Annotated in this window: 39 protein-coding genes, 1 tRNA gene and 1 pseudogene (2 of these 41 running past the window's edge); 25 read left to right on the top strand and 16 right to left on the bottom strand. The window is 65.0% G+C overall.

What is annotated here, in order from left to right; translation table 11 throughout:
* Positions 1-27: the beginning of a translation elongation factor Ts gene (gene tsf / locus ABE093_RS02965; RefSeq protein WP_430759353.1), read on the bottom strand. It extends 852 nt beyond the left edge of the window; 27 of the gene's 879 nt are visible here — the first part of the coding sequence; it begins with the start codon at positions 25-27; its stop codon lies off the left edge, out of view.
* Between the two features lie 103 nt (positions 28-130).
* Positions 131-997 (bottom strand): 30S ribosomal protein S2, encoded by an 867-nt coding sequence (gene rpsB / locus ABE093_RS02960; RefSeq protein ID WP_430759352.1) that lies wholly within the window; start codon positions 995-997, stop codon positions 131-133.
* 744 nt (positions 998-1,741) lie between these two features.
* Between rpsB and ABE093_RS02955 the strand changes: the two genes are divergently transcribed.
* The 10 genes from ABE093_RS02955 (at position 1,742) to asnB (ending at position 25,335) form a co-directional block, all read left to right on the top strand.
* Positions 1,742-5,002, top strand: a complete 3,261-nt coding sequence (locus ABE093_RS02955; protein WP_430759351.1) for a hypothetical protein — start codon at positions 1,742-1,744, stop codon at positions 5,000-5,002.
* Between the two features lie 67 nt (positions 5,003-5,069).
* Positions 5,070-6,107 carry an OmpA family protein gene (locus tag ABE093_RS02950; RefSeq protein ID WP_430759350.1) on the top strand — a complete coding sequence of 346 codons (1,038 nt, stop codon included), beginning with the start codon at positions 5,070-5,072 and terminating at the stop codon, positions 6,105-6,107.
* Between the two features lie 87 nt (positions 6,108-6,194).
* Positions 6,195-15,581, top strand: coding sequence for a prealbumin-like fold domain-containing protein (locus tag ABE093_RS02945; RefSeq protein WP_430759349.1), 9,387 nt, complete (start codon positions 6,195-6,197; stop codon positions 15,579-15,581).
* 100 nt (positions 15,582-15,681) lie between these two features.
* Positions 15,682-16,455, top strand: a complete 774-nt coding sequence (map, locus tag ABE093_RS02940) for a type I methionyl aminopeptidase (protein ID WP_430759348.1) — start codon at positions 15,682-15,684, stop codon at positions 16,453-16,455.
* Positions 16,452-19,025 carry a [protein-PII] uridylyltransferase gene (gene glnD, locus ABE093_RS02935; RefSeq protein ID WP_430759347.1) on the top strand — a complete coding sequence of 858 codons (2,574 nt, stop codon included), beginning with the start codon at positions 16,452-16,454 and terminating at the stop codon, positions 19,023-19,025. The genes map and glnD overlap by 4 nt, the downstream gene beginning before the upstream one ends.
* A complete protein-coding gene (dapD, locus tag ABE093_RS02930; protein WP_430760071.1) occupies positions 18,926-19,852 on the top strand; it encodes a 2,3,4,5-tetrahydropyridine-2,6-dicarboxylate N-succinyltransferase in 927 nt (308 codons plus the stop codon). Before glnD ends, dapD begins: the two co-directional genes overlap by 100 nt.
* Before the next feature lie 89 nt (positions 19,853-19,941).
* Entirely contained in the window at positions 19,942-21,891 is a 1,950-nt protein-coding gene (locus ABE093_RS02925) for a CocE/NonD family hydrolase (protein WP_430759346.1), read from the top strand.
* A gap of 62 nt (positions 21,892-21,953) precedes the next feature.
* Positions 21,954-22,313: a Spx/MgsR family RNA polymerase-binding regulatory protein gene (locus tag ABE093_RS02920; protein WP_430759345.1), complete on the top strand. Its 360-nt coding sequence runs from the start codon at positions 21,954-21,956 to the stop codon at positions 22,311-22,313.
* Positions 22,310-23,473, top strand: a complete 1,164-nt coding sequence (gene dapE / locus ABE093_RS02915; protein ID WP_430759344.1) for a succinyl-diaminopimelate desuccinylase — start codon at positions 22,310-22,312, stop codon at positions 23,471-23,473. Before ABE093_RS02920 ends, dapE begins: the two co-directional genes overlap by 4 nt.
* Positions 23,474-23,652: 179 nt before the next feature.
* Positions 23,653-25,335 carry an asparagine synthase B gene (asnB, locus tag ABE093_RS02910; RefSeq protein ID WP_430759343.1) on the top strand — a complete coding sequence of 561 codons (1,683 nt, stop codon included), beginning with the start codon at positions 23,653-23,655 and terminating at the stop codon, positions 25,333-25,335.
* On the opposite strand, the gene ABE093_RS02905 is transcribed toward asnB, so the two are convergent.
* The gene (locus ABE093_RS02905; RefSeq protein WP_430759342.1) at positions 25,332-25,985 is read right to left on the bottom strand and encodes a thiopurine S-methyltransferase; all 654 of its coding nucleotides are present in this window, start codon (positions 25,983-25,985) and stop codon (positions 25,332-25,334) included. The genes asnB and ABE093_RS02905 overlap by 4 nt on opposite strands.
* Complete coding sequence (parC, locus tag ABE093_RS02900; protein ID WP_430759341.1) at positions 25,985-28,237, bottom strand: DNA topoisomerase IV subunit A; 2,253 nt, start codon at positions 28,235-28,237, stop codon at positions 25,985-25,987. Before parC ends, ABE093_RS02905 begins: the two co-directional genes overlap by 1 nt.
* 159 nt (positions 28,238-28,396) lie before the next feature.
* Between parC and ABE093_RS02895 the strand changes: the two genes are divergently transcribed.
* The 7 genes from ABE093_RS02895 (at position 28,397) to ABE093_RS02865 (ending at position 36,033) form a co-directional block, all read left to right on the top strand.
* Positions 28,397-28,723: a hypothetical protein gene (locus tag ABE093_RS02895; protein ID WP_430759340.1), complete on the top strand. Its 327-nt coding sequence runs from the start codon at positions 28,397-28,399 to the stop codon at positions 28,721-28,723.
* 148 nt (positions 28,724-28,871) lie between these two features.
* Positions 28,872-29,387: a 3-hydroxyacyl-[acyl-carrier-protein] dehydratase FabA gene (gene fabA, locus ABE093_RS02890; RefSeq protein WP_430759339.1), complete on the top strand. Its 516-nt coding sequence runs from the start codon at positions 28,872-28,874 to the stop codon at positions 29,385-29,387.
* Positions 29,387-30,595, top strand: a complete 1,209-nt coding sequence (gene fabB, locus ABE093_RS02885) for a beta-ketoacyl-ACP synthase I (RefSeq protein WP_430759338.1) — start codon at positions 29,387-29,389, stop codon at positions 30,593-30,595. Before fabA ends, fabB begins: the two co-directional genes overlap by 1 nt.
* Positions 30,596-30,752: 157 nt before the next feature.
* Positions 30,753-31,163 (top strand): GntR family transcriptional regulator, encoded by a 411-nt coding sequence (locus ABE093_RS02880; protein WP_430759337.1) that lies wholly within the window; start codon positions 30,753-30,755, stop codon positions 31,161-31,163.
* 32 nt (positions 31,164-31,195) lie between these two features.
* Entirely contained in the window at positions 31,196-32,110 is a 915-nt protein-coding gene (locus ABE093_RS02875; RefSeq protein WP_430759336.1) for an ABC transporter ATP-binding protein, read from the top strand.
* 18 nt (positions 32,111-32,128) lie between these two features.
* Positions 32,129-33,931, top strand: a complete 1,803-nt coding sequence (locus ABE093_RS02870; protein ID WP_430759335.1) for a hypothetical protein — start codon at positions 32,129-32,131, stop codon at positions 33,929-33,931.
* A complete protein-coding gene (locus ABE093_RS02865; RefSeq protein ID WP_430759334.1) occupies positions 33,928-36,033 on the top strand; it encodes an alpha/beta hydrolase family protein in 2,106 nt (701 codons plus the stop codon). Before ABE093_RS02870 ends, ABE093_RS02865 begins: the two co-directional genes overlap by 4 nt.
* Before the next feature lie 4 nt (positions 36,034-36,037).
* Here the strand turns inward: ABE093_RS02865 and ABE093_RS02860 are convergent, their stop codons facing one another.
* Genes ABE093_RS02860 through ABE093_RS02845 form a run of 4 tightly spaced genes read right to left on the bottom strand, consistent with a single transcriptional unit; the run spans position 36,038 to position 41,276 of the window.
* Positions 36,038-37,249 carry a sialidase family protein gene (locus ABE093_RS02860; RefSeq protein WP_430759333.1) on the bottom strand — a complete coding sequence of 404 codons (1,212 nt, stop codon included), beginning with the start codon at positions 37,247-37,249 and terminating at the stop codon, positions 36,038-36,040.
* A gap of 28 nt (positions 37,250-37,277) precedes the next feature.
* Positions 37,278-39,590: a TonB-dependent receptor gene (locus ABE093_RS02855; RefSeq protein WP_430759332.1), complete on the bottom strand. Its 2,313-nt coding sequence runs from the start codon at positions 39,588-39,590 to the stop codon at positions 37,278-37,280.
* A gap of 43 nt (positions 39,591-39,633) precedes the next feature.
* A complete protein-coding gene (locus ABE093_RS02850; protein ID WP_430759331.1) occupies positions 39,634-40,050 on the bottom strand; it encodes a DUF2946 family protein in 417 nt (138 codons plus the stop codon).
* A complete protein-coding gene (locus ABE093_RS02845) occupies positions 40,047-41,276 on the bottom strand; it encodes an MFS transporter (RefSeq protein ID WP_430759330.1) in 1,230 nt (409 codons plus the stop codon). The genes ABE093_RS02850 and ABE093_RS02845 overlap by 4 nt, the downstream gene beginning before the upstream one ends.
* 68 nt (positions 41,277-41,344) lie before the next feature.
* On the opposite strand from ABE093_RS02845, the gene ABE093_RS02840 reads away from it, so the two are divergent.
* A complete protein-coding gene (locus ABE093_RS02840) occupies positions 41,345-41,803 on the top strand; it encodes a helix-turn-helix domain-containing protein (protein ID WP_430759329.1) in 459 nt (152 codons plus the stop codon).
* Between the two features lie 9 nt (positions 41,804-41,812).
* Here the strand turns inward: ABE093_RS02840 and ABE093_RS02835 are convergent.
* Positions 41,813-41,897: transfer RNA gene (locus ABE093_RS02835), tRNA-Leu, on the bottom strand.
* A gap of 94 nt (positions 41,898-41,991) precedes the next feature.
* On the opposite strand from ABE093_RS02835, the gene rnr reads away from it, so the two are divergent.
* Genes rnr through ABE093_RS02820 form a run of 3 tightly spaced genes read left to right on the top strand, consistent with a single transcriptional unit; the run spans position 41,992 to position 45,475 of the window.
* Positions 41,992-44,436, top strand: a complete 2,445-nt coding sequence (rnr, locus tag ABE093_RS02830; protein ID WP_430759328.1) for a ribonuclease R — start codon at positions 41,992-41,994, stop codon at positions 44,434-44,436.
* Positions 44,437-44,456: 20 nt separating this feature from the next.
* The gene (rlmB, locus tag ABE093_RS02825; protein ID WP_430759327.1) at positions 44,457-45,203 is read left to right on the top strand and encodes a 23S rRNA (guanosine(2251)-2'-O)-methyltransferase RlmB; all 747 of its coding nucleotides are present in this window, start codon (positions 44,457-44,459) and stop codon (positions 45,201-45,203) included.
* Complete coding sequence (locus tag ABE093_RS02820; RefSeq protein WP_430759326.1) at positions 45,200-45,475, top strand: CBU_0592 family membrane protein; 276 nt, start codon at positions 45,200-45,202, stop codon at positions 45,473-45,475. Before rlmB ends, ABE093_RS02820 begins: the two co-directional genes overlap by 4 nt.
* On the opposite strand, the gene rnt is transcribed toward ABE093_RS02820, so the two are convergent.
* From rnt to ABE093_RS02805, 3 genes are read right to left on the bottom strand one after another with little or no spacing between them, the layout of a single operon-like run.
* Positions 45,453-46,127 carry a ribonuclease T gene (gene rnt / locus ABE093_RS02815; RefSeq protein ID WP_430759325.1) on the bottom strand — a complete coding sequence of 225 codons (675 nt, stop codon included), beginning with the start codon at positions 46,125-46,127 and terminating at the stop codon, positions 45,453-45,455. The two genes, ABE093_RS02820 and rnt, sit on opposite strands and share 23 nt — an antisense overlap.
* Before the next feature lie 15 nt (positions 46,128-46,142).
* Positions 46,143-46,772, bottom strand: coding sequence for a glutathione S-transferase family protein (locus tag ABE093_RS02810; RefSeq protein ID WP_430760070.1), 630 nt, complete (start codon positions 46,770-46,772; stop codon positions 46,143-46,145).
* Between the two features lie 59 nt (positions 46,773-46,831).
* On the bottom strand, positions 46,832-47,296 hold the full coding sequence (locus ABE093_RS02805) for a cell wall hydrolase (protein WP_430759324.1): 465 nt from the start codon (positions 47,294-47,296) through the stop codon (positions 46,832-46,834).
* Positions 47,297-47,860: 564 nt separating this feature from the next.
* Here ABE093_RS02805 and ABE093_RS02800 point away from each other — a divergent pair.
* The 3 genes from ABE093_RS02800 to ABE093_RS02790 all read left to right on the top strand — a co-directional run bounded on the left by ABE093_RS02800 (position 47,861) and on the right by ABE093_RS02790 (position 50,479).
* Entirely contained in the window at positions 47,861-49,075 is a 1,215-nt protein-coding gene (locus ABE093_RS02800) for an OmpA family protein (protein ID WP_430759323.1), read from the top strand.
* 109 nt (positions 49,076-49,184) lie between these two features.
* Positions 49,185-49,742, top strand: a complete 558-nt coding sequence (locus ABE093_RS02795) for a hypothetical protein (protein WP_430759322.1) — start codon at positions 49,185-49,187, stop codon at positions 49,740-49,742.
* Positions 49,739-50,479 carry a pseudouridine synthase gene (locus ABE093_RS02790; protein ID WP_430760069.1) on the top strand — a complete coding sequence of 247 codons (741 nt, stop codon included), beginning with the start codon at positions 49,739-49,741 and terminating at the stop codon, positions 50,477-50,479. The genes ABE093_RS02795 and ABE093_RS02790 overlap by 4 nt, the downstream gene beginning before the upstream one ends.
* Positions 50,480-50,762: 283 nt before the next feature.
* On the opposite strand, the gene kbl is transcribed toward ABE093_RS02790, so the two are convergent.
* On the bottom strand, positions 50,763-51,956 hold the full coding sequence (gene kbl, locus ABE093_RS02785; RefSeq protein ID WP_430759321.1) for a glycine C-acetyltransferase: 1,194 nt from the start codon (positions 51,954-51,956) through the stop codon (positions 50,763-50,765).
* A gap of 130 nt (positions 51,957-52,086) precedes the next feature.
* Positions 52,087-53,112, bottom strand: a complete 1,026-nt coding sequence (gene tdh / locus ABE093_RS02780; RefSeq protein ID WP_430760068.1) for an L-threonine 3-dehydrogenase — start codon at positions 53,110-53,112, stop codon at positions 52,087-52,089.
* Between the two features lie 186 nt (positions 53,113-53,298).
* Here tdh and ABE093_RS02775 point away from each other — a divergent pair, with 186 nt between their 5' ends.
* Positions 53,299-55,386: a S46 family peptidase gene (locus ABE093_RS02775; RefSeq protein ID WP_430760067.1), complete on the top strand. Its 2,088-nt coding sequence runs from the start codon at positions 53,299-53,301 to the stop codon at positions 55,384-55,386.
* Positions 55,387-55,405: 19 nt separating this feature from the next.
* Here ABE093_RS02775 and ABE093_RS02770 read toward each other — a convergent pair whose 3' ends face one another.
* Both ABE093_RS02770 and uvrA read right to left on the bottom strand, forming a co-directional pair.
* On the bottom strand, positions 55,406-55,810 hold the full coding sequence (locus ABE093_RS02770; protein ID WP_430759320.1) for an acyl-CoA thioesterase: 405 nt from the start codon (positions 55,808-55,810) through the stop codon (positions 55,406-55,408).
* Between the two features lie 4 nt (positions 55,811-55,814).
* A pseudogene (gene uvrA / locus ABE093_RS02765) lies at positions 55,815-57,671 on the bottom strand (excinuclease ABC subunit UvrA) (its annotated part continues 993 nt past the right edge of the window); the annotation flags it as partial.

Genomic DNA, 57,671 nt, shown 5'->3' with positions numbered 1-57,671 from the left:
GACCAGGGAAGCGGTGATTTCAGCCATTGGTAAACCTCGGAAATGAGTGATTCAGTGGAGCAGCGGGGCTCCACTTGGTTTGATCGTGAAACGGAGCCGCGGATGTTCTCGCGGCTCGATTGCGGCGGGATTACACCGCGGCGTCGCGCTCGACGGCTTCGTTCTCGGCCACTTCGGCTTCGGCGCGGGCCATCACTTCGCCTTCGCCTTCGGCAGCCTTGGCGGCGTTGGCCTTGTTGCGGGCCGGGGCACGACCGCGGGCCGGCTTGCCTTCGGCGGCGAAGTCGTCCTCGCTCACGCTGGCGGCGTTCGGCGCGGCGGCCTTGCCTTCCAGCACGGCGTCGGCGGCGGCACGGGCGTACAGCTGCACGGCGCGGATGGCGTCGTCGTTGCCGGGGATGGCGTAGTCGACCAGGGCCGGATCGTAGTTGGTGTCGACGACGGCGACCACCGGGATGCCGAGGGTCTTGGCTTCCTTGATGGCGATGTCTTCATGGCCGATGTCGATCACGAACAGCGCGTCGGGCAGGCGGTTCATGTCCTTGATGCCGCCCAGCGAGGCTTCCAGCTTGTCGCGCTCGCGACGCAGGGTCATCACTTCGTGCTTGACCAGCTTCTGGAAGGTGCCGTCGGTTTCCGCGGCTTCCAGTTCCTTCAGGCGGCTGACCGACTTCTTCACGGTGGCGAAGTTGGTCAGGGTGCCGCCCAGCCAGCGCTGGGTCATGAACGGCTGGCCGCAACGCTCGGCTTCTTCCTTCACGGAATCACGGGCGCTGCGCTTGGTGCCGACGAAGAGCACGGTGCCGCGCTTCTGGGCGATCTTCGAGAGGAAGTTCATCGCGTCGTTGAACAACGGAACGGTCTTCTCGAGGTTGATGATGTGGATCTTGCCGCGGGCGCCGAAGATGTACGGGCCCATCTTGGGGTTCCAGTAGCGGGTCTGGTGGCCGAAATGGACGCCGGCTTCCAGCATCTGGCGCATGGTGATCTGGGGCATTGCGTGTACTCCTGATAGGGAATCCACCGCCGAAGGGAATGGATGGCGGTTCGCCTTCATGCCTGTTCAAGGCCAGGGGCGACGGATTCCGGGGTTGGGCCTCCCTGCGGCCTCCGCGACAGATCCCTTGGCTGGAAGCCTCGGGACACCCCGGCGCGGGTGTGTGCTGCAGGTGTGTATTCGTCGGTGACGCCCGACGTGGGCGGCCCCTGGAGGCCAGGGAACTCCCCATTCTAGGCCTCCCCGGCAATTTGCGCAATCCGTCGAGGTATTGCGAACGCAGAGTTCGTGGGGGCGCAACGATCAGGGGATGAGGTGGATGCACCATTTTCTATGTAGACATACGCACCCGTCTTGACGGGTCACGAAATCGCAACGGGTAGGGGAGGGTGAGGGGATGCATCCGGGGCATGCACGCATGTCCTGGCAACGCAGGGCGCCAAGCGCGCTTCCTGCACTTCGGGCGCGGCTGCGCCACTTGTTTCCCTTTATGTCCCACGGATTTGGGTCGTGTCGCCATTGGCTTGATTTCCCGGGGCTCTTGGCAACAACGAGAACAATTATTTGGATTGGAATTTGATGGTGCGAAACAACGCTTCTCGGAAACGTCTTCACAACAAGGTGCTGTGCTGTGCGGTTTGTAGTGCGTTGGGGCTGATGGTTCCGGGCCGGAATGCGTTCGCGCAGCAGCAGGCCCGGCCCCCGGTTCCGGGCCAATTTGCGCCGGCGCGCAGTTCGATCCTGATGGCGCCAGCGCAAACCGTGGGGCAGATTCAGCTCGAGACCGAGCGCGACAGCCTGCCGGCCGATGGACAAACGGTGGCCAATCTGAGCATCCGCGTGCTCGATGTCGCCGGCAACGTGTCGACCCAGGACACGGTGGTCACGGTAGAGGCCAGCAATGGTGTGCTGCAGTTGCCCGGCGCGCGCACCGACGAGGCCGGCCTCGGCAAATTGGATAGCGATCCGGTGACGCCGGGCGTCCAGCTGGTGGTGCACAACGGCGTGGCGACAGTGGGCCTGAAAGCGCCGATCGAGCCGACCACGGTGACGGTGCAGGTCAGCGCCGGACAGGCGCTGGCGAAGGGCAAGATCCAGTTCATTCCGGCCCTGCGCGACATGGTGGCAGTGGGGCTGGTGGACGGAATCGTGCGCTTCGACCGCAAGAATCCGCTGGCCTTGAGCCAGGCGCGTCCCAACGATGATTTCGAAGACCGCATCAACAGCTGGTCGCGGCAAAGCGGTGACGGCAAGCGCGACGCTGCGCTGCGCACTGCGTTCTTCCTGAAAGGCCGGGTCAAGGGCAATGCGTTGCTGACCATGGCATATGACAGCGACAAGCCCGACTCCAACCAACTGTTCCGCGATCTGGATCCGGAGCGTTGGTTCCCGGTCTATGGCGATGCGTCGATTGTCGGTTTCGAGGCGCGCAGCAACAGCCGCCTGTACTTGCGCCTGGACAAGGGCCGCAATTACCTGATGTATGGCGACATCGCGACTGGCGATGGCTTCAGCCAGCACTACGGCCAGGGCGATGTGGCGGATACGCGCACGCGCGATCTGGGCCAATACAACCGGGCGATGACCGGCATCCGCGGCCACCTGGAGAATGACCGGGGGGCGATGGACGTGTTTGCGTCCTACGACACCCTGCGCCAGATCGTCGAAGAGTTCCCGGGTCGTGGCCTGTCGGGTCCGTATACGGTCAGCAACAGCACCTATGCGGTGCTGGGCAGCGAGCGGGTGGAAGTGATCACGCGCGACCGCAATGCGCCCGCGCGGATCATCAACGTCGACACGATGGGCCGCTTCAACGACTACACCTTCGAGCCATTCAGCGGCCGGATCATCTTCACGCACCCGATTCCCTCGGTGGACGAGAACCTCAATCCGGTCTCGGTGCGCATCACCTACGAAGTGGAACAAGGCGGCCAGAAGTACTGGGTGTACGGCGCCAACGGCCAGTACCGGATCAACAAGTTCCTGGAAGTCGGCGGCAGTTTTGTCAGGGATCAAAACCCGCTCGCGCCATTCGAGCTGGCCAGCGCCAATGCGACCGTGAACTTCGACCGCAACACCTGGTTGCGGGGCGAAGTGGCGCGCACGCGCAGTGACGAAAGCGCACTGGGCGGCAATATCTACACCTTGGACCCGAATGCGAATGGCGTGCGGGTCAGTGGCGATGCGTGGCGCGCCGAGTTCGGCCACAACGGCGAGCGTTTTGATTTTCTCGCCTGGTACGGCGAGAGCGACCGCAACTTCAACAATCCCGCCGCCTCGTTCCTGGGTGGGCGCCGCGAGGGCGGCTTGAATGCCGCATGGTTGCTGGGCGGAGACAAGGGCAAGACGCATGCACGCTGGAGCCTGTATGCGCAGGGCAATTACATCGAGGATCGGCTCACCGATGCCGATCGCATGCAAGCGCAGGCCGGCGTGCGCTACCAGCCCAATGAGCGCTTCGTTCTTGAAGTGGGCGCAAATCACGTCAGCGAACACAGCGGCAATGGCAGCGCGAATGGCCTGGTGGTGCCGGGCAATTTGAATGCACCTTATGGCGTCGGCGTGGTGACGCCGGGCTTTGGCGGCGGATTCTTTGGTGGTTCGAGCAATGCGATCAACCCGGGAACCGGGCAGACGCTGTACAACACCGGTTCAAGCTGGAGCGGCGGTTACGGCAGTTGGGTCGGCAACGGCTTGGCCGGTGTGCCGGTGGCCTACACGGCGTTGCGCGTCGCCGCGCAGTACAAGCCGAACGCGCGGTTCGATCTCAGCGGTGAAGTTGAGCAGGACGTAGACCACAACGAACATCGCCGCGCCTCCCTGGGCGTTGGTTGGCGGGTGCACGATCAGACGCGCCTGTATGGCCGTTATGAATGGAACACCGGCCTGAGCACGGTGGCGACCTCGAACCAGGTGCGCGATCCGGCGACCGGGGCGAGCACCGCCAGCCCCTACAACAGCGACGCGCTGGTGTTCGGGATCGAAACGCAGTACATGCAGGGCGGCAGCGTTTTCAACGAATACCGGATGTACGACGCCTATGGCGCGCGTCAGGCGCAGATGGCCAGCGGTATCCGCAATCGCTGGAACCTGTCGCCGACCTTCAGCATGGAAACCGGCGTCGAGCACTTGCAGGTGCTCAATGGCAAGGCGCAAAAGTCCACGGCGGCGACATTCGCGTTTGATTGGCGCCCCAGCGAACTGTGGCTGGTCAACAGCCGCCTGGAATGGCGGCGCAGCGGGGCGATCAACGACAGCGGCGCAGTCGCGGGCGCACCGACGGCTTCGTGGTTGAACAGCGGTTATGACAGTTGGCTGTCGACGGTCACGGTGGCGCGCAAGCTCAATCGCGATTGGACCGCGATGTTCCGCAACTACTATCTGCTCAACGATTACCAAGGCGATCGCAAGAGCAGCTACGAGAACCGCACGCAGTTCGGTTTCGCCTACCGCGATACCGACACCAACCGGCTGAACGTGCTCGGCAAGTACGAGTACTGGACCCGCCGTGACTACAGCATGGATGACTGGCTGCAGGACAGCACCGGCGAGGCCGCGCTGACGCCGGCCAGCAACGGCTATGACAAGCACATCGTCAGCGTGCTGGCCGATTGGCACCCGAATCGCGTGTGGTGGGTGACGGGTCGTTTGGCGGGCAAGCAGCAGACCGATTATTTCGCCCAGTCGCGCGACAAGTTCCGCGCCTATCTGCTCGGCGCGCGCGTGACCTACGGCCTGAGCGAGCGCTGGGACGTGAGCGGCGCGACATACCAGATGTGGAGCCCGGGTGGTTCGCGGCAATACGCGATCGGCGCCGAGGTCGGCTACATGATCACGTCCAATCTGTGGCTGTCCGCCGGCTACAACGTCCGCGGATTTCGCGACGACGAATTGAGCGGCGGCGAGTACACCAATCAGGGCGTGTTCTTGCGTCTGCGTTTCAAGTTCGACGAGAACCTGTTCAAGGGCAACTCCCGTGACGTCAACCGGAGCTTGCCGCGATGAACTCCCGTGTTTTCCGGTCCTTTACCCGTAATCCTTTTTTACGCCAAGTCTTGCTGCCATGAATCCTATGAAGTCCGAAATCAATGCACGCGGTCCGTCGCTGGTGCTTTCGCTGTCCTTGCTGGGAATATGCGGCGCCATCCATGCACAGGAAGCGTCCGCGCCGCAGTTGCAGCCGGCGCCGGCGCGCATCAGCCAGGCGGCGATTCATGCCGATCATCAGACCTATCAACAGACGCAAGAGCGGATCAAGGCCTTGAACGACAAGGGCATCCGGGTCGACAACTACTATCTGTCGAAGGCGCAGTGCTGGCTGGACACGAGTTTTCACGAATATACGCGCAATGACCGCGGCGGCTATCCGCAGGCGGCGTTGAACGAGTCGGTGAAGTTGATCTCGGCGCTGGAAGCGGGCACCGACCCGGGTTGGGAAACGCCGTTGGTGAATGGCGCGGAGAAATTGCGTCCGGACCTGTGGGCGAAATACGACTCGCTGCATCAGGTGAAGGGCTGGCAATGCGCGGCGCAGGCAACGGCTTGCGCCGAAGTCGAACTGGTGCACGCCGGCAACGAGATCCACGATGGCGGTTGGCGGCATGCCAATCCATACATCCAGATCGCCGAGGACCTGACCGCGAAGGCGGAGAAACGGGCGACCGAGTGCAGCCAGCCGGAGCCACAACCGGAACCAGCGCCGACGCTGGAGCAGTTTGATCTGGCGGCGGATGCATTGTTCAAATTCGACCGCAGCGACTTGGCGCACATGTTGCCCGAGGGCAAGGCCAAGCTGGATGAGTTGATCAAGCGGGTGAACAGTGTGTATGCCCGGGTGGACCGTATCCGTCTGGTTGGCCACACCGATCGTTTGGGCAGCGATGCGTACAACCAACCGCTGTCGGAACGTCGAGCGTGGACGGTCAAACAGTATCTGCAGGATCACGGCCTGGATGCGCCAATCCAGACGACGGGCGTGGGCGAAAGCCAGCCGACTGGCGAGACCGGGCAGTGCAAGGGAGAACGCGCCACGCCGGCATTGACGCAGTGCCTGCAGCCGGATCGTCGCGTCAGCGTCGAGATCGTCGGCGTCAAGCGCACCGGGCAGTAACGGGCATCACGCAAATCTTGATTGGATCGCCGGCAGCTGCTGGCGACACATGCTGAAACCATTATGAAGATGCGGCAAACAAGCGATATGGATCGATCCTCAGAACTGAAAGGCAAGCGCAAGGACGGCGTTGCCCGCGTGCAAATGCAGAACGCGTCGAGCGACCTGCTTTCCGCCGGGCGGAAATGGATGACGGCCTTCATGGCGGCAATGCTGTTGCTGGCATCGCCGGCGGTGTTTGCCGCGATCACCTCCGCCAATGTTTCCTATGTCGTGACCGGCAATGGCGGATGCGATCTGGATACCAGCTCTTCCGACAACAAGGTCTGCACGAACGCCAACATCACCTACAAGTTCGAACGCAGCAACGACAGCGCGGCCGATGCACCGATGACCTATGTCAGCACCCTGCCCACGGCAGGTGGCCAGCCGGTTGCCGATTGGCGCCAGCTGCCGCCGGAATGCACCGGCGCCGGCAGCGGCATCAGCCCTGATGGACAGACGCTGACCTGCGTCATCACGACGCCGCCCGCGCCGGGCACCAACTTCACCTTTGCCCAGGCGACCGTGCGCGGCACGACGCCCAATGGCGCGGTGATTCCAACGCCGACGACCACGTTCAGCTCGGCGGTCACGCCGTCGATCGCCGCAAACAACGTGAGCGGGCCGGTGACCGTGCTGGCGCAACCGCGCTACGACGCGGTGAAAGAAGGCGCTCGCACCATTCCCTACAAGGGCCCTGCCGGAGAAGATGGGTATCTGCTCGTTTACGCGGTTTCGGTCCAGGTGCCCAATGGCGCGCAGGGAGCCGAGGCGTTGGCCGGACCCTTGACGATTTCCGATCCGGCGCCGCGACCGGATGCGCGACTGGTGACCTGGGGCACGGCAGCAGGTCGTTCCTGCCAGGGGAACAACGATCCGGCGGAATACGGGATTGGAGTAGGCGACGAGGCCCGCATCTGGAATGCGCCCAATTCTTTCCAGCACAAGACGGATGCCACTGCGGGTGCAGATGAGGTGACGGACCCCGGCACGTGCTCGGCAACGCAGCCGGGAGGTGCGGGAGGCACTGCGACGCTGACGATCAGCGGGGCCAATCTGACGACCAGTCGCTATCCGACGATCGATATTGGTGTCGGGCCGATCCCGGCAGGCACGAATTACGTGTTGTCCTATGCAGTGGCGTTCTGGATTCCGGCGGCAGGCATCCCGCAAGGGACCACGTCGATCCCCAACACGATCACGATGTCCGGCACCAGCGTATCCGGCCAGCCCAATACGGATCCGAACATTCCCAACAACACTGGCTGGGTACAGATCAGCCAGCAGGTCAGCGCGGGCTATTTCCGCAAGACCTACAACACCGACGCGACGGGCGTCGATCTGCAAGCGGGCACCGGGTATGTGACGCCCGGGCAACAGGTCGACGGACATGTGTTGTACGCCAATGGCGACAGCGTTCCCCATGTCGCGACGGTGTGCGAAAAGATCGACACGTTGCGTTTCAGCGCGACTTCTTTCAGTGGCAACCCCGCCGGCGGCGTACTGGAATACGGCGTGGGTGGCCTTGGTGGCGTAGGCAGCACCTGGGCATCCGAGGACGACATGCGCGCGGGCACCTGCGCGGACGATCAGTCCACCGGCGGCGTGTGGTACAGCAGTCTCGCCGCGGTTCCGGGCGGCGCCGCGGCGGTCACCAAGGTCCGTTATCGCGATGCGCCGGTCGCGCCGAATTCCGGCGTCACAATCAATTTCGTCATGCAGGCGCTGGGCACCTACTCCGCCAGCGGGTGGGGCGGTGCGAGCGCCGGCGCAACGATTCCGACGGGTCAGCCGATCGACAACTGGGCGGCCTACACGATCGCCGGCGCAGATGGCACGACATTCGGCACCACGACCCAGGATACCTCCGGCAAATGGTGGGCGATTGCGCCTGCAGGCGCCGATCCGGTCGCTTCGCCGTTCGGGGATCGCGCGACATTGGCGCGGGTGCTGCTGACCATGAGCAAGAGGACGGTCACGCCCAGCAACAACGCAACGCAGGTCGTCGCGGGCAGCACGATCGAATATCAATTGATTCCCATCGCGACGCTGCCGGCAAGCGGATTGTCGATGCCGCCGACCACGGTGACGGTGACCGACATCCTGCCGCCGGGCACGACTTTTGTCGCCGGATCTTCCGTTGCCCCCGGCAGCACCGGTGCGCCAACCGTGCAGAACAATGTCCCGGCGACGGGGTACACCACGTTGACCTGGACGTTCAACAACGTCACGCCGGCACCGGCGCCCGGCATCACGCTGGGGCCGATCAATTTCAAGGCGGTGGTTGATCCATTCGTGCCCAACAGCAACACGCTGGTCAACGTCGCCTCGGCGACGAGTCCGGCCATGCCTTTCGCTCCCGGGAGTTGTTCCGACCCTGCGGGGGGCGGCATCTACGATGGCGAGCTGCAGCCGGGCTATGCGATTTCCGGCAGCGGCAACGTCACGGGCACGACGTGCCGCAATGCGGATCGTCGCGGCCTGACCGTGTCGACGCCAGGCGGCTTGCAGATCGGCAAGACCAGTTCCACGCCGCAGGTCGTTCCGGGCGGACAAATCAAGTTCCAGCTCACCTGGGGTGCGATCGGCGCGCAAGTCAATTCGTCCGACTTGATCGACATTTTTCCCTATAACGGCGATGCCCGTACCCCGGCCAGCAATTTCAACGGAACGTTGGGCCTGGCATCGGCGCCCGTGATTTCCAACGACGGCTCGCCTGCGACGACGATCTATTACACGTCGAAAACGCCGGGCACCATCAATCGGGATCCGAATGATCCCAGCAATGCGCTGCCTGGCGGCGGCACGACCTGGTGCACCCAAGCGCAGTTCGGCGGACCCGGATGCCCGGCGACGCTGTCTGCGGCGACGGCCATCCGCTTCGTCAGCACCGGCAATCAGCCGGACGGGACGATCCGCTCGGTGGAGTTGGTCTTCAATCCCGTGGGCAACAAGAGCGGAAACGTCTACACCAACGACACCGCCATCCGCGGAGTCGTCAACAGCACGCCGACGGTCGCCCTGACCACGTCTTCCGACGCCACGGCGACAGTGATCGTGCCGCCGGTGACCGTCAAGAAAGTGTTGACGGCGGAATCAGGCGCGATCGCGGGCAAGGCCGAAGCGGGTGAGCAACTGACCTACACCCTGACGGCAACCAACGGCGGTACGGTTCCGGTGACGAACCATGCGTTCTACGAAGTCATCCCGGCCAATACCACGTTGGTCAGCATTGGCGGGACCGGCGTGACGAGCAACTGCGCGACCAACGATGCGGGCGCCAAGTTGTGCACGATCACGGTCGCTGGTCCGATCGCGGCCAGCGGTGGTACGGCCACGGCAACCGTCATCGTCAAGGTCAACAATCCGATTCCTGCCGGCGTCACGCAGATCTTGAATCTGGTGACCGACAATACGACCACGCCGCCAAGTGGTTGCGATCCGGCGACACAGGCGTGCGCCACGCCGCCGCAATGCGATCCGGCGACCGATCCGAACCACTGCGTGGTGACGCCGGTGGCGCCGCCACCGCCGCCATTCGCAAGTTGCCCGGCCAACGCTTTCGTCACCCGCGACAGCAATCCGACCAGCTTGTTCGCATTCGATCTGGCGACGGGCAACCAAAGCCTGATTGGTCCGATCAACAACACCGCGGCCGGCAATGCCGCCGGCTTCCGCTCGCAGGACGGATACATTTACGTGTTCGACAACTCTCCCATCCCGGGCACCACGGCCAATCGCCGTCTGGTCCGCGTCGGGCAGGGCGGTGTTGCAGACTTTCCTTTCGCGACCGCGCCGACAGGATGGCCGACCGCCGCGGGTGGAGTGCCCCTGGATGCCTATGTCGCGGACTTCTCTCCCGCCGGGCAGTATGTTGCGCTGCTGAACAACGCGCTGTATTTCGTCGATGTCACGACCAATGCGGTGGTGAACACCGTGCCGTTGTCGGGGGGCGAAGCGGCGCCGGATCTCACGGACATGGCTTTCCATCCGACCGACGGCAATATCTACACGGTCAATGCGGCAACGGGCCATGTATTGCGGATCAATCCGAGCACGGGCGCAGTCACAACGCTGCTTGGGGTGACGTTGCCCAAGCGTACCGATGCTCCCGTTGGTGGCTACGGTTCGATCTTCTTCGACAGCAACGGCACGATGTATCCGTACAAGTCGGGCGGACAGGTCTTCCGCGTATTCCATGTGGACGGAAGCGGGACGCTGGCCTATGACCTTTTGAGTTCCGCGCCGCAAACGGCGAACCTGGACGGCGGGGCCTGCGCGAGCCTGCCTCCGATGGGTCCGCCATCGATCGTGGTCAGCAAGAAGACGCTCGGTTCCGCGGGCGGTCCATTCCAGTTCACGCTGACGGGCACCACCGAAACGACCGGTACGATTTCCACCGCTGCCGCGAATACCGCAGTCGATGTCGACGGGAATTCGACGATCGCCGGAGTCCAGCCGTTCAAGGCGGTCGCCATTGGCCAGCCGGTCACGATTCAAGAAAGCAGCATGCCCGCCAACTGGAGCCTGGACAATGCGACCTGCACCAGCAATGGCGTGGCGGTCGGTAGTCTGGCGAATGGCGTGTATACCATCCCGGGCGCGAACGTCCAGGCTGGCGGTTTGATCGAGTGCACGTTTACCAATGGTCAAAGTGCCGTCACGGTCAAGAAAGCCCTGACGGCGGAGTCGGGTACGGTCGCAGGCAAGGCCGAAGCGGGCGAGCAGCTGACCTATACCTTGACGCTGACCAACAGCGGTACTGGTGCAGCCACCAACCACGCGTTCTATGAAGAGTTGCCGGCCAATACCACGCTGGTGAGCATTGGCGGCACCGGTGTGACGAGCAACTGCGCCGCGGGCGATGCCGGGGCAAAGCTCTGCACGATCACGGTGGCCGGCCCGATTGCAGGCAATGGCGGAACGGCGACGGCGACGGTGATCGTCAAGGTCGCGAATCCGATTCCTGCAGGCGTCACGCAAGTGGCAAACCTCGTGACCGACAATACGAATACACCGCCGACCGGTTGCGATCCGGCGACGCAAGTGTGTACCAACCCACCGCCGTGCGATCCGGTGACGGATCCGAACCACTGCGTGGTGACGCCGGTGATCACACCGAACGTCACGGTCAAGAAAGTCCTGACTGCCGAGTCCGGTACGGTCGCAGGCAAGGCTGAACCAGGTGAGCAGCTGACCTACACCTTGACGCTGACCAATAGCGGCGCAGGGGTGGCGACGAACCATGCCTTCTATGAGGAACTGCCAGCCAACACCACGTTGGTCAGCATTGGCGGCACGGGTGTGACGAGCAACTGCGCGGCCAATGACGTGGGCGCCAGGCTGTGCACGATCACGGTGGCCGGTCCGATCGCGGGCAATGGCGGAACGGCGACGGCGACGGTGATCGTCAAGGTCGCGAATCCGATTCCTGCAGGCGTGACGCAGGTGGCGAACCTGATCACCGACAACACCAATACGCCGCCGCCGGGTTGCGACCCGACGACGCAAGTGTGTACCAATCCACCGCCATGCGATCCGCTGACGGATCCGAACCACTGCGTGGTGACGCCGGTGGTGCCTGCGAACGTGACGGTCAAGAAGGTGCTGTCGGCGGAGTCGGGCACGGTGCCCGGCAAGGCCGAGGCGGGCGAGCAGTTGACCTACACCTTGACGGCGACCAACAGCGGAAGCGCTTCGGCCACCAATCATGCGTTCTATGAAGAGTTGCCGCTCAACACGACGCTGGTGGGCATTACGGGCAGTGGTGTGACAAGCAACTGCGTGGCGGGTGATATGGGTGCCAAGCTGTGCACGATCACGATGGCTGGTCCGATCGCGGGCAATGGTGGAACGGCCACAGCGACGGTGATCGTCAAGGTCGTCAATCCGATCCCCGCGGGCGTCACGCAGGTGGCGAACCTGATCACGGACAACACCAATACGCCGCCCCCGGGCTGCGATCCGGCGACGCAAGTGTGTACCAACCCGCCGCCGTGCGATCCGGCGACGGATCCGAGCCATTGCGTGGTGACACCGGTCGCCACACCGAACGTCACGGTCAAGAAGGTGCTGAGTGCCGAGTCCGGCACGGTGCCGGGCAAGGCCGAGGCAGGCGAGCAGCTGACCTACACCTTGACGCTGACCAACAGCGGCGCAGGTGTAGCGACGAACCACGCCTTCTACGAGGAGTTGCCGGCCAACACCACGTTGGTGAGCATTGGCGGTACCGGCGTGACGAGCAACTGTGCTGCAGGCGACGCCGGGGCCAAGCTGTGCACGATCACGGTGGCCGGTCCGATTGCAGGCAATGGCGGAACGGCCACGGCGACGGTGATCGTCAAGGTCGTCAATCCGATCCCGGTTGGCGTGACCAGCATCTACAACCTGGTCACCAACAACACGACCACGCCACCCGGTGGTTGCGATCCTGCAACCCAGGTGTGCACCAATCCGCAATGCGATCCAGCGACGGATCCGGATCACTGCGTGGTCACGCCGGTGGCCGAGCCGAGCATCACGGTCAAGAAGGTGCTGAGTGCCGAGTCCGGTTCGGTGCCTGGCAAGGCCGAAGCGGGTGAGCAGCTGACCTACACCTTGACGCTGACCAACAGCGGCAGCGGTGCGGCGACCAATCATGCCTTCTACGAGGAGTTGCCGGCCAACACCACCTTGGTGAGCATTGGCGGTACCGGCGTGACGAGCAACTGTGCTGCTGGCGATGCCGGGGCCAAGCTCTGCACGATCACCGTGGCCGGTCCGATTGCAGGCAATGGCGGAACGGCGACGGCGACGGTGATCGTCAAGGTCGTGAATCCGATCCCGGCTGGTGTCGCCAACATCTACAACCTGATCACCAACAACACGACAACGCCGCCGGGTGGTTGCGATCCCACAACGAAAGTGTGTACACCGCCGCCGCCGGTTTGCGATCCGGTGACCAAGGTGTGCGTGCCGCCGCCGGTGTGCGATCCAACCACGGATCCGGATCACTGCGTGGCCACACCCGTGGCCGCACCGAACGTGATGGTCAAGAAGGTGCTGTCGGCGGAATCGGGCACGGTGCCCGGCAAGGCCGAGGCGGGTGAGCAACTGACCTACACCTTGACGCTGACCAACAGCGGTAGCGGCGCAGCCATCAACCACGCGTTCTACGAGGAACTGCCGGCCAACACCACGCTGGTGAGCATTGGCGGCACCGGCGTGACGAGCAACTGTGCTGCTGGCGATGCAGGGGCCAAGCTCTGCACGATCACCGTGGCAGGTCCGATTGTCGGCAGCGGTGGCACGACCACGGCGACCGTGATCGTCAAGGTCGTCAATCCAATCCCGGTTGGCGTCGCCAACATCTACAACCTGGTCACCGACAACACGACCACGCCGCCGGGCGGTTGCGATCCTGCAACCCTGGCATGCACGCCGCCACCACCGGTCTGCGATCCGGTGACGAAGGTGTGCGTGCCGCCACCGGCCTGCGATCCGGCCAAGGACCCCAATCACTGCGTGGTCACTCCAGTTGCTGAGCCGAACGTCACGGTCAAGAAAGTCCTGACTGCCGAGTCCGGCACGGTTGCCGGCAAGGCCGAAGCGGGCGAGCAGCTGACCTATACCTTGACGCTGACCAACAGCGGTTCTGGTGCAGCGACCAATCATGCGTTCTACGAGGAGTTGCCGGCCAACACCACGTTGGTGAGCATTGGCGGCACCGGTGTGACGAGCAACTGCGCTGCTGGCGATGCCGGTAGCAAGCTCTGCACGATCACGGTGGCCGGTCCGATTGCCGGGAGTGGCGGTACGGCAGCGGCGACGGTGACCGTCAAGGTCGTCAATCCGATTCCGGTTGGCGTCGCCAACATCTACAACCTGGTCACCAACAACACGACCACGCCGCCGTCGGGCTGCGACCCGGCAACGCAGGCATGCACGCCGCCACCGCCGGTCTGCGATCCGGTAACCAAGGTGTGCGTGCCGCCGCCGGTGTGCGATGCAAGCGCGGATCCGGATCACTGCGTGGTCACGCCGGTGGCCGTGCCGAACATCAAGGTCAAAAAGACCCTGACTGGCGAAAGTGGTCGTGTTCCCGGCAAGGCCGAGTCGGGCGAAACCCTGACGTACACCATCACATTGACCAACAGCGGCAGTGCTGCAGCAAGCAATCACGCCTTCTTTGAGGTGCTGCCGGTGAATACCGCGCTGATCGGTATCGGTGGTACCGGCGTGAGCAGCAACTGCGTGGCCGGTGATGCGGGAGCGAAGCTGTGCACGATCACGGTGGCCGGTCCGATTGCGGGCAATGGCGGGACGGCGACGGCCACGGTCGTGGTTCGGGTGGTGGATCCGATCCCTTATGGGGTGACCAACATCACCAACATCGTGACCGACAACACCAAGCTGCCGCCGACGGGTTGCGACCCGGCGACGCGGTCGTGCCCGAGTCCGCCGCTCTGTGATGCCGCGACGGATCCGGATCACTGCGTGGTGACGCCGGTCGTACCGCCGGAACCGGGCAAGTTGATTCTGGAAAAGCGCGGCTCAACGCAGTCTGCGGAAGTGGGCGACCTGGTGTACTACACGATCAGCATCAAGAATGCCGGCAGCAGTACGGTGTTGACGCCGACGATCGTGGATCGCCTGCCCGCCGGCTTCAGCATGATTGCCGGTTCCACGCAGGTTCGCGGTGCCACCCTGGTGCGCGTTGAAGGCGAACCGGGCCCGGTGATCCGGACCACGCTGGACCGGATCGCGCCCGGAGCCCAGGTCCAGATTGCCTATCGCGTCCGGGTCGGCGTGGGTGCGATGCAGGGTGACGGTATCAACCATGCCGTCGCGCAGTGCCCGGGGAACGGCGCGGCCAAGTCGGAGGATTGCTCGAACGAAGGCCAATGGAAGGTCGAAGTGACGGGTGGCGTGTTCTCGGATGAGGGCTGCGTGGTCGGTCAGATCTTCGTCGACTGCAACGTCAACTCGATCAAGGACAAGGAAGAGCTGGGCATTCCCGGGGTGCGGCTGTATTTCGAGAACGGCACCTACCTGGTCAGTGATTCGGAGGGCAAGTACAGCTACTGCGGCGTGCGTCCGACGACGCATATCCTGAAGGTGGATACGACGACCTTGCCGACACGCAGCCGTCTGGTGACCAGCAGCAACCGCAATGCGGGGGATGCCGGCAGCCTGTTCGTGGACATGAAAAATGGCGAGATGCAGCGGGCGGACTTCATCGAAGGCTCGTGCAGCAACGAGGTGATCGAGCAGGTCAAGGCGCGCAAGGCGCAAGGCGAGATCAGTTCGGTGCAGACCGAAGCAGGGCAGCCGGCCTTGAAGCTGAAGGACAAGCCGGTGCCGCAGGGCAACCCGCGGCAGCAGGGCACCGACTCGGCGAATCAGCCGCTGGAAATGCCGCGCACCACGGTGCCGGAGGCCAGCAAGCCCTGACCACGCCAGGGACCCGGGGGATTGCGGCGCAGGGCCCGCAATCCCCCCCCGGTCCGGCAAGGGAATCGTCGGGTATTGACGGATCGGCGATAATGTCGGCATGCATATCAAGAACGCCGCCGAAATCGAACAGATGCGCGAAGCCGGGCGCCTCGCCTCCGAGGTCCTCGACCTCATGGCCGAGCATGTCCGCCCGGGCGTCAGCACCGAGGAACTCGACCGCATCGCCCGCGAGCACATCATCAACGTCCAGGGCGCGATCCCGGCCAACATCGGCTATCGCGGCTACCCGAAGACCCTGTGCACTTCGGTCAACAACGTGATCTGCCACGGCATCCCGAGCGAGGCCAAGATCCTCAAGGACGGCGACATCGTCAACATCGACGTCACCGTCATCAAGGACGGCTGGCATGGCGATACCAGCCGCATGTATTTCGTCGGCGAACCGTCAGTGATGGCGAAGCGACTGGTCGATACTACCTACCGGGCGATGTGGGCAGGCATCCGCGCGGTGAAGCCGGGCGCGACGCTGGGTGATGTCGGCCATGCCATCCAGCAGCTCGCCGAAGCCGAGCGCTTCAGCGTGGTGCGCGATTACTGCGGCCACGGCATCGGCAAGATCTACCACGACGAACCGCAGGTGAAGCACTACGGCAAGCCGGGGCAGGGGCTGGTGCTGACCCCGGGCATGACCTTCACCATCGAACCGATGATCAACGAAGGCGGCTTCCACACCAAGCTGCTGCCCGATGGCTGGACCGTGGTCACCAAGGACCGCAAGCTCTCGGCGCAGTGGGAGCACATGATCGTGGTGACCGAGACCGGCTACGACGTGCTGACGGTGTCGGCCGGCAGTCCGCCGCCGCCGGCGTGATCGATCCCGCCGCGGACGCCGCGTGGGCGCAGGCTGCGCGCGAACGCGTGCAGGCGCTGGATGCGCAGCTGGCTGCGCGTTTCGATCGTGGCGAGGTCGCGTCGAAACTGACTGCAGCGCGCGCGCAAGGCATCGATGTCCTGGTGCGCGAGGCGTGGGCGCAGTGCATTCCAGATTCGGTAGATGCCGCGCTGTTCGCGGTTGGCGGTTACGGCCGTTCCAGTCTGTATCCGCAGTCCGATGTCGACCTGTTGGTGTTGACCGCGCAGGCTTCACGCCCTGATGTCGCCGAAGCGATTTCGCGCTGCATCGCCTTGCTGTGGGATGCGCGGATTCCGGTCTCGCACAGCGTGCGTTCGCGCGATGAAACCATCGTCGCTGCCCGCGACGACATCACCGCGGTGACGGCATTGATGGATGCGCGCCTGCTGGCAGGTGCGGAAACGGCAGTGGCGGAACTGGCTGATGCCATCGCGCCGGAACGCTCCTGGTCGCCTGCGCAGTATTTCGAGGGCAAGCGCGAAGAGTTGCGTGCGCGCCATGCCCGTTTCAACGATACCGCCGACAACCTCGAACCCAACATCAAGGAAGGACCGGGCGGCCTGCGCGACCTGCAGACGCTGCGCTGGATGGCGATGCGCGTCCTTGGCGCATCCGGACTGGATGCGCTGGAATCGCTGGGCCAGGTCGGCCATGGTGAGCGCGGGACGCTGGAAGGTGCGGCAGCGGTGCTGCAACGCTTGCGTTACGGCCTGCATCTGGTCGCCGGCAAGCGCGAAGAGAGAATGCGCTTCGACAACCAGCGCGCGCTGGCGGCGCGGATGAATCGCGTCGAGCAGGCCGACAACGCCATGGTCGAAACGATGATGCAGGAGTTTTATCGCAATGCCGCGCGCGTGCAGCGGATCGGCGATCGCCTGCTGCAACGTTTCGAGGAGCAGCTGGAAGGCGAGGCGGTCGCCGAAGCGATCGACGACGAATTCGAATTGCAGCGCGGCTATCTGGTCGCGCGCGATCCGGCATGGCCGGCTGGCGATCCCGCGCGCATCTTCGATCTGTTCGCCACCTGGGAGCGCGAGCCCGACGTGCGCGGCCTGCATTCGCGCACCGCGCGTGCCCTGGCCGAAGCCTTGCCGTCCGTTCCCGCCTATACCGATGCAGCGCCGGCGCTGCGCGAACGCTTCATGCAGTTGCTGGCCGCGCCGGGCGCGGTGGCGACGCTGGAACGGATGGCGCGCCTCGGCGTGCTCGCGCGCTGGATTCCGGCATTCGCGCGGGTGACCGGCCGCATGCAGTTCGACCTGTTCCACACCTACACGGTCGACCAGCACACGCTGGCGTTGCTGCGCAATTTCGCCCTGTTCGCGAGTGGCGCCGATACCCAGCGCTTCGCCCGCGCGCATGAAGTGTGGCCGCTGCTGCGCAAGCCGGAACTGCTGTTGCTGGCCGGACTGTTCCACGACATCGCCAAGGGGCGTGGTGGCGATCATTCGGTTCTCGGCGCGGTGGACGCACGCGAGTTCTGCATCGCCCACGACCTCTCCGACGCCGACACCGCGCTGGTGGCGTGGCTGGTGGAGCAGCACCTGACGATGTCGGTCACCGCGCAGAAGCAGGACATCAGCGATGCCGAAGTGGTGCAGAAGTTCGCGAAGCTGGTCGGCGATCGCGAGCGCCTCGACCATCTCTACCTGCTGACCTGCGCCGACATCGCGGCGACGTCGCCCAAGTTGTGGAACGCATGGAAGGATCGCCTGCTCGGCGATCTCTATGTCGCGACGCGACTGGCCCTGCGTCGCGGATCGGAAGATCCGGTCGCGATCGATGCCCGCATCGCCGAAGCGCAAGCGAACGTCGGCCTGCTGCTCGACGGCATGGGGCACGACGACGATGGCATGCGCTGGTTGCCGGAGCGCAGTTTCCTGCATGCCCGCGCAGAGCAACTGGCGTGGATGGCGGCGCAACTCCTGGGCATGACTCCCGGGGAAACGCGGGTCGCCGCGCGCCATCCGGCAGCGGGCGACATGTCGCTGGAATTGCTGATGCACACGCCGGATCGCCCCGGCCTGTTCGCCGCCATCGTCGCCACTCTCGATCGCCTCGGTCTCGATGTCCTGCACGCGCGCCTGCTCGATGCGCCGCAAGGGCATGTGCTCGATACCTTCGTGCTGATGCCTCGCGACCCGCGCAGCGCGATCGAGCCGGTCGAGATCGAACGCCGGCTCGCCGACGTGCTGTCGCGCCCGCTCGATCAGGTGAAGCCGGCGCGCCATTCGCGGCCGAGCCATCTCCGTCATTTCCGCGTCGCGCCGCAGGCCGGTTTTTCCGAGGAATACGGCCGCACCGTGCTCGCGATCGTCTGCAACGACCGTCCGGGCCTGCTTGCCGATATCGCGCACCTGTTGCTGCAACATCGCTATGCAGTGCACGATGCCCGCATCGCCACCTTCGGCGAGCGCGCCGAAGACGTATTCCGGATCAGCCGCGCCGACGGACAACCTCTGGACAGCGCCGCGCAGGACGACCTGCGCCAGGCCTTGTCCGCCATCCTCCAGGGAGACCATGCATGACCGCATCATCGTTGCAGCAGACCATCGAATCCGCGTGGGAACGGCGCGCCGAACTCGACGCCGCCGCGCTCGATGCCCTGCGTCCGCACGTCGATGCCGCGATCGAAGGCCTTGAAGAGGGCGTGTTGCGCGTCGCCGAGCCGCAGGGCGATGGCTGGCGCGTCAACGAATGGTTGAAGAAGGCGGTGCTGCTGTATTTCCGCACCCAGGACATGCGCCTGGTGCCGGGCGAGCCGGCGCCGTGGTGGGACAAGATCCCGCTGCGCTTCGAAGGGTTCGATGCGGAGAAGTTTCGCGCGCTGGGCGTGCGTGCGCTGCCCGGCAGCATCGTCCGCCGTGGCGCGCACCTGGCCAAGGACGTGGTGCTGACGCCGAGCTTCGTCAACATCGGTGCGCATGTCGGTGAGGGCACGATGGTCGATACCTGGGCGACGGTCGGTTCCTGCGCGCAGGTCGGCAAGCATTGCCACATCAGCGGTGGCGCCGGCATCGGCGGCGTGCTGGAACCGCTGCAGGCGTCGCCGACGATTGTCGAAGACCACTGCTTCATCGGCGCGCGTTCGGAAGTGGTCGAGGGCGTGATCGTCGGCCACCACAGCGTGATCGGCATGGGCGTCTTCATCGGCCAGTCGACCCGCATCTACAACCGTGCAACGAAGGAAATCAGCTACGGCGTGGTGCCGCCGGGCAGCGTGGTGGTGTCGGGGTCGTTGCCGTCGGCCGATGGCAGCCATTCGCTGTATTGCGCGGTGATCGTCAAGCAGGTCGACGAGAAGACCCGCGCCAAGACATCGGTCAACGAATTGCTGCGCGGCCTCGCCGACTGAGGCCGTTGAAGGGCCCGGGCATGACTTCCGGCATGGGCCGCAAGTCATGGCCCGTGCGAATACTGCGGGATTCCTCCCGGATTCCCGCCATGCGCCTCAAGACCTCCCTGCTTGCCGCCGCGCTGATCGCCGCGTCGGCCACCGCCACTGTCACCGCCACTGTCACCGCCCAATCCACCGCGCCGGCGCCCGCCGCCAAGTCGCAGGCCGCGCAGATGGCCGACATGATGGCGGAGATGAAGGCGCGCGGCGAATACGTCAAGGCGCATTACGACAAGCAGGAATACGACGTCGCCATGCGTGATGGCGTCAAGCTGCACACCGTGGTCTATTCGCCCAAGGACGCGGGTTCCGGCAAGACCTATCCGATGCTGATGCAGCGCACGCCGTACTCGGCCGGCCCCTATGGCGACAAGTACAAGAACACGCTGGGCCAGACCGCCGACTACGAGAAGGACGGTTTCATCTTCGTGTTCCAGGACGTGCGCGGCCGCTTCATGTCGGAAGGCGAGTACGTCAACATGCGCCCGGTCGGCGGCAAGGTCGATGAAACCACCGACACCTGGGACACCGTCGACTGGCTCGTCAAGAACATCCACGGCAACAACGGCAAGGTCGGACAGTGGGGCATCAGCTATCCCGGGTTCTACACCGCGATCGGCGCGATCAATACCCATCCGGCGCTGGTCGCGGTGTCGCCGCAGGCGCCGATCGGCAACTGGTTCCTTGGCGACGACATGCATCGCAACGGCGCCTTCGTCCTCAACATGGCCTACGGCTTCTTCAACGGCGGTTTCGGCTATCCGCATCCCAAGCCCACGCCTGAGCAACCGAAGGGCGTCGATTTCGGCACCCCCGACGGCTACGACTATTACCTGAAGCTCGGTGCGCTCTCGAATGCACCGAAGCGCTTCGTGCAGCCGATCGCGTTCTGGGACGACATCGTCGCGCATCCGAACTACGACAGCTTCTGGCAGGCGCGCGATCTGCCCTCGAAGATGAGCAACGTCAAGGCCGCGGTGCTGTTCGTCGGCGGCTGGTTCGATACCGAAGACCTCTACGGCCCGCTGCATCTGTACAAGGCGGTGGAAGAGAAGAATCCCGGCATCCACAATTCGATCATCATCGGGCCGTGGACGCACGGCGGCTGGCTACGCGGCACCGGCCGCAGCGTTGGCGATGCCGAATTCGGCCGCGATACCGCGCTCGATTACCGCCCGGTCGAATACGCCTTCTTCAAGCACTGGCTGAAGGGCGGTCCCGATCCGGACCTGCCGGAAGCCTGGGTGTTCGAGACCGGCAGCAACCAGTGGCAGCGCTTCGACAGCTGGCCGCCGAAGAACGTCACGCCGCGCACGATCTACTTCCAGCCGGGCAACGGCCTGAAGTTCGACGCCAAGCCGACGATCGCCTCGGGCTTCGGCGAATACATCAGCGATCCCGCGCATCCGGTGCCGTACACCACCGAGATCATCAACCGCTGGAGCCGCGACTACATCGCCGCCGACCAGCGTTTCGCGTCGTCGCGCCCCGACGTGATCACCTACACCAGCGAACCCCTGGCCGCGGACACCACGCTCGCCGGTCCGATCAAGGTCAAGCTGTGGGTGAGCACCAGCGGCACCGACTCCGATTTCATCGTCAAGCTGATCGACGTCAACCCCGACAAGATGCCGGGCTACAGCGACGACGACCGCAAGGCCGGCAAGCCCGATCGCGGCGGCCAGCAGACGATGGTGCGCGGTGAACCGATGCGCGCGCGTTTCCGCAACAGCTTCGAGAAGCCGGAGCCGTTCGTGCCCAACCAGCCGACCGCGGTGAACTACACGCTCAACGACGTGTTCCACACCTTCAAGGCCGGCCACCGCATCATGGTGCAGGTGCAGTCGACGTGGTTCCCGTTCATCGATCGCAATCCGCAGAAGTTCGTGCCGAACATCTACGAAGCCAAGGACAGCGACTTCATCAAGGCGACCCAACGCGTCTATCAGGACGCGGCGCATCCGACCGCGATCGAGGTCGGCGTCCTGCAACAGTGACGTGATGTGCGGAATGGACGGATTGGCGATAATCCGTCCATTCCAGCGATGAAGCCCGATCCATGACCACGCTCTACGGACTCAAGAACTGCGATACCTGCAAGAAAGCGCAGAACTGGCTGAAACGCTTCGGGATCGCCTATGCCTTCGTCGACGTGCGCGAATCGCCGCAGGCGCCGGAGACTTTCGTGGCGTGGAAGGATGCCGTGGGTGGCTGGGATGCGCTGATCAACAAGTCGTCGACCACCTGGCGCAACCTGCCGCCGAATCGCAAGACGCCGGGCTCCGACGCCGAGTGGAAACTGCTGCTGCGCGAGCACCCGACGCTGGTGAAGCGCCCGCTGGTGGCGATGGACGACGGCAGCATCCACCAGGGCTTCAGCGACAACGGTTTCAAGAAGTTGTTCGAGGCTGGCAAGTGAGCGAGGTCCTCGACCTGACCAGGGCGCTGATCGAGCGTCGTTCGGTCACGCCCGATGACGCCGGCTGCCAGGCGTTGATCGCGGAACGCCTGGCGAAGGCCGGATTCCGCTGCGAATCGCTGCGCCATGGCGATGTCGACAATCTGTGGGCGACGCATGGCACGGAGGGTCCGACGCTGGCGTTTCTCGGGCATACCGACGTGGTGCCGCCAGGACCGGAGGACGATTGGTCGTCGCCGCCGTTCACGCCGACGCTGCGCGATGGTCATCTGTTCGGTCGCGGTGCGGCAGACATGAAGGGCAGCGTGGCGGCGATGGTCGTCGCGCTCGAGGCGTTCGTCGCGCGGCATCCCGATCATGGCGGTCGTGTCGGCTTGCTGCTGACCAGTGACGAGGAAGGGCCGACCAATCTCGATGGCGTGCGCAAGGTCGCGGAACATTTCCGCGCCAGCGGCGAACGCATCGATTGGTGCGTGGTGGGAGAGCCGTCGTCGAGGGAACGGTTGGGCGACCTGATCCGTGTCGGTCGGCGCGGTTCCTTGACCGGCACGCTGGTCGTGCATGGCGTGCAGGGCCACGTCGCCTATCCCGAAAAAGCACTCAATCCGATCCACGCGTTCGCACCGGCGCTGACGGCATTGGCCAATGAACGCTGGGACGAGGGCAATGACGATTTTCCGCCGACATCGTTCCAGGTTTCCAACATCCAGTCGGGAACCGGCGCCACCAACGTGATCCCCGGCGTGTTGCAGGCCTCGATGAATTTCCGCTATTCCACTGCCAGCCGCGCGGAGGACCTGCGTTCGCGGGTGGAAACCCTCCTGCGCGCGCATGGCGTGGACTTCGCGCTCGAGTGGAATCTTTCGGGCGAACCGTTCCTGTCGCCTGCGGGCGGTCGCCTGCGCGATGTCGCGCTGGCGGTCTGCCGTGAATTCAGCGGCAGCGAGCCGGAGCAAAGCACCGGTGGCGGTACCTCCGATGGGCGCTTCATCGCGCCGCTCGGCACGGAGGTGGTGGAGATCGGCCCCGTCAACGCCAGCATCCACAAGGTGGACGAGAACGTGCGCGTCGATGATTTGGAGCGCTTGCCGGGACTGTATGGCGCGGTGATCGAACGGTTGCTGGCGCAACCGTTGCGCGCTGCGGCAAAACTGGGGTAAGGTCTGGCCATGACCCGCGCTTTCGCCATCAATAATCGCAACAACGCCAGCCCCCCGCGGGTCGGTCGTTAGCGCGCGCGTCATACGCTCAACACCCGAAAGCCCGCACCGAAACGTGCGGGCTTTTTCGTTATGCGCCTTTCAAAACTTCGTGTCTTCAAACATCCAGGAGCTTCACCATGTGTTCGATTCTCGGCGTCTTCGACCTCCGCCCCGGCGCGGACCTGCAACCCCTGCGACCGCTGGCGTTGTCGCTGTCCGCGCGCCAGCGCCATCGCGGTCCCGACTGGAGCGGCGTGCACGCCGGGGCCAATGCGCTGCTGGTCCACGAACGCCTGGCCATCGTCGATCCCGCCGGCGGCGCGCAGCCGATCCGTTCCGGTGATGGTGGACTGGTGCTGGCGGTGAACGGCGAGATCTACAACCATCGCGATCTCGAGCGTCGCCTCGCGCATCCCTACGCGTTCCAGACCGGTTCCGATTGCGAAGTGATCAACGCGCTGCATCGCGATGGCGAACCGGCGGAAACCTGGCTTGGCCGACTCAACGGCATCTTCGCGTTCGCGTTGTGGGACGAGCAGGCGAAGCGCTTCATCATCGCCCGCGACCACATGGGCATCTGTCCGTTGTACTGGGGCCACGATGCCGACGGCCGGGTCTGGGTCGCGTCGGAGATGAAAGCGCTCGCCCGCGTGTGCGAGGACGTTGCGGCATTCCCGCCGGGGCACGTCTACGACAGCGCGCGTGGCGAACCGGTGCGCTGGTACAAGCGGGCCTGGCGCGAATACGAAGCAGTGGAAGGCGTCGCCGCCGACAAGGCGGAACTGCGCATGGCGTTCGAACGCGCGGTGCATCGCCAGTTGATGAGCGACGTGCCCTATGGCGTGCTGCTGTCGGGTGGACTGGATTCGTCGCTGGTCGCGGCGTGCGCGGCGAAGTTCGCGCGCCAGCGCATCGAGGACGACGATCGCGGCGAAGCGTGGTGGCCGCGCCTGCACAGTTTCGCCATCGGGCTGGACGGTTCGCCCGATCTCGCCGCCGCGCGGGTCGCGGCCGACGCGCTGGGGACCGTGCATCACGGTTTCACCTACACCTTCGCGGAAGGACTGGATGCGCTGCCCGAAGTGATCCGCCACATCGAAACCTACGACGTCACCACCATCCGCGCGTCGACGCCGATGTTCCTGCTGGCGCGACGGATCAAGGCGATGGGGGTGAAGATGGTGCTGTCGGGCGAGGGCAGCGACGAGTTGTTCGGCGGCTATCTGTATTTCCACAAGGCGCCGAACGCCCGCGAGTTCCACGACGAATTGGTGCGCAAGCTCGACGCGCTGCACAGCTACGACTGCCTGCGCGCCAACAAGTCGATGATGGCCTGGGGCGTGGAGCCGCGCGTGCCTTTCCTCGACGTCGAGTTCATGGACGTGGCAATGCGCATGGACGCCATGCACAAGATGTCCGGTGGCGGGCGCATCGAGAAATCGGTGCTGCGCGAGGCCTTCGAGGGCTATCTGCCCAAGGAAATCCTGTGGCGGCAGAAGGAGCAGTTCAGCGACGGTGTCGGTTACGGCTGGATCGACGGACTGAAGGCGCATGCCGAGGCGCACGTCGGCGATGATGAATTGGCGCAGGCGGAGCGACGCTTCCCGATCAACACGCCACAGACCAAGGAGGCGTATTTCTATCGACGCCTCTTCGAGGAACAGTTCCCTGGCGAGGCCTGCGCACGCACGGTGCCGGGTGGAAAGTCGATCGCGTGTTCGTCACCGGCGGCGATCGCCTGGGATGCGGCATTCGCGGGCATGGCCGATCCCTCCGGCCGTGCGGTCGCCGGCGTGCATAACGCCGCCTTGGCCGGTTAGCGCCTGCGCAGGGTGTAGACGGCGGTGTCGAGTCGCGAGACGCCGCCGATGAAACCTGGATGGTCGGACGGAACCGGTCGCCGGTCGATGCGCTCGACGTTCCACTCGCCGTCGAATCGGGCGTGGACCTCGTCTTCGGAAACCGAGAATGGAGGCCCGGCGCGTTCGTCCTGCGGGTATTCAAGGGTGATCAACAGGCCGCGGCAATCTGTCGGCAGCCGCGAATAAAGTTCATCGGCGTAGCGCAAGCGCAATTCCGGTGGCAGCGCGATGATCGCCGCGCGATCGAAGACCGCGGCGCAATCGCGCAGGGCTTCCGCATCGAGTCCGAAGGCGTCGCCGACGATGATCTCGATCGGCCCGGCGCGATAGTGCGAACCGTAGCGGCTTTCCTCGATCTCCGGCACCAGTCCGTGTTCGGCGAAGAATTGTTCCACCGCCGTTCGCGACAGTTCCACGCCGAGCACGCGATGGCCCTGTGACGCGAACCACGCCAGGTCCAGCGACTTTCCGCACAGCGGCACGAACACGCGCGCGCCTGCGGGGACTTCCAGCGATGGCCAATATTTCACCATCAGCGGTGTCGGCGTCGATTGATGGAAGCCGATCTGGTTGTCGGCCCAGCGCTGGTGCCAGAACGCCGCATCCATCACTCGATCCCCAGCGAATCCACCTTCTGCCACCCACGCGGCAACAGGCTGCCACGTGAAGCCCGCGCGCCGACGTACTCATCCAGTTCCTTCCACGACAGCGTCATGTTGCGCGCGCCCGACTTCACCACCAGCTTGCCGTTCTGCGGAACCACCGCGATCGCGACCACCTGTTCGGTGCCGCGCTTGGCCTTAGGGATCTCGATCAGCTTGTTGCCCTTGCCCTTGTCGAGTTCCGGCAGCTCCGACAAGGCGAACACCAGGACGTGGCCGGCGCTGGTGGCGATGGCGATGCGATCGCTGGCGACATTGCTCGCGGCCGCCGGCTGCAACACCTTGGCGTTGCTGGTGACCGAGAGCATGGCCTTGCCTGCCTTGTTGCGCCCGGTCAGGTTCTCGAACCGGGTGACGAAGCCGTAGCCCTCGCTCGAGGCCAGCACGAAGCGCGCATCGTTGTCGCCAGTCGCAATCCCGCGGAAGGTCGCGCCCGCCGCTGGCGAGAAGCGCCCGGTCAGCGGTTCGCCATTGCCGCGCGCCGACGGCAGCGTGTGCGCGGCGGTCGAATAGCTGCGGCCGGTGGAATCGAGGAAGGCCACCTGCTGGTTGCTGCGACCACTCGCCGCGGCGAGCAGGGCATCGCCTTCGCGATAGGAAAGGGATGCCGCGTCGACATCGTGGCCCTTGGCGGCGCGTACCCAGCCCTTTTCGCTGAGCACGATCGTCACCGGTTCGCTCGCGACCAGTTCCGTTTCGTCCAGCGCCTGCGCGGCCTCGCGTTCCACCAGCGGCGAGCGCCGGGCGTCGCCGAACTTCTTGGCGTCGGCCAGCAATTCGTCCTTGATCAGCTTCTTCAACTTGGCCTTGCTGCCGAGGATGGAGATCAGGCGATCGCGTTCGGCATCGAGTTCGTCCTGCTCGCCGCGGATCTTCATCTCCTCGAGGCGCGCCAGCTGCTTCAGCTTGGTCTCGAGGATGTAATCGGCCTGGTCCTCGCTCAACTCGAAGCGCGCGATCAGCGCCTGCTTCGGTTCGTCCTCGCTGCGGATGATGCGGATCACTTCGTCGAGGTTGAGGAACGCGACCAGCAAGCCTTCCAACAGGTGCAGGCGGCGTTCGACCTTCTCGAGGCGATGCTTGAGGCGGCGCGTGACCGTGTCGGTGCGGAACTGCAGCCATTCCTCCAGCAGCATCTTCAGGTTCTTCACCTGCGGACGCCCGTCGAGGCCGATCACGTTGAGGTTGACGCGATAGCTCTTCTCGATGTCGGTGGTGGCGAACAGGTGGCCCATCAACTGTTCGGTGTCGACGCGGTTGCTGCGCGGGATCAGCACGATCCGCACCGGATTGGCGTGGTCGGACTCGTCGCGCACGTCTTCCAGCCACGGCAGCTTCTTGCCGCGCATCTGGGTGGCGATCTGCTCGATCACCTTCGACGGCGACACCTGATAGGGCAGCGCGGTGATGACGATGTTGCCGTGTTCGCGCACGAAGGTGCCGCGGGCGCGCACGCCGCCGATGCCGGTTTCGTAGATCGAACGCAGGTCGGCAGCCGGGGTGGTGATTTCGGCGGTGGTCGGATAGTCGGGACCGCGCACGTGTTCGCAGAGATCGGCGACCGTGGCATCGGGATCGTCGAGCAGGCGCACGCAGGCGCTGACGACTTCGTTGAGGTTGTGCGGCGGCACGTCGGTGGCCATGCCGACGGCAATGCCGGTGGTGCCGTTCAACAGCAGGTGCGGCAGGCGCGCCGGCAGCCAGGTCGGTTCTTCCAGCGTGCCGTCGAAGTTCGGGTCCCAGTCGACCGTGCCGTGGCCAAGCTCGGCCAGCAGCATTTCCGCGATCGGCGTCAGCTTCGATTCGGTGTAGCGCATCGCCGCGAACGACTTGGGATCGTCGCTGGAACCGAAGTTGCCCTGGCCGTCGATCAGCGGATAGCGATAGGAGAACGGCTGGGCCATCAGCACCAGCGCTTCGTAGCAGGCGCTGTCGCCGTGCGGATGGTATTTGCCGATCACGTCGCCGACGGTGCGCGCCGATTTCTTCGGCTTGGAGCCGGCGCCGAGGCCGAGTTCGCTCATCGAATAGATGATGCGGCGCTGCACCGGCTTCAGGCCGTCGCCGATGAAGGGCAGGGCGCGGTCCAGCACCACGTACATGGAATAGTCGAGGTAGGCGCGCTCGGCGTATTCGCGCAGGGGAATCTGCTCGAAACCGTGGAAGGCGGGGCGGGGCGTGGACGTGGGGTCTGGCATCGAAGCGCTGGCTGGAACCGGAAACACACAGTTTACCGTCGCGACGGTCGCAGCCACGTTTCTGAACACGGGCTTCAGCCTGGGGCCACGGGACGGGGAAGGTTCACGGTCGGGCACTTAGCGTTTGCGCATGGACCCCACTCCCGAATGGAGCCCCGCATGAAAAAGATGAAATTCCTCGCCGCGATCCCGTTGTTCGCCGCGCTTGCCATGGCCGGCACCGCGTCCGCGCAAAGCACGCCGGGGCACGAAGCCAACGAGATCGGCCACAACGTCAAGAAGGACGGCAATTTCGTCAGCCGCAACGTCAAGCAGGATTGGCGCGATCTCACCCACGGTCGCATCGGTGCGGCGCACCAGCGCCACAAGCGCGAATTGTCCAGCGCGCATCGCCGCCATCGCCATGCGGTATCGAGTGCGCACCAGCGCCACAAGGGTGCGGTCAAGTGCTTCTTCAAGACCGGCCACAGCGACTGCCGTCGCTGATCCGCAGTCTGCGCAGCGCATCCGCAAGGCACGCTTCGGCGTGCCTTGTTTTTTGCGGGACGAATCGGGCTCCGCAAACCGTACGCCATCGTCCGGAGTGATGCTGCGCCGCCGCGTAGAATGCCAGTTCGTTCACGGATGCCTTTCAATGACCCGCGCTTCATCGTTTGATCGCGAGCAACTGCTCGCCTGTGCCCGCGGCGAGCTGTTCGGCGCCGGCAACGCGAAATTGCCGGCTCCGCCGATGCTGATGTTCGATCGCATCACCGAGATCAACGAGGATGGCGGCAGCAATGGCAAGGGCTTCATCCGCGCCGAACTCGACATCCGTCCCGACCTCTGGTTCTTCGACTGCCACTTCATCGACGATCCGGTGATGCCGGGTTGCCTCGGTGTCGACGCGATGTGGCAGCTCGCCGGCTTCTACCTGCCGTGGCTGGGCGAACATGGACGCGGTCGCGCCCTGGGCGTCGGCGAAGTGAAATTCACCGGGCAGGTGCTGCCGAGCGCGCGCACCGTGTCTTACGAGATCGACATCCGTCGCGTGCTGCGCGGCAAGCTGCGGCTGGTGATCGCCGATGGCCGCACCCTGGTCGACGGTCGCGAGATCTACACTGCCAGCAATCTGCGCGTCGGCCTGTTCAATTCCACGGACGATTTCTGATGCGTCGCGTCGTCATCACCGGCATGGGGCTCGTCTCGCCGCTGGGCAATACCGCGGACGAGGTGTCGCGCGCGTTGCGCGAAAGCCGATCGGGCCTGCGTTTCATGCAGGACTACGCCGACATGGGCCTGCGCAGCCAGGTCGCCGGCGTTTGCGAGATCGACCTCGAAGCGCGCATCGACCGCAAGCAGAAGCGTTTCATGGGCGATGCCGCCGCCTACGCCCACGTGGCGATGGGCGATGCCATCCATGATGCCGGCCTCGACGACGAGACGATCAGCCAGCCGCGCGTCGGCGTGATCGCCGGTTCCGGCGGCGGTTCGCCGCGCTGGCAGACCGAAACCGCCGACCTGATGCGCGAGAAGGGCGTGCGCAAGGTCGGGCCGTACATGGTGCCGCGCACGATGTGTTCGACGGTGTCGGCGGCCCTGGCCACGGCGTATTCGATCCGCGGCGTCAGCTATTCGATTTCCGCGGCCTGCGCCACGTCGGCGCATTGCATCGGTGCCGGCGCCGACCTGATCCGACACGGCGCGCAGGACGTCGTGTTCGCCGGCGGCGGCGAAGAACTCGACTGGGCGATGACCTGCCAGTTCGACGCGATGGGCGCGTTGTCCACGCATTTCAACGACACCCCGCACCTGGCGTCGCGTCCGTACGATGTCGATCGCGACGGTTTCGTGATCGGTAGCGGCGCCGGCATGCTGGTGCTGGAAGACTATGAGCATGCGATGCGTCGCGGTGCGCGCATCCACGCCGAATTGCTCGGCTATGGCGTGACCAGCGATGGCGCCGACATGGTCGCGCCGAGCGGCGAGGGCGCGGTGCGTTGCATGCAGATGGCGATGCAGGGCGTCGAACGCCAGATCGACTATCTCAACACCCACGGTACTTCGACGCCGGTTGGCGATGTCACCGAGCTCGACGCCGTGCGCGCGGCCTTCGGCCATGCGGTGCCGAGGCTGTCGTCGACCAAGGCGCTGAGCGGGCATTCGCTCGGTGCGGCCAGCGTGCACGAAGCGATCTATTCGCTGCTGATGATGCGCGACGGTTTCATCGCTGCGTCGGCCAACATCGCCAACCTCGATCCGCGCTGCGAAGGCTTCCCGGTCGTGCGCGAGACCGTCGATGCGCGTCTCGACACCGTGATGTCGAACAGCTTCGGCTTCGGCGGCACCAACGCGACGCTGGTGCTGGGGCGGGTTTAAAGCGCACGCCCGCCATCGGGCGCACCCACTGGCCTGCGCGCGTTGTTGCCTTCCTGAGTCTTGAAAAGCCTGCTTCGGGCACGCCGGCGCATGCCCGGTTGACAAAGCGCCATCCAACTGTACTATTCGTACTAGTACACACAAACGGATGGCTGCCATGGCCCGGACTGTTGCCCTGATGATCCAGATCGCCACCGGCGATCCGCGCCCGATCGTGCGCCAGATCGTCGATGCCGTGCGCATGAAGATCGCCACCGACGAGCTCGCCAGCGGCGACCAGCTGCCCAGCGTCCGCGGGCTGGCGCAGCAACTGATGATCAACCCGAACACCGTGGCCAAGGCCTACGCCGAACTGACCACCGAGGGCTGGCTGGAGTCGCGACAGGGCATGGGCTTCTACGTCGCGCTGCCGCGCCAGCGCCTGTCCGATGTCGAACGCGAGCGCCGGCTCGACGATGCCGTCGGTCGCTTCATCAACGACGTGGTTCCGCTGGGCTTCGCGCCCGAAGAAGTGGAGGCGCGCGTCGCGCACGAGTTTCGCCTGCTTGTTCCCCGCAAGACCGCCTGAGCGGCATTGAACCGACTGCACTGGAAACCGACATGGACGCAGACAGCGACTACATCATCGAAACCCGCGCGCTGAGCAAGCGTTATGGCCGCAAGCTCGCGCTGGATCACCTCGATCTCGCGATCCCGCGCGGGCGCATCCACGCCATCGTCGGCGCCAATGGCGCCGGCAAATCGACCTTGTTCCGCATCCTGCTGGGATTCCTGCCGCCCAGCACGGGCGAGGCGCGCATCCTCGGCAAGGACAGCCAGCAACTCACGCCGGACGATCGCAGCCGGATTGGCTTCGTGAACGAAGAGCACACCTTGCCGAACTGGATGCGGGTGTCGCAGGTGATGGCGATGCAGCGGAACCAGTATCTGCGCTGGAACCAGCATGCGTTCGATGGCGTGATCGGCCATTACCACGTGCTGCCCGAGCAAAAAGTCGGCCAGCTGTCGCGCGGCGAACGCGCCGGCTTCAACCTCGCGCTGGCGCTGGCGCAGCAGCCCGAACTGCTGGTGCTCGACGAGCCGACGCTGGGCCTCGACGTGGTCGCCAAGCGCGCGTTCCTGGAATCGCTGATGTACAGCAATGCCACCGACGAATGCACGGTGATCTATTGCTCGCACCAGATGGAGGAGATCGAGCGCGTCGCCGACAACCTCATCATCCTCGAGCAGGGACAGCTCAGGAACATGTCGGCGCCGGAGGATTTCACCTCGCGCGTGACGCACTGGGTGGCGGACGTGCCGTTCAAGGGTCCCGATCCGCGCAGCTTGCCCGGCCTGCTGGAAGTGCAGCGGCTCGACGGCCTGCATCACTACCTGGTGCTGGACCAGGACGACGGTTTCGAGCGCCTGCTGCGCGAAGCTGGCGCGCGCAACGTGCAGTCGATGCCCGTGAGCCTGGATCGCGCGGTCAATGCCTTCCTTGCCAAGAACCATGCCGCGCCGGCTGCGGCCTGAGCGCACGAGGACACGAAGATGTTCGATCTGATCAAGAGTGAATTGGTGCGTTTCCGCGGATGGGCCGCGGCATTGGCCGGCGTGCACATCATCGCCCTGGGTTTCATGTCGCGACTGGTGGACATGGCCCAGCAACCATTGATCGTGCATTGGGTGATCGGCGGGGTGTATGCGCTGGTCGGCCTGCTGTTCGGCCTGTACCAGTTGGGCACGTATCGCAAGCCCAGCCAATGGTTGAACCTGCTGCATCGGCCATTGCCGCAGCAGCGCATCGCCGCCGCATTGGCGATTGCCGCGGCGCTGTTGCTGGCGCTGGCAGTCGCATTGCCGATCGCGTTGATTGCTTTGTGGCAGGACACGATGACCGCGCGCGTGGTCGATCTGCGCCATTGGCTGCTGCCGCTTTCGGCCTGGCTGATCGCGCTGTGCGCATGGATGGCGGGCGCATTCTCCGCATTGCGCGGCGTACGCCATGCCGGGACGGCATTGGTGTTGCTGGCCTGGATCATCACCAGTCGCGCCTTCGGCTTCGGCGTTCTGGCGGTGGAGGGCATCGTGCTGGCGTGGTTGGCGATGCTGTTGCTGGGTGCGTTCAAGCCGGACTTGTCGGCGCCCCCGCGATCATTGGCAGGCACCCTGGTCGCTGCATTGCCGGCGGCGATGGCGGCGTATCTGCTGGTCATGCTGTGCTTCATCGCCATCGAGTTCGCGTGGATCGCGCAGGGCAGCCACCCCAACAACACCACCACGCCACCGCCCGGCGGGCACAACTTCGTCGAGAAGCTCGACAACCGCGGACGCATGCTGGCCGCGCTGCAGGACAGCCACGATCCCGATGCAGCCTTGTTGCGCGAGCAGGTCAAGCTGTCCGATCCGCAGGGCATCGACGTGCAGGTGCCGGTCTTGCCACGCAAGAACGAACTGGCGAACTTCCGCCCGATGGAGTTCGACGACGGCCATCGCAACGTGCGCTGGGTATTCAGCCACGACGACATGCGCCTGCATGGCTACGATCTCGCCATGCGCAAGCCGGTCGGCGTGGTGGGCGTGGGTGCGGCGAATGCGCCATTCCCCGCAGTCGCATTGCCCGGCGCTGGCCTGCGCGGCATGGGCGAGGGCGACGCCGTGCTGGTGGGGGGCAATACCCTTTACCAGTACGTGAGCGAGACCAGGCAGGTGTTCCCGCGGGTCGGTGCGCGCAGCGGCGAAACCCTGCTTGGCGGCGGTCCGGTCGGTGAAACCGTGGCGATGATGAGCGACAAGGCGATCTACTTCCTGGATGGCCGCGCCCTCGTCGAAAACCAGCTGCCGGTGACGCCGCGCCTGCGCGTGCAGATGCCGGGCGCGATGGGCGACCTGCGCAACCTGGATCTGATCGAGCTGGTCGACGGCTATCTGATCACCTTCCTGTATTCGGCGAAGTCGCATGCCAACACCGGTGCCGCGCCGTATCTGGTTGCACTGCACGTACACGATGATGGCCGCGTCGAAACCGTCAATCGCCGCGCGCTGGATTTCGACTATCCGGCGTTGTATCGCTACAGCGCATGGTGGCCGTCTCCCGTGCTTTACGCGATCCGCGAAGCCGCGCGCGATCTGTTCGCACCGGCGATGCCGCTGGACGCCACCGCGCCGGCGCCGATGCCGCGCTCGATCCTGTGGCTCGGCATCGGGCTGTGCCTGCTTTCGCTGGTGGCGGCATTGCGGGTGAGCGCGAATCGTGTCCTGTCGATGCCGGCGCGCATCGCCTGGATCGTTGCCTGCGGCGTACTCGGGCTGCCGGCATTGGCAGCCTTGTGGCTGACGGTGCCGCGCCGATGATCCGCGGGCGTTGGGGAACATGCGTTGCTGCTGCAACTGTCGCGATCTTCTGCGGGTTGTCGCCGCGACCACTGCATGCCGCCACCGATGATGCCGCCGCGCTGCGCGCCTTCGCCAAGGCACAACGTGCGGCATCCCCGGCGCCGCAGCTGCCGCGAGGCGCCTTCCTGCTGGAGCCGGCAACGACGTCGGTGGTGTTGTCGCCGGATGGCAGCCGACTTGCGTGGCTGCGCCAGAATGGCCGCAGTCGTGAAGTCTGGTCGCGCACGCTTGCCGGCGATGCCACGCCGCGTCGCCTCCTTGGCAATACCGGCGCACGCGAGATCGCGTGGACGCGCGACAGCCGTTGGCTGCTGCTGCAGTCGCCGCGCGAAGTGTTTGCGCTCGCGGCGCGCGGGCAGGCCGGTTCCGGCATCGTCGTCACCCTGGGCGGGCAGGCGAAGCGCGAACTCATTGCGGTGGATGGCAGCCAGGGCGCGGCGGTGCTCACCATCGAGCAGTCTGGAATGACCATGCAGGGAACGCCGAGCGCATGGTCGCTGCAGCGCGTCGATGCGCAGGGGCGGCGCACGCAGCTGTGGCGGGACCGGCAGCGCATCACCGATGCGGCGACGGATGCGCAGGGACGCCTGCTCTGGCTGCAGTTGGTGGACGGCACGGCACAGGTGCTGTATCGCTTCGAGAACGGACGTCCGCGCGCAGTCCTGCGATGCGAGGATCTGCATCGCTGCGGTTTGCTTGCCGCCATGCCGGACGGCGGAGCATGGCTGCGAGGCGACATCGGTGGCGATCTCACTCGATTGCAGAGCTTGTCGCCCGATGGTCGCCTGCGCGACGTGCAAGGCGATCCGCGCGGCATTGCCGATGTCGACGAGGTGGTCTTCGATCCGGCCACCAATCGCCCGCGTTTCGTCGCCTACCGCAGTGCCGTTCCCATGCTGCAGTCCTTGGATGCCGCAGATGCCGCACCACTCGCGGCGCTGCAGGCAAAACTGCCGGGACGCGATCTCGATCTCCAGGCCGCGCCCAACGCGTGGCTGGTGGAAGAACGCGGCGGTGCCTTGCAGGGACGGCGTTGGCATCTGTTCGATCCGCGCACGCGAACGCTGGACTTCCTGTTCGACGATGCGCCGACTTTCGCGCGTGGCGGCAAGCCGGCGACGCATATTCCGATTGCGGCAGTCGCCAATGTGTTGCCGGTGAGTTGGCGTGCCTCCGATGGCATGCAGCTACATGGTTTCCTGACCCTGCCGCCGGGACGCGATGCAGCGACGCTGCCGCTGGTCGTCAACGTGCATGGCGGGCCGTGGAGCCATTGGCGTCCGGAGTTCCGCGCGGTGACGCAGATGCTGGCCAATCGCGGATATGCGGTATTCGAGCCGAATCCGCGTTCGTCCACCGGTCATGGACGTGCCTACGTGATGGGCGCCGGCAGCGATTTCGGCAATGGCCGCGTGCAGCAGGACATCGTCGAAGGCACGCGCTGGTTGCTGGCGAACGGCGTCGGCGATGCCAATCGCGTCGGCATCACCGGTGCATCGTTCGGTGGATATTCCACGCTGCTCGGGGTGACCTTCCAGCCGGAATTGTTCAAGGCCGGCGCGGCGATGGTGCCGCCACCGGATTTCGGCTGGGTATTGCGCTGGATCCTGCGCAACCCCGAGGCGTTGCAACTCGGCAACGTGGTGCCGATGCGCGACTGGGCGCGGATGATGGGCGTGGATCCCGCCGATGCGACGACGATGGCGCGCTTGCATGCGCAGTCGCCACTGGCCAATGCGGCGCGCATGCGCCGTCCGTTGCTGATCGCGGCGGGTGGCGAAGACCAGCGCGTCGGCATCGCCGGCGTCATCGAATATGCGGCGCGACTGAAACTGGCCGGCAGCGACGCCAGCCTGCTGGTCGACGCCGACGCCGGGCATTCCAATCGCGAACCGGTCGCGCGCGAAGCCTGGTTGTTCGAACTGGAACAACTCTTCCATGCACACCTGGGCGGTGCGGCGCCGCAACCGCCCGATGGCGAAATCCGTGCCTACCTGCGCAAGGGCTTGCGGATGGCGGGCAAGGATTTCTCGCAGTTCTCGGACGCGACCGTGCGTTGAGGCGTCAATCCTTCGGGGAAACGACAGCGCCAGCCAATACCGGGCGATCTGCGGCGACATCGCTCCAGAGCACATAGAGCTTGCCATCCGCTGCGGCAAGACGGCTGTAGCCGGCGCCGCGGTCACGCCCGGCAAGCGTGTGCAAGGTCATCGACTCGATGGCCGGATTGCGGGCATTGAAATCGATGCGCGCAAGCTTGAGCACGGCCGCGCCTGATTCGTCATCCAGCCATGTCACCCATGTTCCATTGCCGATGAGCGCGGTGCTGGCGCGACCTTGCAGGCGGGGATTGCGCGAAAGTTCCACAGGGGCGCCGAATTTCCGGCCGCCATCGAGGCTGTAGGCAACGCGCAGCGCCTGGACATCGCCGATGCCGGTGTACCACGCCACTGCAACCGCATCATCCTTCGCCGCGATTGCCGGACCGTTCATCGGGCAGCCTTTCAACACCCAGCCATCGGCGTGGACGTTGGCGGGCGTGCTCCAGCGCCCCGTATCAAGCCGGGCCACCATGATGTCGCGGACTTCCGCAGCGGTGCGTCCGCGATAGGCGAGGATGGGGCCGCTGGTGGTCATCGCCGCGTTCGTCCGGCAGCAATCGCATGTGGAGACGTCGACGACGGCTTCATCGCCGCGATCGAGGCGCGTTCCGAACGATGTGGCACGCAACATCGTCGAGCCCGAGGCGATCGTCGCGCGGCCGTCCAGCCAGGCGATGCCAAGGCGATCGCGCGACGCCGGCCACAACGCAGTGAAACCGTGTTCGGTCGCAGTGCCGTCGGTATTGACGTTCACGGGCTGCGACCAGTTGCGGCCGCCATCCAGCGAGCGTGACAGCAGGACATCGCGCGCATGCCCGGAGCCATTCGTATTGCGGCCGAGCCACTGCGCCCACAGCGTTCCGTCTGCGGTCATGCGCACGTGTGGCGTATCCATCGCGTTGCCGAACCATGTCGAATGCGCGACCGTGACCACGGGCGTCCAGCGTCCCGAGGCATAGCGGGAGAGCATCAATGCCTGATCGTCGCCGCTGCCGGGCTGTACCCACGAGAGCAGCAGTTCGTTCGATGGCGTCACCGACAGATCCGCCAGAGAGGCATCGACGGGTGCAGGCAAGCGCCACGGCTCGCTGGGGATCGACTTGCCATGTCCGGATTGCGATGTTCCCGGATGGCATGCGGCCGCGATCAACGCCAGCGCAGCGAGCGCGAACATGCGGATGGAGCGGCTGTGCCGGGGTGTCTTAGAGGTCATAGCGCAACTCCGCCATCCACGTCCTCTGGTTGTAGGGATGGAAGGCCCAGTAGGTCTGGCCGCCGAGATTGTCCACGCCGAACGCGCCGCTCCAGTGCGCGTCGCGACGATAGTGCAGTTTGACATCCGCCACCAGGAACGGGCTGGTTCCCGTATAGGCATGGCTGTGGATGTCGCTGTTGTCGAGCGTGTTGTATTGCTGGCCGCTGTAGCGTACGCCGCCGGTGATGCTCCAGTGGTCGTCCGCGCGCCATGTCGCCAGCAGGTTGGCGCGCCAGCGCGGCACGCGCGGTTGCCATTTCCCTTCGCTTGCGGGGAAGCGATGGTTGCGGGTGATCCGCGAATCGGTCCAGGTCAGGCTGGCATCGAGCTCCAGCCCGGCGATGCCGACGTTGTCCGCGTGCGTGGCGAGTTCCAGCCCACGGGTGCGGATGGCGTCGACGTTCTGGATGTTGGTGATGTTCGGAGTCACGGTGACGTCGGTCTGCGAATACAGGGCGTCGCGCGTGAATTCGTTGAACACGGTCGCGCGCATGTCGCCGTGGTCGGTCTTGCGGATCGCCGACAGCTCGGAAGTGACCGAGCGTTCCGGTCGCAGGTTGGGATCGTTGTTGACGATGCTGCCGCTGGCGATCGTGCCCTGGTACAGCTCGCTCACCGTCGGGAAGCGCACGGCGCGACCGATCGATGCTTTCAGCGACCATTCCTGCGATGGCAGGAATTCCAGCGCGGCCTTGGGCGACAACGTCGACTGGCTGCGCGGCGCGAAACGCAACACGGATGCGGCGTTGGCCAGGAGGCCGTCGCGTGCTTCCCAGCGTTCGCTGCGCAAGCCCAGCATCGACGTCCATCGCGGTGCGATGCGCCAGGTGTCCTGCACGAATGCGCTGGCCAGTCGCGTGGTTCCCGCGAACGCCGATGCCCGCGGGCCATCGCTGTCGCGCTGCCAATCCTGCAATGACACGACCCGCGTGCGCAGGCGATACGCATCGTCGCCGATTCCGAATTCGACGATATGCGCGGCGGGACGCCAGGTCGCACGAGCCGTGAACGTAGTCCAGCCGGTGCCGTGGCTGTCGGCCAGCAATCCGGCGCCGCCAGTCTCCGCCGACGGGAGCGCCACCAGCGGCGAGCGCACGCGATCGACGACATAGTCGTAGCGACTTGCGGCCAATGCCCACGTCCAGCGGCCATTGCCGCCCTGGCGCAGGGTCATGCCCTGCATGCGATGCTTCATTTCGGTCTGCTGCAGCGGCAATGCGGTGGCAGCGAGGGTGTAGTTGAGGCCATCGATCGTCATGTTGCCCGAATACACCGGCATGCCGTTGGCATCGCGCAGATAGGTTTCCGCGCCGCGGTCGGCGTCGTTATGCCATTGGTCGACGAGATAGCTCAGGCGCAATCCGGGGCGGATGTCCCAGGCCAGCTTCAGCTTCACCAGATCCTGCGTGGTGTGGGTCTGGCCGGATGCGCCGACCACGTACCATGGTTGCCCGCGCGGGTTGTCGCCGGCAATCGCGCCGGTCACGGCCGTCGCGGGCGTACCGGTCTTGCCGGAACTCCCGGGCAGGGTGGCGAAAGCGATCGGGTGCGCGTCGCTGTCGCTGCGGTTCACCGACAGCCATGCCGACAACGCACCCCAGCGATCGCCTGCGGAGACCTGGAACGACCGTGCCGGGAAATCGCCGCGCGAGCCATAGACCCGCGCGCGTTCCAGTGCATAACCGGCACGCGCATGGACTTCGAGGCGAGCGGGCATCCGCGTCACGTAATCGACGACCGCACCAACCGAATTGCCGGGATAGGCGGCGGAGAAGGGCCCATAGAGGACATCCACGCGTTCGATTTCAGCAGGATCGACCATGCCCCAGCGCGGCGTGAACGTCGCGCCGTTGCCCAGCAGGTTCGACAGCAGGATGCCGTCGGCGTAGACGAGCGATCGCGCGCTGTTGTTGGTGCCCGATGCGCGCGTCGCCAGCACCGCGTGGTCGTAGTCGCCGATGTAGCGCTTGCGCACCAGCAGGCTGGGGAAATACTTCAGCGCGTCCTCGGCGTCGGTCGCGTTGATGCGTTCGCGCACTTCGGTGCCGGTGATGCCTTCGATCGTGGTCGGCACCTGGGTGGGCAGCGAAGTCGGCTGCATGCCGCGGATCGTCACCGTGTCGAACACTTGCGTCGGTTTGTCGGCGGGAGCGGGAGATTGCGATGGCGCGGATTGCGCACAGGTGATCGCGGGCAGTGCCAGGCAGGTGGCAACGGCCAGCAGCGACGCACGCGGCATCGCATGGGAAGAGGCAGACATTGGAACTCCGGGGAATACGGATGCGCGCGGACGCGCGCGCGGATCAGGCGGGGATCGATGCCCGATTGCCCGGAGGTCCGCGGGCGCCGAGCCCGGTGTCGGCGATGGATGCGATGCGTGCTGCGGATTCAACGCGCGGCTGCGCGCCGGCATCGGGCGGCAACAGCTGCAGCAGTGGTGCGACGGAGAGCTGCGCGAGTCCGGCCAGCAGCGGGCAGTAGGCGCAGTCGTCGTGTTGGTGATGTTCCGGCGCGGCCGGCAGCGTCGCGTCGTGTGCCGGCGCCAAGACCAGCTGCACCGACCGCAATCCATCAACGGTGCACAACGCGACCTTGGCGGCGGACATGCCGGCTGGTGCTGCCTGCAGCCGGCCCAACGTCGGCAGCGTCGCCAGCAGCAGGACCGCCAGCAAGGCCGGCAGCCTGACGAAGTGGAAAGCAGGATGGCGCAGCAGGTTCACCGCCTCAGGATAACGGATCGGGGAGGCGCGATCGCGGTCGCGACGACCATCATGCTCCCCGCGACCAGGAACGTCAGCCGCATGCCTGCGGCGATCGCCGCAGGCATCGCATGGGTGAAATCCCCGGTTCCGGTCCCGAAGGCGAAAAGCCCGCCCATTGCGGACGCGCCCGCGATCAACCCCGTGTTCCGCGACAGGTTGAGCAGTCCCGACACCGTGCCGCGCCGGTCCTTGGGGGCGTTCGCCAGTGCAGCGGTGTTGTTGGCCGCCTGGAACAGCTGATAGCCCGGCGTCAGGATCGCGATCGACACTGCGTAGCCGGCGACGCCGATCAGATTCGGCAGGAATGCGAGAAGGAATGCGCCAGTGGCGAGAAGCACGAGCCCGACGCCGAGCATGCGGCGGCTTCCATGGATGTCGACGAACCGTCCCGAGGGGATGCCGCTGAAGACGGAAATCGCGGGCCCGATGGCCATGACGAGCCCGACCGACGTTTTCCCAAGGCCGAGACCGAGGCCGAGATAGAAAGGCGCGACCACCAGTGTCGTCATCATCACCGCCGCGACCAGGAAATTGACGATGAGGTTCTGGGTCAGGCGCTTGTCAGGCACCTGCAGCAGTTTTGCCGGTGTCGATTTTTCCTCGTCGGAGTCGGCAGGCAGCGTGGCGAGCGCGAGGAGCAGGGCGATTGCAGCCAGCGGCAGTTGCATCCAGAAGATGCCGCGCCAGCCCGTCGCGGAAATCAGCAGTCCTCCGAGCGACGGGCCGAGCGCCGTGCCCATCGCCGATACCGTGCCAAGCAAGCCCATTGCGCGCCCCGCGCGCGCTTCGTCGGCGCTCTGGCGCATCGTGGCCATCGACAGCGTCATCAGGAAGGCTGCGCCGATGCCTTGAAGCGCTCTCGCGACGATCAGCAGTCGCAAGTCCGGCGCCACGGCACAAAGCGCTGCGGCAACAGTGAACAACGCCAGTCCCGCGACGAGCATGCGCTTCAGGCCCAGGCGATCGCCAAGCCTGCCGGCAATGGCGACGGAAATCGTCATTGCGGCGAGAAAGGCGACAACGACCATCTGCACGCGTGCGAAGGGCGCCGAGAATGCTTCGGTGAGCGTCGGCAGCGCGATGTTGGCGATGCTGGTGCCAAGCGAGGCCAGCAACGTCGACAAGGCGAGCGTGATGGTGATCGACCGTGTCTTGCGCGACGTGAGCGCGATTGCCTGTTCCATCGTATGACCTCTTGCCCGGGATTTCGTTTCGGCGCAGGCTACGGCTTCAAGTCAACTTGAAGTCAAGCATGGAATTCCTGGATATCGGCGAGGTTTCGGCGCTGAGCGGCATCAAGCCATCGGCGCTGCGCTATTACGAAGAGGCCGGACTCGTTTCCGCGGTTTCGCGCAATGGGCTGCGCAGGCAGTTTTCGCCGGACGTGTTGTTGCAGCTCAAGCTGATTTCGATGGGCAAGGCCGCGGGGTTCTCGCTTGCGGAAATCGCCGGGATGTTCGCCGCCAACGGCATGCGGGAGTTGCCACGGGCCGTGCTCCATCAAAAGGCGGACGGCATCGACCGGCAAATCCGGGAATTGGCGACATTGCGCGACACCCTGCGCCACGTTGCCGATTGCCGGGCGTCGTCGCACATGGAGTGCCCGACCTTCAGGCGCCTCGTTGAAGTCGCAGGCAAGCGCGGCAGGGCGCGGGTGAGCTCGCGGGGATCGCGCAGGCAACAAAAAACCCCGCTTTCGCGAGGTTCTTGATTCGTTCGTTGGTGCCCAGGAGAGGACTCGAACCTCCACGGTTTTACCCGCTAGTACCTGAAACTAGTGCGTCTACCAATTCCGCCACCTGGGCGAACGAGCCGCCCATTATGCTGATGCGGCCTGGCGTCGTCAAGCCGATCTGTCGGTCGCGATGACGTTCCTCGCCAGTGTGCGACCATGGCGCCATGAGCAAGAAAACCGGGAAAGGCGCGGGCGGCAAGGGATCGTCCGGTGGCGGCCAGCAGGGGCGCGGTGCGCGGCAGGGATCGGGTGGTCGCGGCGGCAAGTCGTCGTTGCCGTCGTGGATGCCGGCGACGGGCGGCAAGGGCAGGTCCGATGCGCGCGCGTCCGGCAATCGTCCCGGGAAAGGCGGTGCGCACGATCCGATGGCCCATCGCGAAGCCGAACGCTACGCCGACCCGATCGCCAGCCGAGAGGCCATCCTGCTGGCGTTGTCGAAGTCGGAAGGGCCGCAATCGGCGCAGACCCTGGCGCAGACCTTCGACCTGGTCGCCCCCGAGCGTTTCGAAATCCTCAACCGTCGCCTCTCGGCGATGGTGCGCGATGGCCAGTTGCTGCGGAATCGCGCCGGCGACTACCTGCCGGCGCGCGCGGTCGACCTGGTGCGCGGGACGGTGATCGCCAACCCCGACGGTTTCGGCTTCCTGCGTCCCGACGAGGGTGGCGAGGACCTGTTCCTGCCGCCCCTGGAAATGCGCAAGGCCATGCATGGCGACAAGGTGCTCGCCTGCATCACCGGGCTCGACCGCCGTGGTCGTCCCGAAGGCCAGGTGGTCGAGGTGTTGGAGCGCAGGCTCAACCGCCTCACCGGGCGTTTCGTGCTGGAGTCGGGCATCAGCTACGTGGTGCCGGACGATCGCCGCATCCAGCGCAATGTGCAGATCCCGACGGATGCCCGCGGCGACGCCCGCAACGGTCAACTCGTGGTGTGCGAGATCACCCAGGCTGCCGATGCGGTGCGCCCGCCGATCGGCCGCATCGTCGCCGTGCTCGGCGACAAGCTGACGGCGTCGCTGGTGGTGGAGGCCGCGATCCACGGCCACGACCTGCCGCACGAATTCCCGCAGGACGTGCTGGACGAAGCCGCCAACGTTCCCCAGGAAGTCACGCCGGCGATGACGGTCGCGCGCCTCGATCTGCGCACGCTGCCGCTGGTGACCATCGATGGCGAGGACGCCAAGGATTTCGACGACGCGGTGTGGTGCGAGCCGCAGAAGGACGGTGGCTTCCGCCTGATCGTCGCGATCGCCGATGTCTCGAATTACGTGCAGCCGGGGACGCCGCTCGATCAGGAAGCCCTGCTGCGCGCGACCAGCGTGTATTTCCCCGGCTTCGTGGTCCCGATGCTGCCGGAGACGCTGTCGAACGGCATCTGTTCGCTCAATCCGAAAGTCGATCGCCTGTGCTTCGCCTGCGACATGCAGGTCGATGCCCATGGCCAGGTGAAATCGTCGAGCTTCCACGAAGCGGTGATGAACTCGCATGCGCGGCTCACCTATACCCAGGTGTGGAACGCGATCGGCGACGGCATCCCCGACGATGCCCGCGAGGATGCGTTGCAGCGCGTCGGCAGCCTGTTGCCGCAGGTGCAGCAGCTGCACGCGCTCTACAAGGTGCTGGCCGAGGCGCGCCAGAAGCGCGGCGCGATCGAATTCGAATCGTCGGAAGTACGCTTCGTGCTCGACAATACCGGCGACGTGGTTCAGGCCGGGATGCTCCAGCGCAACGACGCCCACAAGCTGATCGAGGAATGCATGATCGCGGCGAACGTCGAGGCCGCGCGCTTCCTGCTCGCCCACCACATGCCGGCGCCGTTCCGCATCCACGACAAGCCGCCGGAAGCCAAGTACGCCGACCTGCTGGAATTCCTCAAGGAATTCAACCTGCGCATGCCGCCGTGGAGCAAGGTGACGCCGGGCGATTTCACCGCGCTGCTGAAGGTGATCCGCGAACGCGCCGATGCGCCGTTGCTGGAGTCGGTGCTGCTACGCAGCCAGAGCCTGGCGGTGTACTCGCCGGACAACATCGGGCACTTCGGTCTCGCGCTCGATGCCTACGCGCATTTCACTTCGCCGATCCGCCGCTATCCGGACCTGGTCGTGCATCGCGCGATCAAGCACGTCCTGCATGGCGGAAGCGCCGACCGCGGCTGGCCGACGCCGCGCGAGATGGCGGCATTGACGCAGTTGTGCTCCGATCGCGAACGTCGCGCCGACGAAGCCGAACGCGAAGTCGACGAGCGTTACCGCGCCGCGTGGATGGAAAAGCACGTTGGCGGTCGTTTTGCCGGCACCATCAGCGGCGTGACTTCGTTTGGCCTGTTCGTCGAACTGACCGAGTCCAAGGTCAGCGGACTGGTCCACGTCACTTCGCTGCCGCAGGACTTCTATCACTTCGATCCGATCCGCAAGACGCTCACCGGCGATCGTCGCGGGCTGGAATTCCGCCTTGGCGACCAGGTCGAGGTGATCGTGCTCAAGGCCAGCCTTGAGGATCGCCGCATCGACTTCAAGCTGGTCGATGACCCCGCATCCCCGCATTCGGCGGACGCGCCGCGCCCGTCTGCGCCGCGCGGCAAGCCGGCCAAGCGCAGCAAGAAACCCTACTGACACCCAATAGCACTCGTACCATGTCCAAGGACTCCCAATGGATCGCCGGCATCAATGCCGTGGCTTCGGCGATCGAACACGACGCGGCCAACGTTCGTGAAATCCTGATCGAGGCCGGCGCGAAGAATCCGCGCATCGCCGAGATCGAAACGCAGGCACGCCGACTCGGCATAGAGCCGCGCCGCGTCGCATCGCAGGCGCTCGATGGGGTCGCCGGCGGATTGCGCCACCAGGGCGTGATCGCGCGCTATGCCGCCGCGAAGACCTACGACGAGCACGACCTGAAAGAGATCGTCGAAGCCGCCGATGGGCGCGCCCTGATCCTGGTTCTCGATGAAGTGCAGGATCCGCACAATCTCGGTGCCTGCCTGCGCAGTGCCGCCGCTGCCGGCGCACACGCGGTGGTGATTCCACGCGACAAGGCGGCGTCGATCACCGCGACCGTGCGCAAGACTTCGGCCGGTGCCGCCGATCGCCTGCCCGTGGTGCGCGTGACCAATCTCGCACGCTGCCTCAAGGCGCTGCAGCAGCAGGGCGTGTGGATCTATGGTCTCGCCGGCGAAACCGAAACGTCCCTGTATTCCATCGACCTGCGCGGCAATGTCGCGTTGGTGCTGGGCGCGGAAGGCGATGGCTTGCGACGCCTCACCCGCGAACACTGCGACCAGTTGGTGCGCATCCCGATGCCGGGTGCGATGGAAAGCCTCAACGTGTCGGTTGCCGCTGGCATTTCCCTGTTCGAAGCTGTTCGCCAGAGGGTGTCATGAACGATTCTTCCGCCTTGTTCACCCTGCACTGGTGGGACGTCGCCGGACTCGCCGGCTCCGTGCTGATCGTCGTCGGGTTCTTCCTGTTGCAGGTCGGTCGCCTGCGCGGCGATGGCCCGACCTACCAGGTGATCAATTTGGTTGGTGCGCTCGCCATCCTGGTGTCGCTGATCGGCGGCTTCAACATCTCGGTGTTCCTGCTGGAAAGCACCTGGGCGCTGATCGCGCTGTACGGCCTGGCGCGTTCCTTCAGGTTGCGTCGCCAGCGTTGAGCAACGACGGCTGCTCCGGCGGCAATTCCGGTTTCGGCGGCGTCAGCATCGGCCACGCATTGGCGATGGTGCAGAACAGCGCGGCGGTCTTTTCGGCGTCGTAGACGGCGGAGTGCGCTTCGGCGCCATCCCAGTCGATGCCGGCGGCGTGTACCGCGCGTGCGAGCACCGTCTGCCCGTAGGCGAGTCCGGCCATCGTCACCGTGTCGAACACGCTGAAGGGATGGAACGGATTGCGCTTGTGTCCAACGCGCGCAACCGCGGCATTGACGAAGTTGAGATCGAAGTGGGCGTTGTGGCCGACCAGGATCGCGCGCTGGCAGCCGTGCTTCTTCACTGCGGCACGCACGCCGGCGAACACATGGTCCAGCGCCTCGCGTTCCGGCTTGGCGAAGCGGAACGGATGATCGAGCTTGATGCCGGTCACTTCCAGCGACTTCGGATCGATCTGCGTTCCCGGCGCGGGTTCCAGATGCGCGCTGATGGTGTCGCCGCAGACCATCCTGCCGTGTTCGTCGAGATCGATCGGCACCGCGGCGATTTCCAGCAACGCATGGCGATTCCAGTCGAAACCGCCGGTTTCGACGTCGACGACGACGGGCAGGAAACCACGGAAGCGCGTGGCGAGGGTGGGGGAGATCGGATCAACCATGACGCATTTTACCGGTCAGGCTGCAGGTGCCATCGGCTTGAGATGCTCGGCCGCGAGCGCCTGCTCCACGCCAGCATCGGCTTCCATGCGGCGCATGAAGGCCAGGAGGTTGGGGAACGCAGTCATGTCGACATGCACGGCCACGGCCCAGCGCAGCGTGATGTAGAGATAGGGATCGGCGACGCTGCGGAATCCGCTCAGCCAGTCGCGGCCATTCAACTGCTTTTCCGCGAATTGATACACCTTCTGCACGTTTGCGCGCGCGGCATTTTTCACCGCATCGGCTTGCGTTGCATCCGGGTAGTAGGCGCCCGGATTGAAGATCGGCTTGAACGCCGGGTGCACGTCGGAATTCACGTAGGCCAGCCAACGCATCGCGTCGGCGCGCTGCTGCTTGGAGCCGTCGCCGGCGAGTCCCGCCGCGGGTGCGCTGTCCGCGATATAGCCCATGATCGCGGCGTTCTGCGTCAGCACGAAATCGCCATCCACCAGCACCGGGACCGATCCGGCCGGATTCAGCGCGAGGAATTCCGGTTCCTTCATCTGCGACGCAGTGAGGATCTTCGCCTCGTACGGCAAGCCTGCCCAGTTCAGTGCGATGTGGTCGGCGGTGGAGCAGGCGCCGGGCTTGCTGTAGAGCTTGATCATGGGAGTGGTTCCGAAGGGGGACCGCCCATTGTCGCCTGTCGCCGCCGCCGATGGCGTCAATCGCGATATGGCGGGCGCGGTGTATCCATCAGGTCGAAGAAGGTGTGGTCACCGATCGTCCGCACCTGGTAGCCGGTGCGCCAGCTGGGCTGCGCGATGTCGAGTGCGGCAAAATGCGTCGCGCCGGGCACTACTTCCCGCCGCTTGCCGCGCGGCAGCGCCCAGTTGCGTTCCGCATCCAGCGCGACCGTGACCGCGCGCGACCATGCTTCGGTGTTGTCGAGATCGGTGGAGGGGGAGACCAGTGTCGGCGCGAACTGCTTGCGGGCAGTCACCACCGAGCACACGGAGTCGCCCCACAGGCCGGTGTCCTTGCGCCGCAGCGCGACTTCCGCCACGGCCTGCTGGCCCAGCAGGGGCTGGTCGCGCGCTTCCAGGTACAGCGTCGTGCTCAGGCAGAGCGAATCCGATGCCTGCGGCGGCAATACCGAGGCCATCCACAACAACCATGCCAGTTTCATCGTCGACTCCTTTATTCGTTGCGCCGGGAGGTCATGAGCCGAGGGCTCGTGATTTCCGGCATGGCGTTTCGGGGAGGGCGGCGGTGTCCGTCGATCACCAGGTGCCCGGGTGCCAGCTGCATCTGCAGTCGGCTGCGGCGCCATTCAGATTCCTGATCGATCAGGGGGCTGCCGCGAGGTCGGGGCACCTTAGGGGCGGGATCCCCAATCCCGGCTGAATCATGAATGGGGATTCCCGGCAGGATTTGTGCTAGGGAACGCGACGGGGCGCGAGCCCGATTGCAGTCAGGTCGGCCGCTCGTCGGAACGCGAATCGATAAATGTGACGGGGACCACTTTTGTCTTGCGCATCGGCCCACACTGGGCCATTCTTGGCTGGCGGCTGAATTCGATGTTCAGATATGCTCGTCAATGGCCCAAGCGTTATGGTAGCGTTAACGCCGTCTTCACCGGACGATTCCCAGAATCGTCGCGGTAAGTCAAACGGTTTCATATCGTTATCGTTTGCTGCAAACCGTATTCGTGTAACCAAGTTGTTCAATTTTCGATGATCAAGGAGCTCAAATGAACAAGAAACTCCTCTGTGCCGCGTTGCTGTGCGGCCTGGGCGTTGCGCAGGGCGCGTCTGCCCAGCAGTTTGACGACCGCTGGTATGTCTCTGCCGCTACCGGTGTGAACTTCCAGGACAAGAACCGCGACACCCAGGATGCGATCTTTGGCATGTTGGGCTTCGGTAAGTTCTGGACCCCGAACTGGTCGACCGACCTCGAACTGAACTACCAGAATCCGGATCTCAAGATGAATCCGAATCTGTGGTGGACTCAGTACGGCGCGACCGTTGCCGCCCGTTACCACTTCCGTCACGCCGACAGCAAGTGGTGGCCGTACCTGAAGGCCGGTCTCGGCCTGCAGCGCCATGAGCAGCAGTTCGCTGGCGCCTGCGGTTCCGGTCTGGTCCCGGGCACCAACATCGCCGTGCAGTCGAAGTGCCCGGCCGTCCACAAGGACAACAACGTTGCCGCCGAGCTCGGCGCCGGTCTGCAGTTCGACTTCGGCCGCGTGAACCTGCGTACGGAAATCGGCACCCGCGTCGATTTCGACAAGACCCAGGCTCCGCACAAGGCTGGCGCTGCGACCGTCGTTCCGGACAGCAAGTACCAGGCGCTGGCCAACCCGCAGAAGAGCCAGTTCACGGATCTTCTGGCTTCGGTCGGCCTGACCGTCGCCCTGGGCCCGGACAAGGCTGCTCCGGTCGTGGCTCCGCCGCCGCCGCCGCCGGCCGCTCCGACCTGCGCCGACAAGGACAGCGATGGTGACGGCGTCAACGATTGCGACGACAAGTGCCCGGACACCAAGGCTGGCGAAATCGTCGGTCCGGATGGTTGCCCGAAGCCGGTCGCCATCGACCTGAAGGGTGTCAACTTCAACTTCGACTATCCGAAGCGCAACTGGAAGGGCAAGCTGGCCAACGCCGGTCTGGTCGCCGGTTCGACCGAAACGCTGGATCAGGCCATCTCGGTCCTGCAGGCCAACCCGGCCATCCGCGTTGAAGTCGCCGGTCACACCGACCTCTGCGGTGCCGACGCCTACAACCAGTCGCTGTCGGAGCGTCGCGCCCGCGTGGTGTTCGACTACCTGACCTCGCACGGCGTTGACGCCGGTCGCCTGGTGGGCCCGGTTGGTTACGGCGAGAGCCGTCCGCTGGTCCAGACCGCGCAGACCAAGCCGGAGTGCAAGAACGAGCAGAACCGCCGCACCGAGCTGAACGTTCAGCACTAATCGCAGCGATCTGTTCCAAAGCAACACGCGAAACCCGGCTTCGGCCGGGTTTCGTTTTTCTGGCGTGGCCGGGTACACTTCCGGCATGACTTCACCAGAGATTCGTTGCATGACACTTGCACGCTATGCCTCGACAGCATTTCTTTTCGCGTGTGGTGCATTCGCAACGATGGATGCGTCGGCGCAACAGGTGAATTGCACCGACGTGCCGCAAACCATGCCGTCGGGCAGCGATGCACTGGCCCCGGTTGCCGCCGAATTGCGGCCGATCATCACCGCGCAATTGGGTTCGCCATCCGGCGTGCTTGCACAGGCCTACGACCAGGCGATGTCCGCCGACATGGTGGTGTTGCGCCTGCGCGTGGAAACCTGCCGCAAGATCGCATCGACCCTGCCATCGCCGTCTCCGGCCAATCCCAATGACCCCGCTGCCTACAAGCCGCAGTCGCAATGGGACAACACGCCGTGGCGATTCAACATGCAGAAGGGCATGACCGCCGCCGAGTTCGAGGCGTGGATGAAGGCCAAGGGCCTGCGTGTGGCCAAGGGCGCTCCGCAGCCGGCCGCACCTGCCGCACCTGCCGCCACCGCTCCCAATGGCGAGGCGCAAGCACCGGCGAACAACACGACCGGCAACCCGCAGCCGGCGCCCGCCAAGAAGCCCTGATCGTGACTGCGGGCCCGCGCCACGGGTTGGCGCGCGTCCTGTCGAAGCGCGGCTTGTGTTCGCGCAGTGAGGCGGAACGCTGGATTCGCGAAGGGCGCGTACGCGTGCTCGGCAGGATCATCCGCGATCCCGAGCGTCCCACGCGTCTTGATGAAGCGGGCATCGAAATCGATGGCGCCGATGCAGCCGGGCGCGTGCGTCGCTGTTTCATGCTCAACAAGCCCCGCGGACTGGTGACGACTGTACGCGACGAGCATGGGCGCGACACGGTCTACCGTTGCTTCGATGGCGCGGATCTCGGCTGGATCGCGCCGGTCGGGCGCCTCGACAAGGCCAGCGAAGGCTTGTTGCTGTTCACCACGGACCCGATGTGGGCGAGCGCGATCAGCGATCCGGAGCGTGGTCCTGACAAGACGTACCACGTGCAGGTTGATCGGGTTCCGGCACCGGAACAATTGGCCGCGCTGGCTTCGGGAATCGAGTCCGATGGCGCGATACTGTCGGCCAAGTCGGTGTCGTTGCTGCGCAGTGGCGGCAAAACAGCGTGGCTGGAGATCGTGCTGGACGAAGGCCGCAATCGCCAGATTCGCAGGATGCTGACGGAACTCGATATCGGCGTGCTGCGATTGATCCGCGTCGCGATCGGTGCGTTGCAGCTCGGAGAACTGCCGAAAGGGCAGTGGCGCGAGTTGATTGCCGATGAGATTGATGCGCTGATAAAGCATCAGCCCGGCTGAGCGCCTTTAGCGGTTATCCGCAGTGACCGACACGCCGTGAACCCATCCATGGGGGCTCGACTCGGCATCCATGCCTCGTATGGTCGGCCACCGCGGACGAACCGCATGGCGCCGCCGGTGGCGGGTTTTTCGCTCTTTACTAAGAAGCAACAACACGCGCGCTCAGTGGATAGCCAGTCCGGTGAGCGGGCGTTGCGCCGCATGGATGCGGCGCACGAGCCTACATGGACGTATTCACGGCGTCCCGCGCAGCGGACTGGCTACCCGCTGAGACAGCGCGTGCTTACCGCGCGATCACGCCCAACTCGCGACCAATACGGGTGAACGCGTCGATCGCGCGATCGAGATGCTCGCGAGTATGCGCGGCGCTCATCTGTGTGCGGATGCGCGCCTGGCCCTTCGGCACCACCGGGAAGAAGAAGCCGATCGCGTAGATGCCTTCCTCGAGCAGGCGCGACGCGAACTTCTGCGCCAACGGTGCGTCGTAGAGCATGACGGGCGAGATTGGATGCACGCCGGGCTTGATGTCGAAGCCGCGTGCGCCCATCTGCTCGCGGAAATACGCGGTGTTGGCGGCAAGGCGTTCGCGCAGTTCGCCAGCTGACGACAGCATCTCGAAGGCCTTGATGCCGGCGGCGGCAACGTGCGGTGGCAGCGAGTTGGAGAACAGGTAGGGACGCGAACGCTGGCGCAACAGCTCGATCACTTCCTTCTTGGCGGTGGTGAAGCCACCGAGCGCGCCGCCCATGGCCTTGCCGAGCGTGCCGGTGAAGATGTCGATCTTGTCCATCACGCCTTTCACTTCGGCGGAACCGCGACCGGTCTTGCCGAGGAAGCCGGTGGCATGGCATTCGTCGATGTGCACGAGCGCGCCGTATTTCTGCGCCAGTGCGGTGATCTCGTCGAGCGGGGCGATGAAGCCGTCCATCGAGAACACGCCGTCGGTCGTGATCATGATGGTGCGCGCGCCGTCGGCCTTGGCCTGCTTGAGCTGTGCTTCCAGGTCGGCCATGTCGCAGTTGGCGTAGCGATAGCGCTTGGCCTTGCACAGGCGCACGCCGTCGATGATCGAGGCGTGGTTGAGCGCGTCGGAGATGATCGCGTCGTTCTCGTCCAGCAACGGTTCGAACAGGCCGCCGTTGGCATCGAAGCAGGCGGCGTAGAGGATGGTGTCCTCGGTGCCGAAGAAGTCGGAGATCGTCTTTTCGAGCTGTTTGTGCAGGTCCTGGGTGCCGCAGATGAAACGCACCGAGGCCATGCCGAAACCGTGCGTATCGAGCGCCTGCTTGGCGGAAGCAATGATGTCGGGATGGTCGGCGAGGCCGAGATAGTTGTTGGCGCAGAAGTTCAGCACCGTGCGGCCGTCTTCCAGCGTGATTTCCGCGGACTGCGGGCTGGCGATGATGCGTTCGCTCTTGAACAGTCCGGCGTCGCGGATTTCATCGAGGGTGTGGGCGTAGCGTTCGGTCAGGGACATGTTCAATCCTGTAGAAGTTCAATGCTGCCGTCCATGGCGCGATTGTTTCGCTTCGGATCATCCCGCCCGTCCATCCATGGCCGGGCATTCGCTGCCGCGTCCGATGCCGATAGGGCATCGGACAAGCGCGTCAGCTCATCCAGCTCAGTACGACTTTTCCGGACTTGCCGGACTCCATCAGGTCGAAACCCTTCTGGAATTCGTCGATCGGCAGTTGATGGGTCAGCACCTTGCCGAGCGGGAAACCGCCGAGCACGAGCTGCGTCATCTTGTACCAGGTCTCGTACATCTTGCGGCCGTAGATGCCGTGCAGGGTCAGGCCCTTGAAGATGATCTTGTCCCAGTCGACGCCGGTGCCGTTGGGCATGATGCCGAGCATCGCGATGCGGCCACCGTGGTACATGCAATCGAGCATGTCGGAGAACGCGCGCGGATTGCCGCTCATTTCCAGGCCGACGTCGAAGCCTTCCATGTGGAGGTCGGCCATCACCGATTTCAGTGGCGTGTTGATGACGTTGACGACGCGGGTCGCACCCATGTCGGCGGCGAGCTTGAGGCGGAAGTCGTTGACGTCGGTGACAACCACATTGCGCGCGCCGATGTGCTTGCAGATGCCTGCGGCGATGACGCCGATCGGGCCGGCGCCGGTGATCAGCACGTCCTCGCCGACGACGTCGAACTCCAGCGCGCAATGCGCGGCGTTGCCGTAGGGATCGAAGAACGCGGCCAGTTCGCTCGGGATCTGGTCGGGGATCGGCCACAGGTTGGTGGCCGGCATCACGATGTATTCGGCGAAGGCGCCATTGCGGTTGACGCCGATGCCGACGGTGTTCGGGCACAGGTGCTGGCGGCCGGCGCGGCAATTGCGGCAATGGCCGCAGACGATATGGCCTTCGGCGCTGACGCGCTGGCCGATGCTGTAACCCTGCACGCCGGGGCCGATCTCGACGATGCGACCGACGAATTCGTGGCCGATCACCAGGCCCGGCTTGATGGTGCGCTGGCTCCAGTCGTCCCACAGGTAGATGTGCAGGTCGGTCCCGCAAATCGCCGTCTTCTCGACCTTGATCAGCACCTCGTTGGGGCCCGGCGTCGGCACCGGCACATCCTCCATCCAGATGCCTTTGCTGGCATTGCGTTTCACCAGGGCTTTCATGGTCGCTTGCGTCATGGCGTTGCTGCGTTGCGGAAGAAGCGCCATTTTACCGCCGGATTCCGCTCAGGTTCGAAATGGTCTAATGGGGTTTCGTTTCGATTGTGGAGATACGCGATGCGCAGGATGCTCTTGGCCACCATTGCGGCAGTGACCGCCGGCATTCCCGTCGCGCAGGCGGGCGAGGGCATGTGGACGCCGCAGCAGTTGCCGGAGATCGCCAAGCCGCTGAAGGCCGCGGGGCTGAAGCTCGATCCCGCCCAGTTGGCCGATCTCACCGGCGATCCGCTGGGCGCGGTGGTGTCGCTGGGGAATTGCACGGCGAGCTTCGTGTCGCCGCAGGGACTGGTCGCGACCAATCACCACTGCGCCTACGGCGCGATCCAGCTCAATTCCACCGCAAGGAAGAACCTGATGGCGACCGGCTTCAACGCCGGGAAGATGGCCGATGAAGTCACCGCAGGGCCTTCGGCGCGCATTTTCGCGCTGGAACGGATCGATGACGTCACTGCGCAGGTGCAATCCGCCATCGCCTCCGCGGCCGCGCCGATCGATCGCACGCGCGCAGTCGAAACGCTGGAGAAGCGGTTGTTGTCCGCCTGCGAGACCGGCGGCGGCTATCGCTGCCGTCTCTACAGTTTCTTCGGCGGCAATACCTATCGCCTGTTCAAGTACCTGGAAATCAAGGACGTGCGCCTGGTCTATGCGCCGCCATCGTCGATCGGCAATTTCGGCGGGGAAGTCGACAACTGGATGTGGCCGCGCCACGCCGGCGATTTCTCCTTCCTGCGCGCCTATGTCGGCAAGGACGGCAAGCCGGCCGCCTACAACAAGGACAACGTGCCTTACCAGCCCAAACACTGGCTGAAAATCGCCGACCAGCCGCTGCAGGCCGGCGATTTCGTGATGGTCGCGGGCTATCCGGGATCGACCAGTCGTTATGCGCTGGTCGATGAATTCCGCAGCACGCAGGATTGGCTGTATCCGACCATCAGCAGGACCTACAAGGAACTGGTGGCGATGGTGCAGGCGACGGGCACGAAGAATCCCGATGTCGCCGTGAAGTACGCCAGCACCGTGCGCGGCTGGGAAAACACGCTGAAGAATTTCGACGGACAGCTGGAAGGATTCCGTCGCACCAATGCGCTCGCGGCCAAGCAGGCGGAAGAATCCGCCGTGCTGGCGTGGCTGAAGAAGCAACGCAAGGCGGGCGAGCCGGCGCTGGCGGCCTACAACACCATCGGGACGCTCAATGTGCAGTCGGCGAAGACGCGCGAGCGCGACCTGGCCATTCCGCAGGTGGGTGGAACCCTGGGCGGCACGGCCGTGCAGCTGTATCGACTGGCGATCGAACGCGCCAAGCCGGATGCGCAGCGCGACTCCGGCTACCAGCAGCGCGACGTCGCCGGCATCGAAGCCGTGCTCAAGCAGATGGACAAGCGCTACGACAGCGGCATGGACAGCCAGCTGCAGGCCTACTGGTTGAATCGCTACGTGGCCTTGCCGGCGGACCAGCATGTCGCCGAACTGGACAAATGGATTGGCGGCGGCGATGCCAAGTCGGTGGCCGACGCCGTGGCGCGCATGCACAAGAGCGCGTTGGGCAAGGATGCCGAACGCATGAAGTGGCTGAATGCCGATCGTGCCGCGTTCGAGGCCAGTGACGACCCGGCGATTCGTTATGCGGTCGCGGTGACGCCGACGCTGCTGAAGCTGGAAGAAGCGCGCAAGGCGCGTGCCGGCGAGTTGCTGGTCGCGCGACCGGTCTATCTCAAGGCGCTGGCCGATTACCGCAAGGCGCATGGCAAGGCGGTGTATCCGGATGCCAACTCTTCGTTGCGCATCACCTTCGGCAACGTGACCGGCTATACCAAGCTCGATGGCAGCAAGCAGGCGCCGTTCACCGTGGTCGAGGAGGTCATCGCCAAGACGACCGGCAAGGAGCCGTTCGATACGCCGAAGGCCGCGCTCGACGCGATCAAGGCCAAGCGTTACGCGGGCCTGGAAGACGCCAAGCTCGGCAGCGTACCGGTCGATTTCCTGTCCGATCTCGACATCACCGGCGGCAATTCCGGATCGCCGGTGCTGGATGCGCGCGGGAAGCTGGTCGGCCTCGCCTTCGATGGCAACTGGGAGTCGGTGGCATCGAACTGGGTGTTCGATCCGGTGATGACGCGGATGATCTCGATGGACCAGCGCTACATGCGCTGGGTGATGACGGTGGTCGATCCGGCGCCGCAGCTGCTGCAGGAAATGGGCGTTCCCGCGAAGAAGTAGGCCAACCCTGGCGGGCCGATCAGCCCGCCAGCAACTCCGACGCGCGCCGCACGCCTTCCGGCAGCGGGCGTGGGCGTCCGGTCTTGAGGTCGATCCAGACCACTGCGACATTGCCGTCGCAATGGATGCGCCCATCCGCGCCCTTGATGCGATGGCCGACCACCACGCTGGTGCTGCCGATCCTTTCGCTGAAGAGCTCGACTTCCAGCATTGCCGGATAGTTCACCGGCTCGCGGTAATTGAGTGTCGACGAGGCGATCACCGGCGCGAACTCTTCCGTGACCCACGGTTCGCCGACCTGGGCGAACCAGCGGATGCGCGCCTCCTCGAGGTAGCTGAGGTAGGTGCCGTTGTTGACGTGGTTGAAGGCGTCGAGGTCGCGCCAGCGCACGTCGAGCGAAGTGGTGAATGTCTTGGCGGTCATGTCAGGCCTTCTTCTTTTTCAGCAACGGGGCGAGGAAGCGCCCGGTGTGCGATTCCTTGAGCTTGGCGAGTTCTTCCGGCGTGCCTTGCCCGATGATCTGGCCACCCTTGCCACCACCCTCCGGGCCGAGATCGATGATCCAGTCCGCGGTCTTGATGACGTCGAGGTTGTGCTCGATCACCACCACGGTATTGCCTTCGTCGCGCAGGCGGTGCAGCACCGCGAGCAATGCTTCGATGTCGTGGAAGTGGAGGCCGGTCGTCGGTTCGTCGAGGATGTAGAGGGTGCGGCCGGTGTCGCGTCGCGACAGTTCCTTCGACAGCTTGACGCGCTGCGCCTCGCCACCCGACAGCGTCGTCGCCGACTGGCCAAGCTTGATGTACGACAGCCCGACGTCCACCAGCGTCTCGAGCTTGCGCGCGATCACCGGCACGTTCTCGAACAGCTTGAGCGCGTCCTCGACCGTCATCTCCAGCACGTTGTGGATGTTGTGGCCCTTGTAGAGGATCTCCAGCGTCTCGCGGTTGTAGCGCTTGCCGTGGCAGACGTCGCAGGGCACGTAGACGTCGGGCAGGAAGTGCATCTCGACCTTGATCAGGCCGTCGCCCTGGCAGGCTTCGCAGCGGCCACCGCGCACGTTGAAGCTGAAACGTCCCGGCGCGTAGCCGCGCGCACGCGCTTCCGGCACCTGCGCATAGAGTTCGCGCAACGGCGTGAACAGGCCGGTATAGGTCGCGGGATTGCTGCGTGGCGTGCGCCCGATCGGCGACTGGTCGATGTCGACCACCTTGTCGAACAGATCGAGGCCCTTGATGTCCTTGAACGGCGCCGGCTTGTGCGAAGCGCCGTTGATCTCGTTCGCCGCCAGTGCGTACAGCGTGTCGTTGATCAGGGTGGACTTGCCGGAACCCGAGACGCCGGTGATGCAGGTCAGCAACCCCGACGGGATTTCCAGGTCGACGTTCTTGAGGTTGTTGCCGCTGGCGCCACGCAGTTTCAACAGCATCTTGCGGTTGGGTTCGTGGCGCTTCTTCGGTACCTCGATCGCGCGGCGGCCGCTGAGGTAATCGCCGGTGATCGAACGCGGCGACTTCAGCACGTCCTCGACCTTGCCCTGGCCGACGACTTCGCCGCCGTGCACGCCGGCGCCGGGTCCGATGTCGACGACATGGTCGGCGAGGCGGATCGCGTCCTCGTCGTGTTCGACCACGATCACCGTGTTGCCGAGGTCGCGCAATCGCGTCAGCGTGCCGAGCAGGCGCTCGTTGTCGCGCTGGTGCAGGCCGATCGAGGGTTCGTCGAGCACGTACATCACGCCGACCAGTCCGGCGCCGATCTGCGAGGCCAGGCGGATGCGCTGCGCTTCGCCGCCCGAGAGCGTGTCGGCCTTGCGTTCCAGCGTCAGGTAGTCGAGGCCGACGTCGACCAGGAAGCGCAGGCGCTCACCGATTTCCTTGACGATCTTGCTGGCGATCTCGCCACGCCAGCCCGGCAGCTCCAGTTTCTGGAAAAAATGCATCGCGTCGCCGACCGGAAGGTGGACGATGTCGTGCATCGGATGTTCGGCCACGAACACGTTGCGCGCGGAACGATTCAGGCGCGAACCCTCGCAGACCGGGCAGGCGCGTTCGCTGATGTACTTCGCCAACTCCTCGCGCACCGCGGGGGAATCGGTTTCCTTGTAGCGACGCTCGAGGTTGGGCAGGATGCCTTCGAATTCGTGCTTGCGCTGCTTGCGGCCGTGCGGTCCGACGTAATAAAACGTGATCGCTTCATCGCCGCTGCCATTGAGCACGACATCGCGCGCGCGCTTCGGCAATTCTTCCCATAGGGTGTCGACCGAGAAGCCGTAATGCTTCGC

Origin of the sequence: Solilutibacter silvestris, from assembly GCF_050574925.1 — a bacterium.
In the GTDB taxonomy this organism is placed as follows: domain Bacteria; phylum Pseudomonadota; class Gammaproteobacteria; order Xanthomonadales; family Xanthomonadaceae; genus Solilutibacter; species Solilutibacter silvestris_A.
This window is presented reverse-complemented; position numbering and strand designations above follow the sequence as displayed.

What these genes read in the sequence shown, in the direction of transcription:
- kbl (WP_430759321.1), bottom strand. Translation starts at nt 51,956, where the DNA reads ATGTCCCTGACCGAACGCTACGCCCACACCCTCGATGAAATCCGCGAC.
- ABE093_RS02820 (WP_430759326.1), top strand. Translation starts at nt 45,200, where the DNA reads ATGAACGATTCTTCCGCCTTGTTCACCCTGCACTGGTGGGACGTCGCC.
- ABE093_RS02945 (WP_430759349.1), top strand. Translation starts at nt 6,195, where the DNA reads ATGGATCGATCCTCAGAACTGAAAGGCAAGCGCAAGGACGGCGTTGCC.
- ABE093_RS02800 (WP_430759323.1), top strand. Translation starts at nt 47,861, where the DNA reads ATGAACAAGAAACTCCTCTGTGCCGCGTTGCTGTGCGGCCTGGGCGTT.
- tdh (WP_430760068.1), bottom strand. Translation starts at nt 53,112, where the DNA reads ATGAAAGCCCTGGTGAAACGCAATGCCAGCAAAGGCATCTGGATGGAG.
- ABE093_RS02795 (WP_430759322.1), top strand. Translation starts at nt 49,185, where the DNA reads ATGACACTTGCACGCTATGCCTCGACAGCATTTCTTTTCGCGTGTGGT.
- map (WP_430759348.1), top strand. Translation starts at nt 15,682, where the DNA reads ATGCATATCAAGAACGCCGCCGAAATCGAACAGATGCGCGAAGCCGGG.
- ABE093_RS02845 (WP_430759330.1), bottom strand. Translation starts at nt 41,276, where the DNA reads ATGGAACAGGCAATCGCGCTCACGTCGCGCAAGACACGGTCGATCACC.
- rpsB (WP_430759352.1), bottom strand. Translation starts at nt 997, where the DNA reads ATGCCCCAGATCACCATGCGCCAGATGCTGGAAGCCGGCGTCCATTTC.
- rnt (WP_430759325.1), bottom strand. Translation starts at nt 46,127, where the DNA reads ATGGTTGATCCGATCTCCCCCACCCTCGCCACGCGCTTCCGTGGTTTC.
- ABE093_RS02880 (WP_430759337.1), top strand. Translation starts at nt 30,753, where the DNA reads ATGGCCCGGACTGTTGCCCTGATGATCCAGATCGCCACCGGCGATCCG.
- ABE093_RS02870 (WP_430759335.1), top strand. Translation starts at nt 32,129, where the DNA reads ATGTTCGATCTGATCAAGAGTGAATTGGTGCGTTTCCGCGGATGGGCC.
- ABE093_RS02860 (WP_430759333.1), bottom strand. Translation starts at nt 37,249, where the DNA reads ATGTTCGCGCTCGCTGCGCTGGCGTTGATCGCGGCCGCATGCCATCCG.
- fabB (WP_430759338.1), top strand. Translation starts at nt 29,387, where the DNA reads ATGCGTCGCGTCGTCATCACCGGCATGGGGCTCGTCTCGCCGCTGGGC.
- asnB (WP_430759343.1), top strand. Translation starts at nt 23,653, where the DNA reads ATGTGTTCGATTCTCGGCGTCTTCGACCTCCGCCCCGGCGCGGACCTG.
- rnr (WP_430759328.1), top strand. Translation starts at nt 41,992, where the DNA reads ATGAGCAAGAAAACCGGGAAAGGCGCGGGCGGCAAGGGATCGTCCGGT.
- ABE093_RS02775 (WP_430760067.1), top strand. Translation starts at nt 53,299, where the DNA reads ATGTGGACGCCGCAGCAGTTGCCGGAGATCGCCAAGCCGCTGAAGGCC.
- ABE093_RS02855 (WP_430759332.1), bottom strand. Translation starts at nt 39,590, where the DNA reads ATGTCTGCCTCTTCCCATGCGATGCCGCGTGCGTCGCTGCTGGCCGTT.
- ABE093_RS02770 (WP_430759320.1), bottom strand. Translation starts at nt 55,810, where the DNA reads ATGACCGCCAAGACATTCACCACTTCGCTCGACGTGCGCTGGCGCGAC.
- fabA (WP_430759339.1), top strand. Translation starts at nt 28,872, where the DNA reads ATGACCCGCGCTTCATCGTTTGATCGCGAGCAACTGCTCGCCTGTGCC.
- ABE093_RS02955 (WP_430759351.1), top strand. Translation starts at nt 1,742, where the DNA reads ATGGCGCCAGCGCAAACCGTGGGGCAGATTCAGCTCGAGACCGAGCGC.
- ABE093_RS02805 (WP_430759324.1), bottom strand. Translation starts at nt 47,296, where the DNA reads ATGAAACTGGCATGGTTGTTGTGGATGGCCTCGGTATTGCCGCCGCAG.
- ABE093_RS02905 (WP_430759342.1), bottom strand. Translation starts at nt 25,985, where the DNA reads ATGGATGCGGCGTTCTGGCACCAGCGCTGGGCCGACAACCAGATCGGC.
- ABE093_RS02875 (WP_430759336.1), top strand. Translation starts at nt 31,196, where the DNA reads ATGGACGCAGACAGCGACTACATCATCGAAACCCGCGCGCTGAGCAAG.
- ABE093_RS02840 (WP_430759329.1), top strand. Translation starts at nt 41,345, where the DNA reads ATGGAATTCCTGGATATCGGCGAGGTTTCGGCGCTGAGCGGCATCAAG.
- ABE093_RS02950 (WP_430759350.1), top strand. Translation starts at nt 5,070, where the DNA reads ATGAAGTCCGAAATCAATGCACGCGGTCCGTCGCTGGTGCTTTCGCTG.
- rlmB (WP_430759327.1), top strand. Translation starts at nt 44,457, where the DNA reads ATGTCCAAGGACTCCCAATGGATCGCCGGCATCAATGCCGTGGCTTCG.
- ABE093_RS02925 (WP_430759346.1), top strand. Translation starts at nt 19,942, where the DNA reads ATGCGCCTCAAGACCTCCCTGCTTGCCGCCGCGCTGATCGCCGCGTCG.
- ABE093_RS02865 (WP_430759334.1), top strand. Translation starts at nt 33,928, where the DNA reads ATGATCCGCGGGCGTTGGGGAACATGCGTTGCTGCTGCAACTGTCGCG.
- parC (WP_430759341.1), bottom strand. Translation starts at nt 28,237, where the DNA reads ATGCCAGACCCCACGTCCACGCCCCGCCCCGCCTTCCACGGTTTCGAG.
- ABE093_RS02920 (WP_430759345.1), top strand. Translation starts at nt 21,954, where the DNA reads ATGACCACGCTCTACGGACTCAAGAACTGCGATACCTGCAAGAAAGCG.
- ABE093_RS02895 (WP_430759340.1), top strand. Translation starts at nt 28,397, where the DNA reads ATGAAAAAGATGAAATTCCTCGCCGCGATCCCGTTGTTCGCCGCGCTT.